We start from the raw sequence: 57671 nt of genomic DNA, 5'->3' as shown, positions 1-57671 counted from the left end.
CCCGGCACTTGCCCGCATGAAGGATGCAATCCGGACAAGCGGCACTTCGACCGAGATGGCAAACGAACGCATCGGCGCAGGGCTGGGCGAGACGGTTTGTCGCGTCATGCACGACGGAAAAGTCGCACGCGCAGCAATTGCCGGCGGCGACACATCGGGCCATGCGGCCCTGAAGCTGGGTATCCAGGCATTGACGTTCCTCGCTCCGATCGCGCCGGGCGTGCCGCTATGCCTCGCACATTCCTCAGATCCGCACGAGACCAGGTACGAAGTCGCCCTCAAAGGTGGCCAGATGGGGCCACCGGAATTCTTCTCTATCGTTCGCAACGGGGGGAGGGCCGCCTGATGCCACAGTCAGACAGTCGAAATTCCTCAGTAGTCAAGGTGTTGTGGCCGAACGCAAAATCGCTGCTTTTCATCCAGAAAAGCTCAATTTCAGAACCCAGTTCTGAACAAATCGGAGGTGAGAATAGGAAATGAACAAGGTCATCCTGTTGGGAGCGGGCGGAAAAATGGGAATGCGGCTGGCTCGCAATCTGTCGCGGTCCGCCTATGAAGTTATTTATGCCGAAGTGAACGCCGAGCGTCGCGCCGCTTTCGAAGCCGAATTGGGGCGGACCTGCAGTGGAGACGTCAACTTCTCCGATTGCGATGCTGTGATCCTCGCGGTTCCGGACAACGCCATCGGTCGCATCGCCGCGCAGATTGCGCCCAAACTGCGGGCCGGCACGATGGTCATCGTTCTGGATGCCGCCGCCCCCTATGCCGGCGATATGCCGGATCGCTCGGATCTGAGCTATTTCATTGCACACCCCTGCCATCCGTCGATGTTCAACTGGGAAGCCGACGAGACCGCAGCACGCGACACATTCGGCGGCGCTGGAGCAAGACAGGCGATCGTCTGCGCCCTGATGCAGGGCCCGGAAGAGCATTTCGCGTTTGGTGCCGATCTAGCCAGTTGCTTTTACGCCCCGGTATCGCAGGTGCATCGTGCGACCGTCGAACAGATGGCCATTCTTGAGCCCGTGTTGTCGGAAACGGTCGTTGCCACCTGCCTGACCCTCATCAATGAAGCCATTCTCGAAGCGGAGAAGCGCGGCGTTCCCTATGAGATGGCTCGCGACTTCACACTGGGGCACATCTACGCGGAATCCGCCATCATCTTCGGGCACATAAAGGGGACGGCGATGTCGGACGGGTGCCTGAAGGCAATCGAGGACGCCAAGCCGAAACTTCTGAACCCCGAGTGGCGTCAGGTGTTTGAAAAAGACGAAATGGTCAAGTCGATCAGGTCGATAACGCAGGCGGTTTGAAACATGAACGTTTGGCCGAAGACCGTTAGCGACTGCAGGATTTTCGTGTGTGACACGATCACGATCATTTCCGAAGCTCATGCAGGTTCGGTGGTGGTATCAGGGTCCCACGGCGGACTGTCTTCGGCCAAATTCGTTCTTGGCAAGCGCCTTCTCGGGGTGATCTTCAACGACGCCGGAGGTGGCAAGGACGGGGCTGGCATTGCGGGGTTGGACGTGCTGGAGCGCGCCGGTCTGCCCGCAGCCGCGGTTGGTTGCACGTCGGCGCGAATCGGTAATGGCGAACACATGTGGGTGCATGGCCGCATTAGCCATGCAAATCCTGCCGCCACCGCCCTTGGCGTTCGCAGCGACCAGAAACTGTTGGAAGCGGCTGAGATTCTGTACGGGGATGCACCGGTGGAACGAGAAATCGAAGACCGTGATGTCTCTACCCTCCTGCGATGCAGTGCCACTTGCGGTGACAACGATATTGTTGTGCTGGACTCCGTATCAATGCTGACTCCGGGGGACGCCGACAAGATCGTCGTGACCGGATCGCATGGCGGTATCCCCGCGGGTGATTATGCCATTCGGTTCCGTCCAGGCCTTACGGTCTTCAACGATGCGGGGGTCGGTTGCGACCATGCAGGAATCGCCGCGCTGACCCGGATGGACGTTGAAGGCTTGGCCGCAGTTGCCATCAACTGCATGACCGGTCGAATAGGCGATCCTCGCGACATGTTGCAGCATGGAGTGATCAGTTTCGTCAACAAGGCTGCGCGGGCACGGGGTGCTAAGCCCGGGTCGCCACTTTCGGAAATGCTGGCGAAATATCCACCAACAATGACCGCCGCTGACCGAATTTCCTGATTTCAAGATCTGCGAAAATCTATTCGCAACTAACTGGCAACACATCTCTACGCGCATCAGGAGGAAAACCAAATGCGCATCGGCATCATTCTCGCCGCAGGGATTTTCAACTCTGCTGCCATGGCGGAAGACTTCAAACTTGCCTTCACCGCGCCGCTCGAGTCGCACTATGGCGACAGGGCCAAGGTTTTTGCCGCCAAGATCGACGAACTGTCCGGTGGCAGCTTCAAAGTCAACCTGAAGCCGGCAGGTGCCCTGAGTGGCGAGTGTGAAGTGATCGAGGGTTTGCAGATCGGCGACCATCTATTTCGCAGGATCTCCGCTCTGCGTGAATTCGTAGTGAGGAACTGAAAACAAAGATCGCAGCGCATCGCGGTGACGCTTGTGCGGCAGACAAATTGGGGAGGCAAGAATGGAATATTGTACAGGCCTGAGCGCGCCCGAAGGCCCCGTTGCCCTGGCGAAAGGCGAGTTTCTCGTGGTTGAGATGGGGGCGGAGCGTGGTTGCGTGAGCCATTTGACGGAGAACGCACAGCAACGCAGAGAGATTGCGCGTACCGGCAGGCCAAACGGTCTCGCCACTGACGCGGACGGAGCGATCTGGATAGCAGAAACCAATCCGCCGGCTGTCCTGAAGATGGATATGTCCGGAAATACAGAAGTCGTTTGCACCAGTTATCTTGGTTCGCCGTTGCTCTTCCCCAACGATTTATGCTTCGGACCTGATGGCATGCTCTATTTCACCGACAGCGGTATCGGTGTGGTGGAGCTTTCCCCCAACGGCTTCGTTCGCCCTGACTGGAATGAGATAGAATACAAAGGTGCAGTTTATCGCCTTGATCCAAAGACTGGCGACATCAAACAGCTGTTCACCGGAATACGCTTCACCAACGGTATCGCCTTCGGCCCGGAGCATCAGCATCTTTATATCGCGGAGACGCTGGGCGGGAATATCTGGCGGTGTGAATGGTCGCCCGAGCGCGTCGGTCCGCTTGAGCTATGGGGAAACACCGATCCGGAAGAGCCTTTGCTTACCTTCCATGGACCGGATGGAATGAAATTTGCCCAGAATGGCAATCTTTATGTGGCTGTCTATGCTCAGGGTGAGGTTGTTGTGCTGGATCCCTCCGGGCGCGTCAAACAGCGGATCGCAACAGATGGTAACCAGCCGACAAACCTCGTTTTCGGCGCTGGAGACGAGACGGCTATCTACGTGACCGAAACTGAAACTGGCACGTTGCAGAAATTTGAGGTTGGGATTGCTGGCCTCCCGCTGCACAATGGGGCACGGATCATGTGACAGGGTTCAGAGCAGGACCATATGTCCATCCATCTTAGTGCCTGAGGGTGCTCGCCCTGAACTGGTCTTCAGGGGTGCTCGGATAGTCCGAGCCGACCCTCGTGATAGGAGGACGAGGCGTGGCATGGAATAAAAAGATCCGGTATATCGGCGAGGCGCATCTGATTGCGAGATGCTCGGCATTATTCAGTGAACACAGCAAAGTTTGATCGCGTACATTTCTACTATGAGCGGGCCCGACCGCTTGTGGCCTCTATCGACTGATATGCTCGTTCGGCCATGACTGTAAGGATGTCGCTTCGTCGCTGATCTCAACGAGGCCCGGCGACAGAGTGAAGACGAACTGCCGAGATGCACTTGCGCTCTTCCCGCTATTGAGGGTGAGCGAGTTCACCTCGATCTGGGGCTGCTAAACCAGCCAGGCCTCGGCGGTTGCGGGCTCACGGCCAGGCAACAACGCGATCGCCTTTCGGCGTCCAAGTTCGCAAATGATTGTGCCGTATCGATGACTACGACGCCACGCCCAGTCATCGATGCCGATCGTGTTCGGTGGCGCGGGCGGCGGCCGATGATATCGGCGAACGGCTCGCCTCGGCGCGTCTTTGCTAACCGGTACCCCGAGACGATACCCAAGTCGCCTCGCCGGGCGATACCCAGTGCAAGAGCGAGATGGCGAACCAAGTAGTCCACGGGCTGCCCGGATCTGTCTTGCGGACATAGCGTTTGCGCGGCTTGATGCCCAAGCCGTTAGCCCGCATCACGTGCGCCACCTGTTTTGTGTCAATAAGGTGTCCCCGTCGAAGAAGCTCATGCGTTACTCTGCGGTATCCATAGCAGAACAATTCATCCTGGATGTCCTCCATCAGCGCAATCAGTTCAACATCAACGAGCTTCGAAGCCCTGACCATGGATCGGTAATAGAACGGGCTTCTCGGGAGATCGATCATTTTGTGCCCCGTCTAACGGAACAGGTCGCGTACCGATGACGATGGAGGGGTTCCCGTTGCCGCCGACGATCGGATGGCGCGATGTTTTTTTACCAGGCTAAGCTCCATCGTGAACTGACCGAACTTGGGTTCCAACACGGCGATTTGCACCTCGTACTGCGATGACACTGGCTTCTGCCTCTTCATCGTTCAGTTCGCAGTGGTCGAACTGGGTCAGCCGCAACTGAATGAGGTTGGCCGAGACGGCATAAGCGCGCTGTGCGTCGTGCCGCCTGATGACGCCGCGTCGGATGTCTTGGCAAAGCTACAGCTACTTCGCAGCTTACGTCGGTCAAGCGCGCTTTGCAAAAAAATCGATGGCTATTCCAGCGTCTTGAGCTGCCAGCTTACCGTCCCATGCGTGACGTTTGTTCGGCGGCCGCAAGCGTAACGCTTTTGTGACGGGCCGCAGCCCCACATGCACGCAAGGCGTTCAATGAAGGAAATAGACCGTCTGTGTTCCCCGGTCCGGCTGCCTTCGTGTGAGAAGAAGTCACGTATGCACGAGCAAAAGTCGTTTGTCACCTTTGACGACGTCTCTCTAGAATAAACCATCGTTCGCGAGGTGCCACGGCTGCTTACAAGCAAAGGCTGCTTACAAGCAAACCAAAAGGCGCGCTGCTGAAGCGCAGCAAGCACAAGCCCTGGGAGGAGGCTATGCAACGGGGCCACGATCTGAACGCGTCGCGTGATAACTCCGAGGTCGAAGTAATCGCGACCTGCGCCTCATCCGCGCAACAAGGACTACTCAGTTCGCAAAACAGGGAGGAAAAAATGCGAATTTCCAAATGCCTCGTGCTCTCGGCCATTTTGGCAATGTCGGCTGTCACAATGCCTTCATTGGGTCTGGCACAAGAGAAGAAGCCCACGCCGCGCGTGGCTTTGAGTAATGCCTATCTGGGCAACGCGTGGCGCCGCTCTATGGTCGCCGCATTCGAGAAAGCTGCCGCCAAGGCCAAAGATGACGGGCTCATCAGTTCCTGGCAGGTGTCGAACGCCCCGGGTGAAAACTCGGCGACCGAGCAGATTGCACAGCTTAAGGCTTTGCTGCTTGACAAGCCCGACATCCTGATTGTCAACCCTGCGAGTGCGGAAGCGCTGAATCCCACGCTGCAGCAGGCATGCAACCAGGATGCTGTCGTCGTCATTTTCGACAGTTCCACAGATCTGAAGTGTGCCCATGTCGTGTCCAACAGTTTCAGCGATTGGGCCCGGTTGTCGACGCAGGCAATCATTGATGGCATCGGTGGCAAAGGCAATGTCCTCATAGCACGAGGTGTCCAGGGGTCGCCGCCCGAGAAGGAGATGTACGCTGTCCAGAGAAAACTTCTGGATGCACAGCCGGGCATCAAAGTCGTTGGAGAGGTCTTCACTTTTTGCGACGCCGCCAAAGCGCAGGAAGCTCTGTTGGGCATCATTGCAAGCCTGCCGGAGGTCGACGGAGTGGTTGGCTGTGGCGAAGGTTTGGGCGCGGTCCAGGCATTCTTGACGGCAGGACGTAAAGCCCCGGTTGTTGCCTTTGCACCGAGTGGTCGTGCTCTGAAATTTTGGGGCGAGGGCAACGGGGGGCCGGGTTCGGTTGCGGTCATGTCCGATCCCGGACAGGGTGTTGCAGCGCTATTCGCGGCCATCGCCATCTATAACGGTCAGAACGTCCCTAGGGTCACGGTCTTCCCGCCTGTCGTGGTCAGCGACAAAGCGCGCGATGCGTGGATCGCTGCCGTCGGCGACGACCAAATCGCTTCGTGGCAGTGGACTAAGGAGCTTGCCGACAAGCAGATCCAAGCGAATATAGCCGGCACCGTTGACAAGGCCGCTCTTCCACCGGTTCCAACCCACTGAGCATACCAGATGCCAGCGCCCGATCGGGGCGCTGGCCGTTCAAATTAAGGCGAACCAGGGTTGGATGCTGCCATGACAATAAAAACGTCCAATGCAAGCGACAGACCGCTCGTGCAGGTCAGTCAGGCTGTCAAGACCTATGGGCACACACGCGCCCTCTCCGGTGTAGAATTACAGGTCAATGCTGGTGAGGTTCTCGGCCTCGTTGGCCACAATGGCGCCGGGAAAAGCACGCTAATGCGGCTCCTCAGCGGGCTCGAACGGCTTGACAACGGAACAGTTGACATCGGCGGGATGACCACGCCAGGAGCCTTTGGCTTTTCTGGCGTTCGCATGGCATACCAGGAAAGTTCCCTCGCCCCCGAGCTGACCGTCCGGGACAATATCTATCTTTCCAGCGCTCGCTGGCTGCCGCGCTGGTGCTGGCACAAGGCCGCGGCCGAGTCTGTCGTTTCGCGATTGGGGGAAATCTTTCCCGATCACGGTATCGGGCCGAATGAGTACGTTGATGATCTGCCAATAGCTGACCGCCAGCGGGTAGAGATTGCACGAGCGACTATCACCGACGATCTTAAACTCCTAATCCTCGACGAGCCGACGGAGTCGCTTTCGGGCAGCGCAGTTGATCACCTCTACAACTATGTGCGCAAGCTCAAAGCCACCGGCGTTGCCGTGATCCTCGTCTCGCACCGGATGCGGGAGATCTTGTCGGTTTCCGATCGAGTAGCAGTGATGAAGGACGGAGCTGTCGTCTCGATCCACAGGGCCGGCGAGGTTTCGGAACGCGATCTGTTGCTGGCCATGGGCGGTGAGGTGCTCGTCACGGAAGCAAATGCGACACCGTTTGGGCCTGCCATCGACGGTGGCCGGAGTGTTGTGGTTCGCGTCCCGATGACGACAGTTAGTGGTGAGGCGACCGAGATTACGGCAAGAGAGGGTGAGGTCATCGGGTTGGCCGGGATAGTCGGCCAGGGCCAGGAAGAGGTGCTTGATCGAATCTGGCACGGAAAGCGCGGCGATATCAAAGTCGATGCGACGCGCGCATATGTGCCCGGCGACCGTCAGCGTTCTGGCATCCTGCCGTTGTGGAATGTTGACCGGAACCTGACAATATCTGCGCTCTCCAGCCTCTCACGGCACGGTATTCGCCAATTTGATGCAGAGGAATTGTTGGTCGATAAATGGGTGAAGAAGCTGAATATCCGTGGTGGCTCACGCGCGACGATCACCGGTCTGTCAGGTGGAAATCAACAGAAGGTCATTGCTGCGAGGGCTTTCGCGTCGAATGCAAGGACGATCCTGTTGGATGATCCCTTCCGCGGTGTCGACGTGCACACCAAAGCAGAACTCTATCAACTTATCCGCGAAGAAGCCGCCAAGGGACGGACGATTGTCTGGTTCTCGAGTGAAAACTCCGAAATGCAGCATTGCGACCGCGTATATGTCCTGAGGGCTGGCCGCGTTGCCGGTGTGTTGCACGGAACCGAAATTACCGACAATCGGATCATTACGATGTCGTTCGCGGAATCGGAGACCAACGCTGCATGATTAGTATGAACCCCATCCGAAGCCGAAACGCCGTGCCAAGAGGACTCGTCCGCCGCGTATTCCCTGGCGCCATTACACTTGTGGCGATGATCGTGATCCTGATTGTCTGCGGGACCATTCAGCCGCGAATATGGTCGCAAACCGGCATAACTCTTATTTTGTCGCCCATCGTAGCAATGGTCATCGCCTCCCAAGCGCAGATGGTCATGATGAGTATTGGCGATATTGACCTCAGCATTGGCTTCTTTGTCGGCATGGTCACCACCATAGTTGCGACGATTCTTCCGGACACACCGACACTTGGTTTTCTTGCCTTGGGCGCCAGCGTTCTTGGCTACACCCTGATGGGCGCCCTCGTACAACTCCGCGAAGTTCCATCCCTCATCGCCACGCTGGGCGGATCATTCATCTGGTTGGGCCTTGGGCTTTTCGCCCTCCCTGTTCCGGGTGGCTCAGTGCCGGACTGGCTGAGCAGCTATGCATTTTGGACACCGCCGCTGTCGATACCGGTTTCCGTGATCACGATGCTCACAGCCACTGTCATCACCTGGTTTGTCATGCAGCGGACCGGGCTTGGTGCCCGGTTTCGCAGCCTTGGGAGCAATCCCTACGCGCTCATCCGTTCGGGAGGGTCGGTGCTGCGAACCCGAATGCTGACCTACGCGATCGTTGGCATTTTAGGCGTACTGTCCGGAATTACCTTGTCGGCCGAGATCGGCGGGGGCGACGTCAATGCGGCGCCCGGCTACACGCTCAGTTCGATCGCCGCTGTGATCCTTGGGGGAGGGGTGTTTACAGGGGGCCGTGCCGTTGCCTGGGGAACCCTGTTCGGTGCCGTCACGCTTGGCCTTCTGACGGTCCTGCTTACACTTCTGAACCTGTCGTCGAACTTGCAACCCGCAGTCCAAGGCGCAATCGTCATCGCCGTTCTCGCAGGACGGCTGGTAGTTGAGCGAGTGGTCAAATGATGAATTTTCGCAATCTGACAATCCCCGCCTGGACGTGGTCGTTTCTCGCTGCTTTCGTCGTTTTGATACTGACCTTCATGGTCGCTGGAGGCGGGGCCAAGACGCTCACACTTGCATTCACGATCGCTCCCTACCTTGTGCTTGTGGGGCTGGGGCAAATGCTTGTCATGAGCACCGGAGCGGGCAATATCGACGTCTCGGTCGCGAAGGTGTTCTCGCTCGGCGGCCTCGTCTCCATCGCGGTGGGCGAGGCCACTGGCTCGTGGGTTCTTGGGTTGGCCGCCGCTATGGCTGCAGGGTTTGCGCTGTCCTGCGTCAGCCTCGCGTCGATCATTTTCATACGTATCCCGCCGATCGTTGCGACGCTCGCGACAAGCCTACTGGCGTCGGCCGTCTCGCTGACCCTCGCCCAAGGGTTCCAGGGATCGGCGGATCCGGTTCTAAAAGGCTTCCTTGGATCGGCTCCGATGGGCGTTCCGGCGTTTGCGCTGGTTGTTTTGCTTTTCACCATCTTTGTCCAACTTATGCTTGGAAGGACGACTTGGGGCGCACAGACTCTTGCTTTCGGACAGGCCCGTCGCGCATCAGAATATGCAGGTGTCAGCGCTACGAAAACCCTGACAATCGTCTATTTGACCAGCGGTGTGCTCGCGGCACTCTCGGGCGCCCTTCGGGCCTCGTTTTCGGCGCCCAATGTCGAATTGGGCAACGATTACCTCCTCGATTCCATTGCAGTGGTCGTGATTGGGGGCACTCTAATTACGGGAGGCAGGTCCGAGCCGGCCGGCATATGGGGTGGTGCCCTGTTCTTTATCCTGCTGGATGGCCTCTTGAATCTCATAGGCTGGGATTATGCCGGACAAAATATCCTCAAAGGCTTCTTCGTTCTGGCGGTTCTCTTCTTGGCTAGTGGGGTGCCAATTATTCACCGCCGTTCGGCGTCCGCGAATCCGGCAGACTTGACCTTGCCTGAAGCTGCAGATTCTACCGCATCCGGAGCGTCTTTCGATGTCCAGGCGTCGGCTGAGCGAAGTACCGTGACATAAGAGGGCTGGACGGTTGTCTCGACGATGGCGGAGCGCGTGAGGCCGTCGAGCGTTAGCTATTGCCCGCCGCTGTGTCGCGCTGATGGTTTCTCGATTGCTTTGGTAGCCGCTTGTCACACGTTTCGGCAGTGCGCGCCAGCAGGGCCGTCACCGTCTCTCGGTCTGATTGCGCGTGGGGACATCGTAGTCTGCCGTTGGAAAGCGCTGCGTTGTGTTTTCTGAGGACGCTGGGTGAATATACTCATTAACGGGGAGGATTATTATGAATATGGAAACAAACGAGCGCGCGAAACCAAGTGCGATTGAATCGAGAACAATTCGAAAAATTTGCTGGCGGCTGGTGCCCTTCATCGCGCTGATGTTCTTCATCAACTTCCTTGACCGCACCGCTATCTCGTTCGCTGGCCCCAACGGCATGACGCAGGATCTGGGCATGACCGCCGCGCAGTTCGGCTTTGCCTCAGGCATCTTCTTTATTGGGTACATCTTTCTCGAAGTTCCGAGCAATCTGGCGCTTCAGAAATTCGGCGCACGCATTTGGCTTGCTCGTATCATGATCACGTGGGGTATCGTCGCGGTACTCTTTACGTGGGTCAGTAGCATTTCCGGCCTTTACTGGTTGCGGTTTTTGCTGGGCATTGCGGAGGCGGGTTTTTTTCCGGGCGCCATTCTCTATCTCAGCACATGGGTACCGTCATCGCAGCGCACCAAGATCCTGTCGCTATTCTATCTTTCCCAACCGCTTACCACGGTGATTGGTGCACCGCTCGCATCGCTGCTGATTGAAGCGCATGGGCTCTTCGGTCTCGAAGGCTGGCGCATCATGTTTTTTGGCGTGGGTGCTCCGGCGATCATCGTAGGCGTGGCCGCGCTGTTCTATCTTCCAAATTCATCGAAGGATGCCCATTGGCTTACGGACGAGGAGCGGAATTGGCTTGATGGTCAGCTCAAGGCGGAAAGCAAGTCCAAATCTCATGATCCGAAAAGCCATCGCGTCAGGAGCGCGCTGACCAATGGACGTGTATGGCTGCTGTCTGCCATCTATTTCGGTATGGTCTACGGCCTCTATGCGCTCGCTTTTTTCCTGCCCACCGTTATCGCAGGCTTTGAGACGAAATTCGGCACCAAATTCGATGTGTTTGAGAAAGGCCTGATCATCGCCATTCCATATTTGGCAGCTGCCATCGCACTGTATTTCTGGAGCGCCGACGCGACGAAGCGCGGCGTTCGGGCCTGGCACATTGGCATACCCGCGCTGACAGGCGCGATCAGCGTTCCAGTAGCGTTGCTCATGAATTCGCCGGAGACGACAATCGCCGTTGTGACGATCACGGCATGCTCGATTTTCTGCGTGCTTCCCACCTTCTGGGCCCTGCCAAGCAGATTTCTTTCCGGAGCAGGTGCGGCGGCAGGCATCGCACTCATTAACTCGATAGGCAACGCCGCCGGGTTTGCGGCACCCTACGTTACCGGTGCAGTGAAGGATGTGACGGGGGGCTACGAAATCCCAATGTACATCGTCGGCGCTGTCATGATTTTGTCTTCGATAATGGCTTTCTCCATCGGCCCGAAGATCCGCCCGCAGATGGAGGTAGTGAAAATCTGATGTCGAGGTTCAGAGGCCGACAACCCGGCACAAAAGGACTCGCCCCGTGGCAATCTGCGGTGGGAACCAGCAGAAAATTCGACGCATCGACTAGGACCTGAAACAGCTAGCAGCTGGGATGGTTCTGTCGCAAACTTTTCGGAAAGGTCATTTGGTGCATGACGCTTGCTCCTTTTTCCGGGAGTTTGTCATGTTCAAAGGCCGCCATTTCGATCGATCCGTGATCCTGCTGTGCGTGCGCTGGTATCTGGCCTCACATGGGCTTCTTGGGGTCAAGGGTTAAATTCAGCAACGCATGAGCAGAACTCCAGGACTGTTCGGCATCCAAGGTCTGAGCCCGATTGCATGACCGGCCGTCTCCGAGCACGATCAACCTCACATGCGGTCGCCGTTCAGGACGGCTGCATTCAGGCCATGCCAGGTATTGGTTCATCCACCTGGATCGGCCAGGACTGATCGGGTCCTGGCGGATTACGGGATTAAGGTCAAACAGCCTTCATCACGGCGCCTTCGATCACGATGCCGGCGGTCACATACTTCCAGAGTGCGACTAGCAGCTTGCGGGCGAGCGCCACAATCATTGTCTTACGCATCCGCCCGCCGTTTTGCTCGACGCGTCCACGGAACCAGAGAGCAAGCGCCGATTGCGGTTGATGACGCAGCCATAGCCAGGCGAGTTGATCCATCGTCGTTCGCAGCCGCGGATTGCCGGATTTCGACACGCCTTGCTCACGAAAGGACAACGAAGCCATCAGCGAGAAGGTTACCCATCTGAGCCGACGAACAGGTCTTCAACTGCGACCAAGTGTATAGAACTCGTCATTGGGGCGCAGACCAGTGAAATTGGCCAAACGGTTCGACATGCCGAAGAAAGCGGCAATGGCCGCGATATCCCAAATCTCATCATCGCTGAACCCATGCTCGCGTAGCACCACGCTGTCAGCCTCGTCTACCGTCTGAGCCTGCTGCGAAACCTTCATGGCAAAGTCCAGCATGGCTCGTTGGCGCGGCGTGATGTCCGCCTTGCGGTAGTTGCCTGCGACTTGATCGGCAATCAGGGGGTTTTTGGCGCGGATACGCAGGATCGCACCGTGGGCAATGATGCAATACTGGCACTGGTTGGCCGCTGAGGTCGCGACCACAATCATCTCGCGCTCGGCTGGGGTGATTCCGCCTTCTTTATCCATCAGGGCGTCGTGGTAAGCCATAAAGGCGCGGAACTCGTCCGGGCGGTAAGCGAGCATAAGGAAGACGTTGGGAATAAAGCCGGATTTCTCCTGCACCTTGAGGATGCGGGTGCGGATGTCCTCTGGTATCGCGTCAAGCTCAGGCACGGGGTAGCGGCTGATCGGGGTTTGGGCCAGTTGCGGCATGAGTTCACATCTCCAGTTAGATACGGGTCAGTGTTGGCAGCGTGGGCGGCCAGTGTCAAAGCCGCTTCTCTCGTCTCGGTATGTTCTGTTTGAACCACGCCGCTGGGCGGGATGCGCATCGCAGAGATCGCTCAAGGGGCGATCTCGACCCGCGTGCTGGTCGCCACGACCGAAGGCCACTATCGGATCGCGCATTCCGCCCGCCACGCGCAGCATTACCCGCAACCGGGCTGGGTCGAACACGACCCGCTGGAATTGCTGGCGGCATCGCGGCATGCGTCGATGCCTCAGGCCTTATTTATGGAGATTTTCCGCAGAGCTGTCTTGCTGCAAAGTCCCGACATGCCTTCATTTCCAAAAAGCCGACACGGAAAGACATGATTTTCCCACCACAAAGCGAGTTTCAGAACGTTGGGGCTCTTTCTCCGAATTTCTATAGATATAGTAGATATTGTCTGCTGCGTCCTGGTCGGGCCCGATCCAGGACGTCTCGGCGCGGTATTTGATGAGAGGTGGTCCCGGAATGTCGCATCGCAAACTGGTCGGTGCCGTACTCATCGTCGCAATTCCAACGACAGTTCACCCACGATGAATGTGACGGTCACAAGCTTTCTACAGGCAACTCACATCTCGAAAAGCTATGGCGCGTGGGCGGTCCTCATGGACGTCGATCTGCAGGTAAAGCCCGCAGAAACGCTGGCCCTGTGCGGACCGAGCGGGTCCGGAAAAAGTACTCTCTTGCGGATCATGGCGGGGCTAGAGCGCCCGGATAAGGGTGAGGTACGGCTTGGAGGCCTGCAGGTCGATCGGCGCGCCCTGCGCTCGAAAGCGCTCCTCGGGCGCATCGGTTTCGTCTTCCAGCAGCCCGCCCTCTATCCCCACATGACGGCACTGCAGAATGTCACCCTCGCTCTTCGACTGACGCGCGGGCTCAGCCATAAGGAGGCCGAGGACCGATCTCTAGCGGAACTGGCGCGCGTTGGCATGGAAGCAAAAGCGACGGCCCTCCCGGCAACATTGTCCGGCGGCCAGCAGCAACGTGTTGCCATTGCGCGTACGCTGGCGCTCGAACCGCAAGTCTTGCTTCTGGACGAGCCCACATCAGCGCTTGATCCAGAGCGGATCCGCGAAGTCCTGGACGTGCTGCGCCGCCTCGCCCTGGAAGGCACGACAATGGTCGTCGTGACGCATGAGCTCGGTTTTGCCCGGGAGGTCGCCCGCCGCGTCGCCTTCATGGACGAGGGCAAGATCGTGGAACTCTCGGACAGCCGAAACTTCTTCAAAGCGCCGCAGACTCAGCGCGCCCGCACGTTCCTCGACCAAGTCCTCCACCACTAATCGAAAACGTAGAGATGCTTATGAAAAACCGTCTGATGAAAGCCGTTCTGATGGCTGCCCTATTGATCGCTCCAAACCTAGCAAAGGCCGAACAGCAGAAATCTCTTCTGGACATCATCAAGGAGCGCGGAACGCTGGTCATCGGGATCGCACCAGACGCCCCGCCGCATGGAAGTATCGGCATAGACGGAGCGCCGGTCGGTTTCGCTCCGGATCTTGCCAAGGCTGTCGCGGAAAAGCTTGGTGTCAAACTTGAACTGAAGCCGATTACGCAGGCGGTTCCGACTATCCAGCGTGGTGACATTGATGCGGTTTTCGGATCGACCACGCCCACGAGAGAGCGCGAGGAAGTTGTCGATTTTACGATTGTCTACAACTGGGACTACGTCGTTCCGCTCATTCGCAAGGATGACAGCGGCGACATCCACCAGTATGGCCCGCCTAAAACGGTCTCGACGACTAAGAACAACTACGCTGCCGAGCTTTTCAAGGCAGCGGTTCCAAACGGCAATGTAACCTACTTTGAGCAGTATGACGACGCGGTGAATGCGCTGCGGGCCGGGCAGACCAATGCGGTGCTGCTCAACAGATTCTCCGCGTCCACTTATGCAAAGCGCTTCGGCGACGAGGTCAAGGTTGGCGACGCCTTCTTCTCCGATCCTCAAGCGATCGTCCTTCGCCAGAACGACTCCAAATGGCGCAACTATCTGAACTGGACACTTCAGGGGCTCTGGGCAAGCGGTGAGTTCGCCGAGCTTTACAACAAGAATTACGGCTACAAGCCGAATTTCAATCTGTGGTCTGACCGAGGCCTACAGCCTGGCATTGTGAAGTAACGCCAAAGCCAGCGGGCGTCGGTAGCCGGCGCCCGCCACATCAGCACGTCGTCGGTCGGCCATAGCCCAGCCGCCGGCCAAAAAGAAATCCGCCCATGACCGAAACGATCATCGATATCGCGGTTCAGCTCGCCCCCGCTTTCGGGACGACACTTTGGCTCAGTCTCGTCAGTCTCGTCTTTGCGATCGTCCTGTCGCTTTGCCTTGCGACTGGGCTTGCCGCGCGCTGGCGGGCCGTCGCCTGGATGATCGACGTATGCATCAATGTTCCAATGGTGATAAAGCTCTTCGTCTGCTTCTACCTGATCAGGATCGATGCAAATTGGTGCGCCGTTATCGCCATTGTGCTGCACCAATCGGCTTTCGCGGCATCCATCCTCTACGGCGGGCTGAAAGAGGTGCCGCATGAGTTGGAAGATGCCGCACTGACAACCGGCCTTTCCCGCACCCACACTTTTTTCCTGATCCGGCTCCCCGTTGCGCTCCGGTTAGTTTCTCCCGCGCTCGTGCTGCAAGCGGTCGAAATCATCAAGAATTCATCGACCGTGTCGCTCATTGGCGTCTTTGACCTGACGGCCTCGGTCGAAGCCTTCCAGAACCGCACCTTTGCCTACACGCACGGATTCGTCGCAGCCGCGGTCGCTTACGCAATCCTGACCCTTCCGCTGATGAGTCTCGGCTGGTTCTGGGAGCGCGGCAAGCTGCGCGGGTCACCACGATGACCCGTCCATCCTTCATCCCAGCGGCAACGATTGCTGCGGCCATTCTCTTGCTTGCCATCACCGTCGATTCCAGCCGGTGGGAAGCGCTGGCCCAAGCGAGACAATTCTTCTTAACAGCCATCATCAATACGTTCTATTTTTCCCTGGCCGGCGCTTCAATCGGCCTGATTGGCGGCTCGCTACTTGCCTCCTGCCGCTTGGTCGGCGGGTGGCCGGGGACTCTAGCCGGTGCACTTGTGATGCTTGTTCAGGCCTTGCCGCCACTACTGATCATCCTTGGATGTTATTTCGCACTGCCCGAACTGCTTGGACTGACGGTTACACCCGAGCTGGCGGCGGTAATCGCGCTGGGGAGCATATCCAGCACCTATTATTGCGAAGCCGTGCGTGGGGCGGTGGCGGGTGTTGATCCCTTGCAGTGGGATGCGGCAATCACGACCGGCCTTTCGCGCCGCGCAAGCATTTTAAAGGTGATTTTGCCCCAGGCATTGCCAGCAGCGGTCCCCGCCATCGGAACCACCTCCATCGTTGTCTACAAGCTGAGCACGCTTCTCTATCCCCTTGGCATTCAAGATTTCTTTCGGGCCGCAGTCCTCGTCAACAACCACGTCATCGACCCGGTGCTCATCTATTCGCTTGTGACGCTCTTTTATTACACGACCTGCAAGGCGCTGACGGCCGCCATCTCGCAGCTTTCTGCGGCCTACGTCGCAAAATCGGCCGGACAGCCTTCTCAGACGGCGCCCCTGACTGGAGTATAGACATGGCGATCCCCAAATCCCGACAGATGCACCTTGCAGCATTTTGCGGCCAGCCCGGAAACCACATTGCCTCCTGGCGTCACCCGCTCGCGGCGACCAACGCCATCTTGGATCCTTCCTTTTATCAAAACGTGGCGCAGATTGCGGAACGCGGCCTCTTCGACCTCGTGTTCCTAGCCGATATTCTTGCCCTGACGGAGCCTCGGTCGGCAGAGCAGCAGACAATCTGGGAAGTTCCGTTTCGCATCGATCCCCTGACCGTGCTGCCGGTTATGGCCGCTGCAACCGAACGGGTGGGCTTGGCGGCAACGGCGTCGACCTCCTACAACGAGCCCTTCAATATCGCTCGCCGGTTCGGCCTGCTCGATCACCTAAGCCGCGGCCGCATCGGGTGGAACATCGTGACCACCGCAAGCGAACCCGAAGCGCGCAACTTCGAGGCCACGCAGAAGCTCTCGCACAACGAGCGCTACGCGCGCGCAACGGAGTTCGTCGAGGTTACCAAGAAGCTGTGGGACAGTTGGAGCGACGACGCCCTGATTGCCGACAAGGACAGCGGCGCCTATGCCGACAGGACGAAGATCCGCACCATCGATCATGTCGGAACCTACTTCAACGTTCGCGGACCTCTCAACCTGCCGCGTTCACCGCAAGGCCGTCCCGTTCTCTTCCAGGCGGGAACCTCGCGCGCGGGACGCGAATTTGCCGCGCGAACGGCCGATGCGGTGTTTCTGGCCGCGCAGACCCGCGAGGAGGCGGCGGCTGTGAGCTCGGCGATCCGCGCCATTGCGCGGCAAAATGGTCGGACGGACGATTCCATCCGCTTCCTGCCTGGCGTGCTGGTCTTCATAGGACGGACCACCGAGGAAGCCAGGAGGAAGCAGGACGAACTGAACGGCTTGCTCGGCGAAAATGCCGGCACAGCGCTCCTCACCGAGTTGCTGAACATCGATCTTTCGGGTTTTCCTCCGGACTGTCCTTTCCCCGAGCTTGATCTTAGTGCCGTGACTGGGATCCAGAGCCGCTACCGGCTTCTGAAGGACATGGCGGATCGTGACAATCTGACCCTGCGGCAGGTCACCCAGCGCGTGGCGAGCGGTGCCGGCCACCGGATTGTCGTCGGCGATCCGCGGGCGGTCGCCGACCAGCTGGAAGACTGGTTTGTTTCCGGCGCGGTGGACGGCTACACTCTAATGTTCCCTTACCTGCCGGGCTCGCTTGCAGAATTCGTCGAACTCGTTGTCCCTGTCCTGCAGGAGCGCGGGCTCTTCCGCACGGTCTATGAGGGCCATACTCTGCGCGACCATCTCGGGCTGGAGCGGCCCGCCCGTGCCTGACCCGCAGGTAGGATCGTTCGGGCTGCGGGAGAAACGCCTGCGCCCTGCATCCGTGCGACGGCAGTGACACTATCGCCGGACTGTCCCCCCTTGCCCCTTGGCGAACATTGCCACCGTGATACCAAAGCGGCCAAGCGATTGCTGACCCGGCTGATTAAGAGCAGGGCAGGGCACCCAAGCGCATCATCACCGACAAACTGCCCTCATATGGGGCGGTCAGGAGGCAGGTCATGCCAATGGTCGAGCACCGGTCCCACAAGGGCCTGAACAACAGGACTGAGAATTCGCGTCTCCCACTGAGAAAGCGGGAGCGAATGATGCAGGGCTTTCGATCCACATGAGGTCTGCAGCGGTTCACGCCGGTTTTTTCAGCAGTCAGAAACCTGTTCGTTCCGCCCCATTCCCGGCGTTCTGCCCTCGCCACCCACCTTCACCGCCTTCAGGCTATGGCGGCTTGGAAGCCGCAGCGGGCGTGCTCGCCTGAAATCAACAAAGCAGGGTTTATTGTGGACTCCTCAGGTTAACGTGACATCACCTTACGGGGATCGCTGCACGACGCAACGATTACCGCGATAACACCCCCTTCCTTCTGAGTGGCCCCGGGCTTGACACTACGTCATTAGCGCAAGCAGCAGGCAATTAAGGTTCCTCCTCACGTTCATGTTGACCAGCGCATCGAGAAGCCGGGAGTGTGACGTTCCAGCTTTGCAGAAACAGGACACGTCAACTTTGCGGCTACAGGGTTGCGGCATAAAACCATATGGGACAACTGGTCAATATTTGTTGCGAGGATCGGAGACCGTGGCGATCATTCGAATTGAATGATTTGCGGCGTCGGCGCTCCCCGAGATCACATACCGTCAGCGCTGCCCGTCTAGACGGAACTCGTCGCTGCGAGAATGGGCAGCGCGGCAGCTCCGAGAGCTCCACTTTCCTCACCGAGTTTACTCAGGCGAAGCCTCTGCTGGCCACCGTCCTGCCGAACCGATGGGCGCAGAGTTCCTAATGCTTCGACCAGGCGGTTGAGCATCCATGTCGGGGCGGTTCCACCAATGATCACGATCTCCGGATCAAACAGGTTTTCGACACTTGCCAACCCAACGGACAAGGCTTGGGCCGCTTGAAGGATCCATCGGGTAAAATCGGGGTGGTTGCCATCGGATAAATCGAAATCCGGCCCCAACGACTGTCGCATAGAAGCGAGCGAAAGATACTCGCCGAGGCAGCCCTTGTTGCCACAATAGCATTGCGGTCCTGCAGGATCCACGATGATATGACCAAACTCGCCTGCGTTGCCGCGAAAGCCGCGGTAAGGCTGGCCACGGATCACGATACCACCGCCAACACCTTCGCCAACGAAGACGTAAAAGAAGTTATTGACATCCTTTGCCTCTCCGTAGAGCCGCTCGCCGATCGCCGCCGCCGTGGCATCGTTTTCCAGAAAGACGTCCACGCCGGTGCGAAGCGCAATCCGCTCGACGATGTTCCGGCTTTGCAGCGCGCGAACACTGCCCGGAGAGGGGATTCCCGGCCAATCTACGTCAAAGGGGCCCGGCGTCACGATCCCGACGCCAAGGCACCTGTCGACATTGTGCCTTTCTGCAAAACCCACGTGGATCTCGGCCACGTAGTCCACCCATTCCCCGGTATCCCGGGGAAGGCGGGCATCACGCCGTGTCTCGATGACTTCGCCGACGAGATTGACCGCAACGGCAAGAAGATGACTGTCGTCGACACGTATGCCCAGGGCATAGCCGCCATCCTTGGAAATTTCGATCTCGATGGGCGGCTGGCCACGGCTGGATCTTCGCCGGCCCGCTTGGCGCACCAGTCCTGCGGCCTCAAGACCCTCCACGATGTTGGCAACTGCCTGCGGCGTCAGACCCGTGGTGCGAGCGAGTTCGGCTCGGGACAAGCTCCCGTGCAGCCTGAGGGCGTGAAGGATGACGCGACGGTTATGGCTGCGCATATCCGCCGGAGTGTTCGCGGATAATTGGCTGGATTCTGGAATCGATCTGTTGGACATGACACCTCGAATATCCGATTAAATTAAAACAATGAACTTGATTTAACGCGTGAGCCTGTTATGAATAGAAAAATGTTCCTGCATGGGGGAAAAGGTTGGCTGACGTACCGTTCATTCAGTTAACAGGCATCACAAAACACTTCGGCGGGGTGCATGCGCTAAAAGGCGTTGACCTGTCGGTGGCGGCAGGGGAGGTCGTCGCCTTGGTCGGCCACAACGGCGCGGGAAAGTCCGTCCTGGTGCAGATTCTCTCCGGCGTGTTCCCGCCAACGGCGGGGGAAATCCGTGTCAACGGCCAGATGACGACGTTCGGCTCGCCGGTTGATGCGCGTCATCACGGCATCGAGACGATTTACCAAACCCTGGCTCTTGCTGACAATCTGGATGCCCCGGCCAATTTCTTCCTGGGGCGAGAGTTGAAAACCACCCTCGGCTTCCTCGACAAGAAGCGTATGGCTCGGGAAGCTGCCAAGGCACTCATTGAGCTCAATCCCAACTTGGTGGATGTCGAGCGCCCGGTACGCCAGATGTCAGGCGGACAGCGTCAGGCGGTCGCCATTGCCCGTGCCATTCACTTTGATGTCCGCCTGCTGATCATGGATGAACCGACCGCCGCGCTCGGACCCCATGAGACGGCACAGGTCGCGGAACTGATCAAGCGCTTGCGCGCGCAGGGCATCGGCATCCTGCTGATTAGCCATGACGTACGCGACGTTATGCAGCTTGCCGACCGTATCGTGGTGCTGAAGGGCGGGCAGATCGTCGGCTCCGTGGTTCCCAGTGAAAGCAGCGAAGACGAAGTGGTGGATATGATCATCCGCGGCCGCCGCCTGCCTGCAGGACGTGCGGAATGAGCACTTCGGTCAAGCGCCGCCGCCTGTTGGGCCGCTTCATCTCACCGATCTGGATGGTCCTGATCGCGGTCGTCATCATCGCAGCTTTCATTTCGGACCGTTTCCTGAGCCCCTACAATATGGTGACGGTCCTGCAGCAGGGCGTAGTCACCGGCATTGTCGCGCTCGGAATGACGGTGGTTCTCATCGGGGGGCAGTTTGACCTTTCCACCGGCGCGATCGTCATGATGGCGGCAGTGATGGCGTTGGTCATCGGTCCGTCGGATCCAGCCAGTATCGCCCTGGCTATCATCCTTCCCCTTATGTCGGGAGCCTTTATCGGCGCCGTCAATGGTCTCGTGGTATACAAAGCCCGGGCCAATTCGATCGTCGCCACCATTGGGATGCAGTTCTTCCTGTTCGGCGCGGTGCTGGCAGGTGTTTCCGGGCAGCATGTGCGTACCGACAACATGGCTGCCGGCTTTTCCGGGCTCGCAAACGCCAAGTTGTTTGGTATTCCGTTGCCTGTCTACCTGTTCGTGGTTCTGGTCGTGGTGCTGTCCGTTGTGATGGACCGGACTGTGTTCGGCCGACACGTCTATGGTATCGGCGGCGACGAGGAAGCCTCCCGGCGCGCCGGCATCCGCGTGGTATGGACCGGCACCCTGACCTTTGTCCTGTCCGGAATGCTGGCCGCACTCTCGGGCATCTTCATAGCCTCGCTTGTCGGCAACGTCGACCCATCCGCCATCGGCGGGTACGCGTTTCCCGCACTCACGGCCGTCGTCCTTGGCGGAACCAGTCTAAGCGGCGGCATGGGGCGGCCATCCGATACAGCGGCGGCGATCCTGGTCATTGCGGTCATCAACAATGTGATGACCATCCTGAATTACCAGTATCCCATCCAGCTGCTGGTACAGGGGGTCGTGCTCGCCGGTGCTGTCGCGTTCTACTCGCTCCGACGCGTGGAGTTGGCGCCATGACATCACCCTCCCTCAAAGCGTTGGTGATCGGGCTCGTCATCCGCACGCCGCTGATACCGTTGCTGGTGCTGGCGAGTTTCGTTCCAGGCTTCTGGTCGGTCGGCAATCTACGAACGCTCGCAGAATCCGTTTCCATCGATGGGATCGTCGTCATCGGCATGACCATTGTCATGATCGCCGGCGGGTTCGATCTGGCGGTCGGCTCGGTGCTCGCGATGGGCGGGGTGGCCGCAATCGTTCTCCTGCCTTACGGCCTGCTAGCCTCCATTGTGGGATCTGCTGTTTTCGGCGGCCTCGCCGGGCTTCTTTCGGGAGGCTTTGTGACGCGGCTCCGGATCAATCCCTTCATTGCCACGCTCGCCGTCATGGTCATCGTGCGGGGAGCAACCCTTGCCTACACCGACACGCGGCCGGTCGTCGGACTCGACGACACCTTCCTGGCACTCGGCGGCGGATATCCCCTGCCTTACGCGTTCATCGCGATGATCATCATTGCACTCCTGGGACATGTGCTTCTCTCCTGGCGCGCCTGGGGTCGGCATGTCTATGCCGTCGGCGCGGACGAAAGGGCGGCCGCCATGTCAGGCCTGGCCGTCTCGCCTATCAAGCTGCAGTGCTATGGATTGTCAGGGCTTCTCGCAGGTCTGGCGGGCTTCCTGCTTGCCGCCAGGTTGGGAACGGGCTCACCGATCGTGGGCGATGCAACCCCATTGACCGCTGCTGCGGCCGCCCTGATCGGGGGTGCGAGCCTGCGCGGAGGCCAGGGCTCAATCCCCGGCGCCATGGCCGGTCTCCTTTTTGTGGGATCGCTGGTCAACCTAATGAATCTTCTCGGCATGCCCTCCTATTACCAGCGGATGGTTATCGGAACGATGCTCATCGCGCTAGTGGTCATCGACGGTGTGCTCCTGCGCCTGCGGCAACGCTGAGAACACCTGCGCCGCCGTGGCCGGCGTTCCGGCTGGAATCCAAGAAAGGGGAATACTCGTGAGAATCTTCGGAAAACTACTGCGTTGCTCGGTCCTCCCGATCCTAATGGCCATACCACTTGCGGCTTCGGCCGAACCGATCGTCATCGGTCATTCGCAGCCGAATCTCGGCTGGCCGTACATCGCGGCCTTCAGCAATGCGCTCGAAGCTGCAGCCAAGAACGCTGGCGATGTCGAGGTGGTGACACTCAGCGCCGACGGCGACATTGCCAAACAGAGTACGGATATTGCGTCACTCGTGAACCGTAAGGTCAACGTCCTGCTCGTCACATCCCTTGACGCGAATGCAGTGGCGCCTGCTCTGAAACAGGCCCACGATGCCGGCATTCCAATCCTCGCCGTGTCGAACGAACCCGCGAAAGTCGCACAAGACTTCCTTGCAGGCTTTTCCGGCCCGGATGACTATGTGCAAGGCCGGCTTGCCGCGGAGCTGCTCAACGAGGCTTTGGCCGGCAAGGGCAACATCGCCATCATCGAAGGCTCACCCGGTCAGAGCACGACGCTCGCGCGGACCCAGGGCCTGAAGGATCGTCTCGCGGAACTGAAGTCCGGCATTACCATTATCGGCGCCCAAACCGCCGACTGGAATCCGGTCAAGGCCAAGGACGTCGCCCAAGCCTTCCTGACGGCCTATAGCGACGACCTCGCCGGCGTCTTCGCGCAGGATGACAACAGTGGGGCTGCTGCGGCCGAGGTGTTCAAGGCGGCGGGCCGCAGCGACATCAAGGTCGTCGGAACCGGTGGCACCATTAACGGCCTCAAGGCGATCAAGGAGGGCCTGGTTTACGGCACGGTCGAACAATCGCCGGCAAAAGATGCCGAGCAGGCTTTGAAGTTTGCGCTCGCGCTCGCCAAGGGCGAATCCCTTCCCGAAAAGCGGAATGTCATTCCCATGGCCAAGATCACCGCCGGCAACGTCGACCAGTTCAAAGGCGAGTGGTGAGGAAGTTTGCCAAATAAAGCGGCGCCGACGGCGCCGCTTCCATGAATGGAGCCTGATTTTTATGTTTGATCCCCGCGTCGGAATGAAGATTTACGACAATGCCTGGTATCTGGGTCACGAGCTGGAGCCTGAGGAAGCTGCGGATGTGCTTTCCACTATGGGCGTCACGTACGTGCTTGCGCAAAGTCGTCTCCTGCCGATGCAGGACACTGCCATCGAAAGCATCCCTACAGCGCTGGAACGTGCTCGCTTTGAAACGCTCGATGACCGCAAATTCCGTGACGCCCTCCAGGCGCGGGGTATTGCTTATTTTGCCAGCCTGAACGTCGGTTTTGACCCGAAGTACATTGCGACACATCCAGAGTTGCTTCCGATCGACCAGTTTGGCCAGCGCGAGGAGAAAGCGGACTGGTACATTGCCTTACCGCCCGATCGGCGGGAGTTCATGGCCTACAAGATCGGCCTGCTGAAAAAGGCTGTCGCCGCGCTGGAGCCCGACGGGGTGCACCTCGGCTTCATCCGATGGCCGGGCTTCTGGGAAATATGGCTGCCCGACGTTGAGCGCGGCCAAATGCCGGATTATTCGTACGATCGGGCCACGCTGGGACGCTTCTATGCCGACACCGGCATCGACGTTGTCGACAAAGATCCCGCGACCGCAGCGCGTTTGCTGGCCCAGGAACATCGCAGTGGGTGGCGCGACTGGAAATGCAGCGTGACCACGCGCGCTGTAGGGTCCATCCGCAATGCCCTTCGCACCATAAAGCCGGATGTGAAGATTGCCATCAACACGTTACCCTTTTTCCTGGATGACTTCGATAATGCGGTCGAAGAGGTCTTTGGTCAAAGCCCGGCGCGTCTTGCTGAGGTTTCCGACGTGTTTGAGGTCATGGCCTACCACCAGATCCTCAGGCGCGATGCGTCCTGGCCCGGGCAGATCGCCTCCGATATCAAACGCAGGAGCCAAAAAACAACCGTCTGCACGATTCAGGGCAATGCTCTTTACCTTGAGGGCATGCATGCCGGACGGGGTCGCGCCGAGAAGATCGAGACGGAAGAATTCCTGCGGGCCGTGGATGGCGTGGAAGCCAGCGCGGCCGAAGGCATTTGCGTATTCACGTTTACGGACTTCCTCGACATGCGCAAAACCTCGGACGGGCTGCGACGCATCGACAGGCTTCGGGCATTCCGACGTTAGCGGATTTTCCAACCGATCCCGTGAGGGCAAGGATTAATGACATGAAAGTTCGTATCCACGAGACGCCGAGCGATGTCGGAATGCACTTGGCTCGGCGCATTTTGGCTGGCATCAAAACCGCAAACGAGACTGGCCGTGCCTATGTGCTCGGCTGCCCTTCGGGCCGCAGTCCCATGCCGATCTACGAGGGGTTGGCGTCGTTGCTCGCCGAGAACGCCATCGACTGCTCGCGGCTGATCATTGTCATGATGGACGAGTACCTTGTGGAGACTTCAGCGGGGACGCTGCAGCCCCCGCCGGCCTCCGCACATTTTTCCTGCCGGGGGTTTGGAGAGCGGCATATCGTCGGGTGTCTCAACGCCGTGCTTCCCGAGGCTTGGCGGGTTCGTCTCGAAAATCTCTGGCTACCTGACCATACCGCACCCGATACCTATGACGGACGGATCGCGGCGGCAGGCGGCATCGACTTCTTCATTCTGGCGTCGGGAGCGGGCGACGGCCACATCGCGTTCAATCCGCCTGGCACGTCGCGACAGGCGACAAGCAGGATCGTGGAGATGGGCGAGCAGACCCGGCGGGATAACTTGGCCACATTCCCAGAATTTACCTCGCTTGAGGAGGTTCCCCGGCACGGCATCACCGTAGGCGTTGCATCAATCGTCCAGCTGTCGGCGGCGGCCGGCATGATCGTATGGGGCTCAGGTAAGCAAGCTACCTGCCGCCGCCTCGCCGAGGCCACGACGTATGATCCGGCTTGGCCGGCTACCATTGTTGCGGAATGCCGGGGCGGCGAGTTGCACGCCGACCGCAGCGCGGCCGAGGGCCTGCAATGAACGCCAGGGGAAGCCATGCCATCGGCATTGATATCGGCGGCACCAAAACGAAGGCATGCCTGGTCCGGATCGCCGATGGAGCTGTCCTGTTCGACAAGACCGTCGTAACTCCCTGCTGCGAGGGTGGTCAAGCCGTGCTCGATCTGGCGGTTGCGCTGGAGGCCGAAGTGCGGAGCCATGCGGCGAGCGTTCATGAGGCGGAATGTCCACTCGGGGTCTGCCTCCCCGAACTGGTTACCAACCGGGGCGAGCCGGGGACGGCATTCAATTTTGAATGGCGGAACCTGAGCTACAAAGCCGCACTGTCGAAGGTCGTTCCGGTTCTCATCGAAAGCGATGTGCGCAGCGCCGCGTTCGCAGAGGGCTGGATCGGGGCCGGCCGGGATGCGCAGACATTCGTGTATGTGACACTCTCAACCGGCGTAGCCTTCACATTGGTCGTCAACGGCCGACCCTACCGCGGGGAACGCGGTTATGCGATTCATTTCGGCAACAGTGAGCTGGTGACCTTCACGGATGCTCCGGAACCCGTCGAGGTTAGGCACAACCTTGAACTCCTTGCCAGCGGCAAAGCCCTTGGGAGGCGTTACGGGGCGCTGACAGGCGATCCCACCACAACGGGCAAACATCTGTTCCTGGCCGCCGCAACTGACCCGCGGGCCAAACAACTGCTTGAAACCTCTCTTCTGTCCATAGCGTCCTATTTGGGGCAGATGATCAATATGCTGGATCCCGGAAAGGTCGTAATCGGTGGCGGAATGGGCGGGAACCCGGCCATCAATGCTCGCCTCGCAGAACTTACCCGGCCTTTCATCCTTGCCGAAGATGTGCGCGACATTCCGATTTTGCCGGCCGTACTCGGCGATGATGTCTGCGCGATCGGGGTGGCAGCCATGGGCGCGGGCGCGGAGGCAAAGGGCGGCTCCGCATTATGGAGGGCACCCACCCACGACCCCGAGCTGTCGGTCGACGCACGACTGGACTGAGGCATGCAGTGGCCGAAGCACTTTCATGAAGCGGACCTCGCGATCCCACTACTACTTGAGTCGGATGGACCGGCATCCCTTGGCCTGAAGCTGCAAGCGTCGAAGTAGAAAGGAACGGAGGTGAGATCGACATCGACATGAAGCCACTCGCCGCCGGCTTGTTTCACGTGATGAACCGCTTCCCTTATCAAAGCGGTTGCAAGGCCGCTTCGCCTCAACGTGATCGTTATCATCGAGGGCTGGGTCAGCGTCGGGATCACCGCCTACACGGCCGAGTTCGCAGTCCAATCGATCCGCACGTGGCGCGAGCGCATGGGGCGCGGGCGCTATCCGCGTGCCCACGAGCTGACGATCACGGCGGACTGCGGCGGCTCGAACGGGATGCGCGTGCGGCTGTGGAAGCGCGAGCTCCAGACGCTCGCCGACGAGAGCGGGCTCACACTTCACGCCCGTCACTATCCGCCGGGCACATCGAAGTGGAACAGAATAGAGCACCGACTGTTCTGCCACATCACGCAGAACTGGCGCGGCCGTCCGTTGACCGACCGCCTCTCCGTGGTCGAAACTGATCGGCGCGACGACGACCAACACCGGGCTCAAAAAGTGGTTTGTTTACCAATCCACAGAAAATCACGACAACGTGAAAACGCTGGATTTTCAAGGCGGTGGCGGTGTAGGAGAGGTGAGTGAGAAAAACGCCGAAATGGCGCTACGAGCCGGCTAGGAGCCGACAACCTGGGCTACAATCGGCGGCAATGTGCGGGCGTGGCGGAATTGGTAGACGCAGCGGATTCAAAATCCGCCGTCCTTACGGATATGTCGGTTCGAGTCCGACCGCCCGCACCATACTCCTGGGTACAGGTCCTGGTGCCATCACCGCCAGCACGAACGCGGGCACCGCATCCGCGACCTTGCGGAGTTCGCGACGGCAGGTGAACAACTACTGCGGCGACAAGGCGTGACGGCGGGCGACGGCACTCACCGTCGCGCCCGGCTCAAAGCTCTCCGCAACGATCCGCGCCTTGTCTTCGGCTGACCAGTCCCGCGTACGCCCCGCGCCCGTGAAGACCTCAAAACCGCCAGACCGGTTCGTCGATGTCGACGTTCGATTTAAGCGTAAGCTCCCAGCTTGTGCGCCGCGAAGGCGCCGAATGGCACCAAGCTCTCAGCTCTCTGCCATTCCCGCCTCAACGTAGATGCTGTCGTTGACCCACACACGCCGTAAGATCTGTCGGAAGTTACCGATGCGGGCTTCGAAGGTGTCGCGCCGGATTTGTGGCTTCGCGTTGCCGTTCGGTGTCAGCACTTCGTGTAATACCCGCCCGGTTGACGTTTCTGGTATTCCGACTCCCATGGTATGGAGGATCGTGGGCATGAGATCGCAAATCCCAGAAGGAGTGACGGATACAGGCCCTGCCTGCGAAAAAAGCGATCCGGCGGCAATGCCGACTGCAGCCAGTTCTTTCGGATGTAGACCGCCATGGACGCCGAGGCCAGTGCGGCGGTCGTTGTCGTAGAAGGTGCCTCCGATAAGCCCGAAGGGATCCAAACCGTCATCCGCGCGGAAGGAGAAGGAGACGTCCGGTGCGCGGACATGATCGGCGAACACAAGATGGTTGCCGAAACTGCCGGGAGCGATACCCTCGGTCTCGTTCTTCGCGCGGGTGAAGACCGGCCCACACCATCTCTGGCTCGTGATCGTGGTCACCAGGCGCGCAACTTCTGCGTCAGTTGGATCGGCGAGATAAAGCGCGCCGACCTGACCAGGTACGACCACGAGATCCACATCAGGCGCAGGCGCGATGCCTGGCCTGAAACCGGCATCGCACAGACTGTCGGCGATGGAGACGCGGGTATGGCCGGTGATGTGCCCGTGATCCGAGACGGCGATGATCTGCACGCCGGCGGCACGGCCTTCCGCTTCCCACCAGTCGAGCACGCGGCCGAACTCGCGATCGCAATGGGCGATGATGCCGCAAGTCGCCTCGGCACCTGTACCATGAAAATGCGAGCTAACGTCAGGTTCGCCATAAGAGAGGATTGTGACGTCCGGTCGGCATTTGGGCCAGACCACATTAAGGAAAGCCGAGGTGATCCAGTCTTGGCCGACGGTGTTGGGCTCGATCTTGGGAGGCTCGGGTGGCAATGGACCCAAGCGGTCTTCGGCTTCCGCCAACACCTCGTCCGGTGTACAGGCCTCCCGAAAATGGCCCGAAAGCCGCACATGCCCAAAATCCTCCGCCTTGTGGTGGAAGAAGCGGGTGGTCCCAGGCGTGTTCGTCGCCAGAACAGCGAGGCTGCGTCCGGCCGAAGCGAGGATTTCGCCGAGCGCTGGGGCCGACATCAACCGGCCGCCGCTCTCGAGGTCGAGCTGGCGCAAGAGAATCGCATCAGCCGTGTCGATGTAGCGCTGTGGCGTAACGGAACGGTCGACATATTTGTTGCCGACCATGCCGTGCCGGCTGGTCGTAGCGCCGGTAACAAGGCTCGGGAAAGCTGAGCGAGTTTCGCTGGGATAGACCGTGCGGTGGTTCGACAAGGTGACGCCCAAGGACTGCAAGCGGTAGAGGTTGGGCGTCAGTGTGGCGGAGATCAGGTCAGGGCGAAGTCCGTCGAAACTGACAATGAGGAAGCGCGGACCGCTATTCATCGGGCCATCGCTCCCGATGTTGCCCTTGCCCCACGCGCAGACTGCAGCAAGTCTCCGATCACCGTCATTGCCGCTTGCAGGTCATCGCGGCTGTCAGGGCTGCCGATGACGAGGCGTACACAATTTGGAGAATATTTCGGGTCCGTTGCGAACAGCCGGCCCGGCCTGATGATCACATTCCTGGAGGCGCATTGCGCGACCAATTCATCCTGATCGATGATCCCTCCAAGGTTGACCCAAAGGAAAAGCGCATCGTCCCGAGTCTGAAACGGAATGTCACCAAGGCAATTCACCGCGATCTTTTGTCTGGCGATCGCCTCTTCGCGCACACCGGTCACCATCTTGGCGATCGATCCGTTTGCCAGCCACAGGTTCAGCAGCTCCACGGAAAGCGACGCCGGGTACCAGGACGACATGCCGTAGAAGCGATCCCATGTCTTCCGCGCTGCCTTGTCATCAGGCGTGACAAGGTAACCTACCCGCACACCTGCCCCGACGCATTTGGCAAAGCTCGTGATGTGCCAGGTGATATCAGGAGCTAACGCCCCAAAAGGGACCGGAGCATCTTGCGGGAGGAGGCCATAGACATCGTCCTCGAAAATGCTGACCCCGTATTTTCGCGCGATACGGGCGATCTCGTCCCGGCGCTGCCGCGACATCACTATAGTCGTCGGATTGTGGACCGTCGGCATCAAGAACAGCGCCTTGGGTTTGAACGCGCGGCACGCCGTTTCGAACGCCTCGGGATCGGCGCCGTCATCATCCATGGCAATGAATTCCGTCCGGATCCCCTGAAGATGCGCCTGTTTTCGGAACCCGTGGTAGCTCAACGGCTCCATCAGGACTGTGTCGCCCTGTCCCGCAAGGCAGGCCAGCGCCAGAACCATTGCATTCTGAGCGCCGTTGGTCAGGATGACGCGCTTCGGATCCACGGACGTTTTAAAGCGAGCAGTCAGCCACTCGGCCGCTATCGACTTGTCCTCTTCCGTGCCGGAGAACCGGTGCAGCCTCATCATGTTGTCGATTTGCGGCAAGTCGCTGAGCGCGCGCAGTCCGTCCTGGACCGCAAGTTTCAGATATGCCGAAGCGGGCGGCGTCGACCGCTCAAGACTGATCGGCGAGTGTGGGCTGAGGCCTGCGTTTGCCATGTCGTTCTTCCATTTCTTTTCGTTTGCGCTGATGCTGGGAACTGGTCGGCAGGCGTAAGCCGCTAAGTTCCCAGGGTGTTAGTGCGTCCCCGGCCCGAGATCGATGATGACGTTCAACGACGGATCAACGCTCAGCCTGCTTCCCGGACCCGCAACGATTGTCGTCTCAGTTTCCTCGACGATAGCCGGACCGAGGCATTCGAAGCCGGGAGGCATGAAGAGACGATCCAGAATCTTGCAGTCGACATAACCGCTTTCGGAAAACCAGACTTTGCGGCTGCCCTTCTGCGGCGACCCGTTCATGGTTGCGACCGGAAACCTGAGGTTGAGATCTCGAGGCGCCGATTTCGCCCTCAGCCGCCATGTCGTGGCTTCGATTTCCACGCCTTCGATGCGGCGACCAAACAAGGCCTCATAGGCCTGAATGAAACTGTCCTCTATCGCCTGCCGCGATCCTGCATCGAAGGTTCCCAGCGGGACTGGAGCGCAGACTTCGAATCCTTGACCGGCGAACCGCAGATCGGCGCTTCGCTCGAATATGATATCGCCGTCTGCGGTTCCGGCATCGATCAGTAGCGCCCGTCCCGCGTCTTCCATCTCGCGAAACATCGCGGTGAGTTCTGCCCAGTCGATCAGGGACAGACGGCTCATATGACTGCGCGATACTGTTGTCGTCGGGGACGAAACAAGCATCCCCAATGCAGACATGACGCCTGCCCCGGGAGGAATGATGATCCGATCGATCCCGAGGCGCCTTGCTATTCCAAACGCATGCGAAGGACCCGCTCCCCCGAAAGCGAGAAGGCTCTGCTTCGATGGATCCTTGCCGTTTTCGGTCAGATACATCCGTGTCGCGGAGGCCATGGCTTCATTGACGATGTCATGAATGCCCGCGGCCCCTTCCACCGTCGTTGTTTCGAGGGCATCCGCAATCACATCCCTGATCGCATTCGCCGCTTTTCCCAGGTCGAGCTGAACCTTGCCGCCAAGCGAATTTTTTGGCGACAAATAGCCGAGGACCAGATTGGCGTCCGTCACGGTGGGCTTAGTGCCGCCCAGGCCGTAGCAGGCAGGACCCGGTTTTGAGCCTGCACTCACCGGTCCGACTTTTGGAAGGCCCATCGCATTCAGATGGGCAATCGATCCGCCGCCCGCTCCGATTTCGATGAGGTCGATGACCGGCAATTTCAGTGGAAGGCCTGAGCCTTTCTTGAAGCGCTTTGCGCGCGCGGCTTCGAATTCATTGGAACGGCGCGGCTCCCCGTTTTCGAGGAGACACATCTTCGCCGTCGTGCCTCCCATATCGAATGAAATCACATCGCGCACATTCGCGACATTGGCAAAATAAACCGACGCCATGGCACCGGCGGCCGGACCGGATTCGATGAGCTTTATCGGTTCGTCGCAGGCAATGCGCGCAGTCGTCATACCCCCTTCCGAGAACATGAGCTGGAGACTGCCAGAAAATCCCACTTTTCTGAGGCGCTCGCCAAGACTGGAGAGATATGTCCGCACTATCGGTTGAACATAGGCATTCGCGCAGGCCGTATTGGTGCGCTCGTATTCGCGGATTTCTGGAGCCACGTCCGAGGAAAGGCTGACCGGGATGCCGGGCATCCGATCATGGATTAGCCGCCGGACGTGGCGCTCGTGATCCGTGTTGAGGTAGCTATGCATGAAGGCAACGGCGATGGCCTCGACGCTGCGGCGTTCGAACAGATCGAGCGCGGCGGTGACGTCCTCTTCCCGCAACCGGTGAACGACCGTTCCCTTTGCGTCGATCCGTTCATGCACTTCGCAGCGCAATTCGCGCGGAACGAGCGGATCCGGCCGTTCCAGAAACAGATCGTAAATATCATAGCGCGCCTCGCGACCGATCTCGAGCGTATCGCGAAAACCGCGCGTGGTGATCAGGCCAACGCGGGCGCCCCGCCTTTCGATGATCGCGTTGGTGACGAGCGTCGTCGCATGCGCAACATGAGCTACGTCCTCGAGGCGAAATCCGTGTTTCCCCGTTAGAGCTTCCATGCCCTTTACGATGGCGTCGGCAATGTCGCTGTAGTCCGTCAGCGATTTCCAGAAATGGACCTCGCCGGTCTCTTCATTGAGAAGTACGAAATCGGTGAAGGTTCCGCCGACGTCGACTCCTATGCGAAGTTTCTTGGGCATTCCACCATGGCCTTTGCTGTTTGGGAAACTGACCATCAGGCCGTGTAACCTGAGGCCTTGTCTGAGGCGATCAGCGCCTGCGAGCGTTCAGCGGGGTTGCCAAATCCACCGCCGCCGGCGAAGCTGAGCGTGATGGTTTCGCCAGGGTGGAGTTCCACGCGTGACTTGGGGTCGAGTGACACGCCGTTTCCCAACGCTGCTTTTGCGGGCGAGCCGTTGCCACCGCCTTGAAGCCCTCGCGCCGGATATTTCGTTCGCTCCACCATCAGGGAAACCTGGATGGGACGTTTCCCAACCGCTTCGATTTCGATTTCCTGGCCCAGGCCGCCACGGAAGCATCCCTGTCCCCCGGAACTCGCCAGGAGCTCTTTTCTCTGGATCAGCAACGGCGCGGCGCCTTCGAACATCTCGATGCTGCCGGCACCGGTGTTTGTCGGAAATGGCATGCAAGACAGCCCGTCGCCGCGTGCACTCGCGCCCATGCCTCCGCTACACATCAGCATCTGGGAGAAGCGCTCCCCGTCTGCCCGGGCGCCGCTGAACATGGCGCGAAGAGAGGGCGCGCTTCCTGATTCCGCCAAAATGCGGTCCGGGGCCGCCTGCGCCAGGCATTCGAAGATAGCGCCCGCCAAAAGCTGTCCGGTCAGGTGGCGCGCATTGCAGGGTGCTGGGAAAACAGGGTTCAGAATCGACCCTTCCGGTGCGTGGACCTTTATCGTTTTATAGGAACCTTCATTATGCGGCGTTTCAGGATCGAGAGCGCATTTCAAAGGATAAACGGTGTAGGAATACGTGTAGTTGAGGACAGAATTGATCCCAAAGTTTACTTGCGGTGATGTTCCGGAATAATCGACCGAGAGGTTTGCGCCATCGACCCGCAGGCAGCAGTGGATTTCCGTCTCTCTATCGCCATAACCGTCCGCTTTGACCACAGCGCGATATTCGCCATCGGGCAATTCCATGATTGCCCGGCCCATCGCAGCTTCAGATTTTGCCTGAAGCGCGCCTGAGACGCGCGACAGGTCACTCAGTCCCGTGGCTGCGAGGAAGTTGCAAAGCCCCTTTTGCGCCACGGAATGTGCGGAGATCTGTGCGAAGATGTCTGGGATCACCTGGTCGGCCACGCGCACGTTGGCGCGGATCAGATCCAGCAGATTCGCGTTTGCCTTGCCGCCATCAAGCAACTTCATCGGCGGAATCCGCAGGCCTTCTTCGAAGACGTCGTGACAGGTTGCCGACAATGACGTTCCGCCAATGTCCGGCAGGTGTGCGACGCTGGCGACAAAACCGATGAGCTTGCTTTTGAAATAGACGGGAGAAGCAACGACAAGATCAGGCAAGTGACCCGTTCCGAGCCATGGATCGTTGGTCACCACACAATCGCCTGGATGCCATTCTTCAGGCGGGGTGATCTTCAATAAAGAGGAAAGGGTTCGCGGGAGAACGCCGACGAAGGACGGAACAGCGCTGGAATTCTCAGCTAGATTTGCGGCGTTTTCATCCAGTAGAACAACAGCATAGTCATTGGACTCGCGGACAATGGTAGAGAAAGCTGTTCTCTTCAGCGCGATAGCGGCCTCATCGGCAATCGAAATCAGGCGGGACCACATGATTTCAAGGTCGATGTCGCTGATTGGCTTTGTGTCGGTGGTGGCGAGCAAGATCTGTTTTTCCTTGAAAGTTCTTCGGTTGCGGCGGATCTGAGGTAGATCGGGTCCGAAGCAGGGCCATTCCGGGTCGAAATGGCCCTGTCCGGGCACGGACTTAGTGGATCATCCCATCGATCTTGTCGGCCATTTCGCCGAGGACCGTCTTTGGGTCCTCATGATTGATGAGCACGCGACGCAGGTAATCCTTCACCGTGTCGCTGACCTTGACCGGGTCGGCGCCTGGATAGGGGTTCCAGTTCGTCAAGCGTGCTGCTGATGACAATGCCGTCGCGCTGTTCTCATTTGCGCGATAGTAGTCGCCCAGTAGGTCCGGCCGATCGATGGCGATTGTGTTCACCGGGACCGCGCCGACACCCTTGACAAGGATCGTCTGCCCCTCCGGACCGACCAGGAACTTGGCAAATTCCCAAGCTGCCTTCTGCCGTGCCTTATCGTGGCTGAGAATGACGAGCGAACGCCCCCCGGCCGGAAGTCGCCCAGACTCGGTGAGCATCGGCCACGGGAGTGATTTCAGCTTGAACCGGCCCTGTGCCACCTCTTCAATTTTACCGATGGCCGCACTGTAGGATGCAAACACACCCACCGTGCCCGACGCGAAGGCCTGGAGCATTTGCGGCTGGGTCATGTCTACGGTACCGGTTTTTCCGAAATCACGCAGGATCTGCAGCGCCTTGAGGCCGCTTTCGCCGTCGAACGCAATGTCCGACCCGTCAGCGGTCAGGAACGGCTTGCCCTGAGACGTGACCAGCGCCTGGAAGGTCCAGTTTCCCGCCGACTGATAATCGAAGAGGCCACCGACATGGTCGTTGCCGAGCGCCTGAACTTTTTTGGCCGCCGCGGTCAGGTCATCCCAGTTATCAAGTGCGTCGATGTCCGTGACGCCGGCCTTCGTTAGAAGGTCGATGTTCAGATAGATGATCGGTACAGACGTGGCATAGGCAAGCGCATAGCTTTCGCCGGAAAGCTGGCCGAATTCGTCCAATGAAGGTGCGTAGCCGAGACCAGACCAGTTCGGGTCCTTTGCGATCAAGTCGTTCAAAGGGACAGCCAGATTGCGCGCAGCAAGAATCTGAATACTCTGATTGCCCTGCAGGGAAATGTCTGGAAGGTCACCGATTGCCGCTGAACGCAGAGTGGTCTGCAGCAATTCATCGTAGGTGTTTGGGACTGGGGTGCGGAATTTGATCTTGACGTCCGGGTGTAGCTTCTCGAACGCTGCAACGGTTTGCTCGAGGACGCTGGTGTAAGCGTTCGAGGAATAGGTGACGTCGAGTTTGATAGGTTCAGCCGAGGCCGTATTCGCGACGAATAACAGCGGGAGTGTACAAGCTTTGATCATTCGCATCAGCATTTTCAGGTCACCCTTAAGTCGTGGATTTGAGCGATTGAGGTAAGGTGATTTGTCCATCGACAAACGACCTTCGAAAATATCTGCATGGCGTTCGAACAGGTTGGTCCATCATTCAGCCATCGGTTGAAACGCTGGTGCGGGGCTCTCCCAGGAGACTCGCCAGCTCGGCCTGCAAGGCCTGGTTTCGGGCCATCAATTTGATGACGGTGGCAGCAGTGGCGCTGGCGCCGCGCTCGCCGACGAAGAAGAAGTGCCCGCCGTCAATGGTCGCGCCCAGTCGCTTGGGAAGGTCAGCGACGAGTGAGGAAAGCTTTGTCCAGCTCGTAGCATCCATCGATCCTCCCTGTGCCGCATAGGAGCTTGCATAGCGACGAACGATGATCTGTGCGTTCATGTGCGCCCAGCCGGTGATGTCGCCGAGCGCGTGGCGAAAATCACGCTGATCGGTGGGCGCGATAGGCAAGGCCATGGGCAGAGTGTCGAGATCGTCTGACGCCGCGGGGCTGCCGCGTTCGTGCCTCAGGGCCGGTGGCGTCGCGACGAGGACATACTTCTCATAGTCTTTCGAGGGCAGCACCTTGCGGCCAAGTTCGGCCTCAATGGCGGCAATCTCCGCCAGCCACGACAGCCGGCGCGGAACCCCGGACACCGGTGATCCGGCGACGTCCCAAAACCCCTTGTCGTCGACCCGTTCCATCGACCGGTCGTCGCCCGAGCCCGATGGGAGGGGCGGCCGGGCCGCCATCGGTATGAACGCTTCGATGTCGACACCTCGCTTGCGCAAGGCGACGGCGAGCGGGCCCACCACATTGCTTGCCATACTCCACGCAAGGATGATCACCGACCGCCGTTGTCCGGCAGTTGCCGTGGCGTCAGCGATAAGTTCGCTCAATGCGTCGGCCCATTGCAGCCGGGTCACGTCGCAAGATGCCGATACCGGGAAGTGTGGACCGGTTGCCACAGATGGTGCGAGAAAGCCATAGCCGGCCTCGCCGAGCCAATGGTCGAGAAAATCCTGCGGGTTGCCGTCCGGATAACCATAGGAAACCCGCGCCAGATGTCCGCCACCGGGTATAAACACCACGAGCGGCGTCGACAGCGCGCGACCGGGTCGATGGTAGACCAGCATCGGCACGGCTGCCGCAATTGTGAACGTTTCGCCATTCATCAGGCCGGGCGACGCCGCCATGGTCGAAGTTCCGTGATTGGTGTTGAAGGAAATCTGGCGCAGGTCGGGAGTCATGGCCTAGCCTTTCGGCAGCAGGGCCGTCACCTCCTTGGACATGGACTCCAAGGCCTCGGAGGGAGACTGCCTTTGCTGCACGACATCCCGCATGCGATCCCGAATGACCGTTGAAATCTTGGCACCATTCGCGCCGGGGTACGCGTACCAGCCGTCCAGCAGGGATAACTGCTCAATGACGGGCTTCATATTCGGAGATTTTGCATAGAAGGGAGCCAGCCGCTTGGGATCTTCGGCCACCTGGCTGTTAGCAACCATATAGCCGCTTTGGGTCGCAACTATGGTTTGCCCAATCGGGCCTGATGCAAACTTCATGTAATCCCATGCCGCTTGCCGGGTAGAGGGGTCCTTTGCGAACATGATACTCATCGCGCCGCCGGCCGGCAGACGGGCTTTTTCGCTGAGCAGCGGGAAACGGCCAACGACAGTCGTTACCTGTCCATTGGATTGTTTTTCGTACAGGCCGACGTCCGAGCTTGACTGGACGAATATGCCGATCTTGCCAGCCGTGAACGCTTGCATCGCCTGGTTTCGTGTCATGTCGACCTGGCCTTGGCCCGCTGCCCCAAAGGCCTTCAGCAGTTGAAGCGCCCGCAACCCGTCCGGCCCGTCGAACGCAATTCGGCGCTCGTCCGCGCTCATCATTCGGCCTCCCTGGCTCTCGATCAAGGCGATCCAGAACCAATCGAGTTGATCGTAGTTAAAGAAGAAGCCGAGTAAGCCGGCTGCAGGATCATTGATCTTGGCAGCAAGCGCCAGGATGTCCTCCCATGTCGTCGGAAGCTTGCTCGGATCCGCCCCGGCCGCTCGAATAAGGTCGACGTTGTAGTAAACCACGGGCACCGACACGGTAAACCCGAGGCCGTAGTTCTTGCCGTTGAGTGTGCCGATGGAAAGGACCGACCGGGGCAACACATCCACACCTGCGGCCTTGTCCGCTGCAATCAAGTCGTCCACAGGAACGGCAAGACCCCGATCAGCAAAAATCCGCAGCCTGTTGTTTCCATTGAAGGCCACGTCCGGGAGGGATCCCGAGACTGCCCCCCGCAGGATCATCTGGGCGAGATCGTCATAGTTGGCTTGCGAAGTATCGAGATCGATCTCGACACCAGGGTTGTTCTCCATGAATGCTTTGGCGACTGCCTGATGCAGCGAAGCGTAAGGAGCGTGAGCGGCAACCCGCAGCTTAATTTTGCTCTGAGCGCGGACATGGCCGAACGGCAAAGCTGAAGCGGCGGCACCCAGGATAATCTGTCGACGTGTGGGCATCATAATATACCTCTTAGGGTTACAGTCTTATTTCACCGCGCCGCCCGTCAGTCCTTCGACGAACCATCTCTGGGCGGAAAGGAATGCGGCAATGAGGGGTGCGACCACGATGGTAGCTGCCGCCATGAGGGGGCCGTAGTCGTTGCCAGCCTCCTCGTTCTTGAAGGCCATGATGCCGAGCGGCGGCGGCATCAAATTTTGGTCTCGTACCGCGATTAGCGGCCAGAATAGGCTGTTCCAGTGGGAAACGACGGAGAAGATCCCGAAGGCGATGATCGCCGGCAGCGCCATCGGCACCATGATCTTCCAGACAATCGCGAATTCTGAAAGCCCATCGAGGCGGGCTGCATGAATGACATCGTCGGGGATGGTCTTGAAGAACTGCCGGAATAGGAAGATGCCGAAGGGCGAGACGATATAGGGCAAGATCAGCGCCGCATAGGTGTTGAGGATGCCGATTTGGTAGCCGAGGATGAACAGCGGCAAAGCCAATACTTCATGCGGCAGAAGCAGCGCGATCAAGACCATCGCGAAGAGGAGGTTGCGGCCGGGGAAGTCGAGCTTGGCAAGCGCGTAGGCGGCTGGCGCGCAGACGGCGACCTGGAGGACGACGATCATGGTGCAGACGATGACGCCGTTCAGCATATACTGCGGCAGCGGTGCTTCGGTGAGCGCCCTGGTATAGTTCTCGAGCCCATAGAACTGCTCCGGCCAGAAGCTGAAGGAGGCGCGGAAGATCTCGCCCGGCGGCTTGATCGACAGTGATACCATCCACACGAACGGAATGAGGATCAGCGCGCCGGTGGCAAGAAGTGCGGTATGGCGAAGAATGGCCGAGGGCAACGCCAAGCGCCGTGTGTGCTGAGTGCTCATTGGTAGTGAACCCTTTTGTCCATGACGCGCGCCTGGATCAGCGTCAGGGTGACGACGATAGCGAGGAAGACGACGGCGACGGAGGCGCCGTAACCGGTGCGCAGGTACTCAAAGCTCTCGCGATAAAGGGTGAAGAGCAGCATCTCGGAGGCATGCCCGGGACCACCCTGCGTCAGAACCTGCACGGTGTCGAAGGTCTCGAATGCTCTGAGCGCCACGACGATGAAGACGAACATGGTGACGGGCCCCAGCATCGGCAGCGTCACAGTCCTGAGCCGGTCGAGCCAGAGGTCGGCGCCATCGATGTCGGCGGCATCGTAGAGATCCTGCGGGATGGACTTCAGCCCCGCAAGGAACAGCACCATGGCATAGCCGAGGTTCTGCCAGATGCCGATCATCGCCAGCACCGGCAGCACCGTGTTCGCGTCGCGCAGCCAGTTGGCGGTCGGCAGACCGAGGCTGGCAAGCGTCTGGTTGACGAGACCGATGGTCGGATGCAGCAGCGCCTCCCAGGCGATCGCCATCGCCGTCAGCGTCGCCATGAACGGCAGAAAGTGGATGGCGCGGTAGAACGCTCGGCAAGACTTGCCGCTTTCGATTAAAAGCGCGATCACGAGGCCGAGCATGATCGTGCCCGGCACGACGATCACGGCGTAGAGGATGGTGTTGATGAGCGAGGCGCGGAAGCCCTCGTCGGCGAACACTTCCCGGAAGTTGTCGAACCCGACGAACGAGAGCGAACTGGCGCCGAACTGCCAGTCGGTGAGCGCGATCGCAAAGACGGCGAAGACTGGCAGGAAGAACAGGGTGACGAGCAACAGCAGCGCCGGGCCCGCGAGCGCCCACGCGGCGAGCGTCTCGGAGATCCGCTGGCGACGGAGCGCCGCGCGGGTTGCCGGCGTGACGGATGCGGAGCCGGCCTGCTGTTCGGCCGAGGACGCGGCGATGCTCATCAGGCGTGCTCCTTCATGCGCAGCACCGTGCCGTTCGGGCGGTTGTCCGGGCGAAGGCGCCTGCCGTCAGCGGCGAAGAGCAGCAGCCGTTCCGGCTTGACGCCGAGATGCAGGGTCTGGCCCGAGGTGATATGCGGCGCGCGCTCTGCCAGGAGCCGCGCGATGACCGGATGATCACTCCCCGGCACGGCGAGATGGACATAAAGGTCGGAGCCCATGTGCTCGGTGAGCCGCACCGAACCGGTTAGGACGTTCTCGCCATGGCTATCGACCAGATGGAAGGCCTCCGGCCGGATACCGAGCGCCAAAGTCGTGCCATGCGCCAGATCGGCAGGGATAGAAAAGCTTGTGCCGGCTGTTTCCGCAAACCCGTCTTCGCGCAGCTTCGCCTCCAGCATGTTGATCTTCGGCGAGCCGATGAACTCGGCGACACGACGGTCATCGGGATCTGCATAGATTTCCTGCGGAGGCGCGACCTGCAGTAGCTCGCCGTCGAGCATCACCGCCACCCGGTCGGACATCGTCATCGCTTCCGACTGGTCGTGGGTGACATAGACGAAGGTGACGCCGAGCCGCTTGTGCAGTTCCTTGATCTCGGCCCGCATCTGCACCCGGAGCTTGGCATCGAGATTGGAAAGCGGCTCGTCCATTAGGAAGACGGCAGGTTGGCGGACCATCGCGCGCCCAACGGCGACTCGCTGGCGCTGCCCCCCGGACAGCTGACCGGGTTTCCGATCCAGGAGATGGCCGATGCTCAGCGCATCGGCGGTCCGCCTTACATCCTGGTCAATCTGGTCAGCCGTCACCTTCGTTCCAGGTAGCAGGCGGCCTACCAGCGGGAGCCGCTGCCAGGCCGACAGCCGCCGCATCCTCAGCGGCAGAGCCATGTTTTCCAGCACCGTCATGTGCGGATAAAGCGCGTAGGACTGGAAGACCATTGCGACGTCGCGCCGCTTCGGCCGCACACCGTCTACCACCCGTTCGCCGATCGCCAACGAGCCGCCGGTCTGCACCTCGAGGCCCGCCAGAATGCGCAGTAGGGTCGATTTCCCGCAGCCCGAGGGACCAAGCAGCGTCAGGAATTCGCCGTCAGCGATTTCAAGCGCGACGTCCTTCAGAACAGAGGTCGCACCAAAGGATTTACGCATGCTCCGTATCGATATTTCCGCCATTTTGTTCCCCTTCATTTTTCGAGGGCCCTTTACCAGGCCAGAAGTTTTTGGCGTTGGTAGGTAGCTATTCAGCGAGTTTTGCTACAAGTAAATGACAAGCATCGAATAATTCGATATCAAATGGGCGATTCGCGATATCAACCTGATGGAATGAGCGAAATGTCGGACAAGGAAGATCTGTCTTTGAACGCAGTACGTGCGTTCGTGCAAATTGCCCGTGAACATAGTGTTACGCGCGCGGCCGAGAGTCTTGGGATAACCCAAAGTTCTGCGAGCCGTCATTTGGCGGTCTTGGAGGAGTATCTCGGCGCCAAACTCGTCGAGCGCCGCGGCCGCATCACGCAACTGACCGATTTCGGTCGCCTGTTTGCCGATGCCGTCTCCGAACCGTTGGAGACGATACTGTTTACCGCCAATCGGATGCGCCGCGGCGACCGGAAGGAAGCGAACCGTCTTATCGTGCGGACGTCGCTATCCACCTTCTCCTATACCCTTTTGATCCCCAACATTCAGAACTTCTCCAAAGAAATGGGCGGCGTTACCGTGGATATCGTCAGTTCACTGTCTGCCCCTGCGGCCACCGACAATTTCGATGTCCTGCTGACACGCGACCTGGCACTGACGCAAGCCTCCGACCGGTGGGACATCTATGACGAGCAGCTTGTGTGTGTCGGGACACCGAAATTCGTCGCGAGGCGCAGTCTCGCCTCTTTGCGCACCACACCGCTCATAACGGTCACGTCAAGGCCCGACATCATTCCAATCTGGACCCGCGCCCTGGGACTGAAGACCACCGATATCCTCTCGGGGGCGCGATATGATCACCACTATCTGGCTCTGCCCGCTGTCGCGACGGGGCAGAGCTTGCTGGTAACGCCCCAGATCCTGGTCGCCGATCTGATTGCTCAAGGCCTCCTGGAGATCTTGCCGGGATCGCGCGTCAACAGCGGAAAACAATATCACGCCTACGCCCTCGACCGAAGCCACAATCCGGACCTTGCCCGCGCCTTCTGCCGATGGATCACCAGACTGTGCCGAAAAGCCGGCGCAATGGATGGCACGAATGGAAACGCGGAGTAATTCGCAGGCCAAAGGTCGATCGTTGAATTGAAGCAAGCCAGACTTTCTGTCTGAACTGCAGCCGGCTTGTTTTTGTAATGCCGCTCACATTGAAAAATCCGATTTCAACCCATCAGAAATGCGATGGATAAGCTGGCCGATCCAGTCTCCCCAGCCTAGGTTGCCTCGACACCAACGCGCCGACTTGGCGCGGGCAAGGAGGCTACATTGACTGTCATCTCGAAAAGGCTCGGCGCTGTTAAGCCGTCGGCCACCAAGGCAATGACCGCCAAAGCGCGCGAGTTGAAGGAGCTTGGAAAAAGCGTCATCGCACTGAGCGCCGGAGAACCCGATTTCGACACCCCTGAGAACGTCAAGGACGCCGGCATCGATGCGATCCGTTCCGGCAAGACGAAGTACACCCCGGTTCCCGGTATCCCCTCTCTCCTCAAGGTCATTCAGGAGAAGCTCGAGTGCGAAAACAATCTGCACTACGCGACCAATCAGATCACCACCGCCTGCGGTGCCAAGCAGATCCTCTTCAACGCCCTCTTTGCAACACTCGATCCGGGCGACGAGGTGATAATTCCGGCGCCCTGCTGGGTGTCCTATCCGGATATGGTGCGTCTGGCCGGCGGCTCCCCGGTCATCGTTCCCTGCAGCGAAAAGGATGGTTTCAAGCTCACGCCGGAAGCGCTTGAGGAGCACATCAGGCCGCGCACGCGCTGGCTGATGTTGAATTCGCCGTCCAACCCAACTGGCGCGGTTTATGCCGCGGACGAGCTTCGCGCGTTGGCCGAGGTGCTCAGAAATCATCCGCATGTCATGGTGCTCGCCGACGACATCTATGAAAAGCTCGTCTATGGCGATGCCAAATTTGCAACCATCGCAGCTGTGGCGCCGTGGGTGTACGACAGGACATTGACCGTCAATGGCGTCTCAAAGGCCAACGCCATGACAGGCTGGCGGCTCGGCTACGGAGCTGGTCCAGCGGACCTCATCAAGGCCATGAACACCATCCAGGGGCAAACCGCCTCGCATACGAGTTCAATCTCCCAATACGCGGCGGTTGAGGCCATCGGCGGCGATCAGTCCTACCTTGGGGGTTTCGTAAAACAGTATGAGGCCCGCCGGGATCTCGTCGTCAGGAAACTCAACGAAGCCTATGGCGTGCGCTGCACTGCTCCAGATGGCGCCTTCTACGTCTTCGCGTCTTGCGAAGGTCTGATCGGGAGGCGAACGCCCGCCGGCCAGATCATCAAAACGGACGAAGACGTCGCGATGTTTCTGCTCGAGGAAGCTGGCGTCGCTGTTGTTCCCGGTTCAGGTTTCCTGATGTCACCCTACTTCCGAATTTCCTACGCCTCGTCCGAAGAAGAACTGATTGAAGCATGCGATCGGATCATCGCGGCTTGCGAAGCACTTGCAAAAGGAGAAGCCGCATGACCAAAGCGAAACAGTTGCGTGATCGCATGGCCGAACACGGTCTGGTCCACATCATGGCCGCCCACAGTCCTCTCTCGGCAATTCTCGCCGAGGAAGCCGGCTTCGACGGCATCTGGGCCTCCGGCTTCGAACTTTCCGCTCTTTATGGCCTTGCCGACATGAGCCTGATCACGATGACCCAGCATCTCGACATGCTCCGCGCCATTGCCGGTCAGTCGTCGCTGCCGATCGTCGCCGATATCGACACGGGATACGGCAATGCCTTGAACGTGATTCATGCCATCCGTGAATACGAGAAGGCCGGCACGGCAGCTGTCGTGATCGAGGACAAGACCTTCCCGAAGGTCACCAGCCTCGCGGCGGACGGCCGCCAGGAACTGCTTCGGATCGAGGAGTTTCAGGGCAAGATCGAAGCCGCGGTTGCGGCGCGAACCGACCCGAATTTCATCGTGATCGCCCGCACCGAAGCCCTGATCGCCGGTTTGGGTGAAGAGGAGGCGCTGTCGCGTGGCAAAGCCTATGCCGAAGCCGGCGCGGACATGATTCTGGTCCACTCGAAAAAGAAGGATCCTGCCGAAATCGAGAGCTTCTCGCGGGCGTGGAAGGGTCAGGTCCCGCTGGTCATCGTACCGAACGCCTATCCGGAACTCGATGCCACGCGCATCCGCGCGCTCGGCAATATCAGCATGACCATCTACGGCAACTACGGCATCCGCGCCGCGACCACAGCGATGCAGGATGCCTTCCGGCGGATCATCGCCGACGGCGGCGTGCAGAATGTCCATAAGGACATCGTGCCCGTCGACGAGATCTTCCGCCTTCAGAAGATGGATCAGGTCAAGGCCGCCGAAAAACGGTTCCTGAGATAGGTAGGCGCCTATGCCGTTCACGCCCGCCGCCAATTCAGGCCAGCCCGAGTTTGGTGTCTCCGTCGTCAAAGACGGGGCCTCGATATCGCTGAGTTTCGACCTTGATCGGATTGCGGCTTTCCGTGCGACTTTCGGCGACGACGTGTTTGTCGAAGTGGCCACGCGGTATGTCGAACAGAGAGCCGAAGCCCTGTCCGCAACGCACGAACTTTGGCTCTGGAAGGAAGCGGTTCGAGCGCACGTCCTGCCAGACTCAACTGCTGCAAGCGGTTGTGGCGAGGATGGCGTCGATGATTGATCTCATTGGCGCCGTCGCACTGCTCCTGTGGGGTCTTCGCATGGTGAAGACAGGCGTGCTCCGCGCCTTCGGAGCGCGGCTGCGCCAGTGGATTGGATCAGGCACCCGCAATCGGTTCCTCGCCTTCGGCATCGGGTTGACCGCGACGATTGCACTGCAAAGCAGCACCGCCACCGCCTTGATGACAGCCTCATTCGCCGGCATGGGCTATCTGGGCTCGATGATGGCGCAGGCGGTGATGTTGGGCGCCAACGTCGGTACCAGCATCGTTACGCGCCTTCTCGCACTCGACCTGCACTTCCTTGCAGCGCTGCTGATTGCCACAGGGGTTGTTGCCTTCGGAATCAGTCATTCAAAATCCGCCAAGGGCATGTCGCGTGTTCCGCTCGGGCTTGGCCTGATGCTTCTGTCACTCCATTGGCTCGGACAGGCGACCGAGCCAATGCGGCACTCGCAAGTGCTGATTGCACTGATGACCTCACTGGACGCGGTGCCCGTCCTCGCCGTCGCCGTGGCTGCAGTGCTTGCGATGGCGGCTTCGTCCAGCATGGCGATCGTGCTTCTGGCGATGTCGCTTGCCGCCAGCGGAACTGTCACTCCAGCGCTCGGCATGGCTCTGGTCTTGGGCGCTAACCTCGGCGGTGCATTTCCGCCAGTCGCAGCGACGTTTCACCATGGGGCTGTGGCACTCAGGGTCACAGTCGGCAATCTGCTGGTCCGGCTGGCCGGATGTGTTGCCGCCCTGCCGTTCCTCGACTGGATCGCGAAGCTCCTCTCGGATGCCGGTTCACACGGGGCCACGCTCATCGTCGACGCCCACATCATCTTCAACGTCACCCTTGCCGTCGCCGCGCTTCCACTGCTCCGGCCGCTTTCCAACCTGATGCGCCGGATCGTTCCTGAAGCCGAAACGCCGGACGATGGTCCGCGATATCTAGATCCCGAACATCTCGACACGCCCGCGCTCGCGCTTGCCGGCGCCGCCCGCGAGACATTGCGGATCGGAGACCGCATCGCGGCGATGATCGAGGCCAACCTCGAGGCATTGCGCAAGAGCGATACGGCACGCTGCACCAGTGTCGCCGTCATGGATGACGAGGTCGATCGTCTGAACAGCGCCGTCAAGCTCTACCTCGCCAGGCTCGACAGAACGGCGCTCGATGAAAAAGATGCCCAGCGCTCCGACGAGATCATCGGTTACGCCACCAATCTCGAACATATCGGCGACATCGTCGATCGGAATCTCCGCGAACTCGTTCAGAAGAAGATCCGCGGTCAGTTGAGCTTCTCCACCGAAGGTGCGTCGGAAATCGAGGAACTCTATCAGACGACGCTGAGCAATCTGCGCCTCGCACAGAGCATCCTCGTATCGGGTGACTCCCAGCTTGCGCGCCAGTTGGTCGAGGCGAAGGTCGGCATTCGTCATCTCGAAGAGCGCTCGGCGGCCAATCACATGGCGCGGCTTCGCGACGGTCTGGTCGCGAGCGTCCAAACCAGTTCCCTGCATCTCGACATGCTGCGGGACCTCAAGCGGATCAATGCTCACATCGCTGCGATCGCTTATCCGATCCTCAAAAGTGGCGGCAGCTTGCGCGAATCCCGGTTGATCGGCTCCGATCAATGCGCAGCGACGCATGACAACATCTAGCGGGCATTCGATCGCATCGACGGGCCCAGCAGAAAACAACTGGCAGGAGGAACGACATGATAGTGCCCGCAGAGGAGGCACGCAATCTGGCGACACAGGTCCTCCGTCTCCACGGCACGCCAGAAACGCATGCCGAGATACAGGCGGACCTATTGTTGGAGGCTGAGCTTCGCGGCTATGCCTCCCATGGCTTGCTGAGGCTTCCACGGATCGTCGAGCGCATTCGCAACGGCGTCGCCGATCCAAGCGCGGTTGGTTTGTCGCAGTGGGTGCACCCTGGTTTCTTGAGGGTGGACGGCCAAAGGGGGCTTGGCCCTGTGATTGCGCTTCGAGGCTTGGATGAAATCTCGGAGCGAGCGCGGCAGATCGGTATTGCTGTCGCGGCCGTCGACAACAGCAATCATATCGGAATGCTGGCGTGGTATGCCGAACGCATCGCAGCGGCTGGTCAAATAGCCCTCTGCTTTTCCACAAGCGAAGCCTTGGTCCATCCGTGGGGTGGCCGCCGAGCGATGATCGGGACAAACCCTATCGCTATTGGCGTTCCTGCAAGGCCGCATCCGTTCGTGATGGACATGGCGACCAGCCTCGTTGCCATGGGAAAGATCTACGACCATGCAAACCGTGCTCAGGCAATCCCGAGCCATTGGGCACTTGACCGGCACGGCAAACCGACCACCGACCCGGAAGCGGCCAAGGCCGGAGCGATAGCGCCTTTCGGTGACGCGAAAGGCTATGCCCTCGGTCTGGCGTTCGAGCTTCTGGTGTCGGCGCTTGCTGGAAGCGCCCTGGGTCAGAGCGTGCAGGGAACTCTTGATTCCACGAAAGTCTGCAACAAGGGCGACGTTTTCATTGTCATTTCGCCTGACATAGAAACTGAGACCGCCGACGAACTCTCCCGCTATCTGAACGCGGTTCGCAACTGCCCCCCGATTGACGGTTTTTCTGCCGTGACCGTTCCCGGCGACCGATCGCGCGCCAGCCGCGTGGAACGTCTCACGGCAGGAATTTCTCTTCCCGACGAAGTCTGGGGCGAGTTGCTCGAGCTCGCGGGAGCGCAACATCAAAAGCGAGATCAGGGGACCCTTCAATGACAGTGTTTGGCCTTACAAGAGCGCCCCGCGAAATTCTCTTTGGCGCCGGTCAGCGCAAGGCCGTTGGCCATGCCGCCAGCCGGCTTGGGCGGCGCGCATTGATCTGCACTGACAAGCGACTTGGTGATTCACCTGAGATTCAAGAGCTTAGGCAAGACCTCGCGGCCGTCGGCGTTGTCAGTTCCACATTTGATGACACACAGCCGGACGTTCCCCGCGATTGCATCGACCGTTGTGTGAAGCAAGGCAGAGAGTTCAAGCCTGATCTCGTCATCGGTTTTGGTGGTGGGAGCTGTCTTGACCTTGCGAAAGTCACCGCCCTTCTGTTGAGCCACGGAGGCGAGCTGAGTTCCTTCTATGGCGAATTCAAAGTGCCGGGTCCGGTGCTGCCACTTATCGCCATACCGACAACAGCCGGAACCGGGTCGGAGGTAACGCCAGTCGCCGTTATCAGCGACGCTGAACGGACACTGAAAGTCGGAGTCTCCAGCCCGCACCTGATCGCGCATACCGCGATATGCGACCCGGAACTCACATACAGCTGCCCACCACAACTGACCGCGACAGTCGGTGCGGACGCACTCACACATGCAATTGAGGCCTTTACCGCGCTACGCAGATCGCCGGACGGTGATCTGGCTCATGCCCATGTCTTTGTCGGCAAGAACGCTCTCAGTGATCAGTTCGCCCTGCGTGCGATCTCCTGCATCGCGTCCAATCTCCATGCGGCAGTCCGCGATGGTGGGGACAAAGAGGCCCGGTCGCAACTGATGTTGGGTTCATTGCTTTCGGGGCTCGCATTCGGCACTGCCGGTACCGCGGCTGCACACGCCATTCAGTATCCCGTTGGTGCCTTGACCCACACGCCGCATGGCGTGGGGGTAGCGACACTCATGCCCTATGTGATGGCCTTCAACCAACCGGCGTGTGAGGAAGAACTGGCCCAGATCGCAAGAGCGTTCGGCATCGGGAATGTTGGAGCGCCTGTCGCAGAACTCGCGTCCCAGGCGATCGAGGCAGTCCAGGCACTTTTTGCCTCAGTCGGCATACCCAAATCCTTGGCGGAGCTTGGTCTTCCGGAGACGAAGCTGTCCTGGACGGCGGAACAGGCAATGGGCGCCACAAGGCTCATAAAGAACAACCCGCGCCTTCTCGATGTCGAAAGCGTGCTTGCGATCATCACAGCGGCGCATGCGGGCAACCGGCTCGCCCTTCATGTTTCTTGAACATTCCAGTCGAAAGCGGATCTCACCTGATGAAAAACCTTGCTGATCTCGAACTCAAACCGCAACTCTACATTGGCGGCGCATGGAAAGACTCGTCGGATCGATCAACGTTTGAAGTCGGCAATCCGGCCACGCTGGATGTTATTGCGAATGTTTCCAGCGCAACGCCGGAAGACGGGCTGGCGGCTCTCGACGCAGCGCAGGCCGCCTTTGCGGATTGGTCACGACGCCGACCGCGAGCGCGCGCCGAGATCCTTCGAAAAGCTTTCGAACTGATCATGGCGCAGAAGGAGCAACTCGCTCGGCTGATAACCTTGGAAAACGGGAAGGCCTTGCCGGATTCTCTTGCCGAGATTGCCTACGCGGCCGAGTTCTTCCGATGGAACGCCGAAGAGGCTGTCCGCAACATCGGAGAGGTATCGAGAGCCCCGGCAAGCGGAGCCCGCATGCTTGTTCACCACAAGCCTGCTGGAATTGCCGTGCTCGTCACGCCATGGAACTACCCCGCTGCTATGGGCACCCGAAAAATCGCCCCTGCCTTGGCAGCCGGGTGCCCGGTGGTGATCAAGCCCGCCTCCGAGACCCCACTGACCATGCTTTCTCTGATGCCAATTCTGGAGGCCGCGGGAGTGCCTGCCGGCGTCGTCAACGTCGTGCCCTCGAGGCGTGCCGGTCCGCTCGTCGACACGTTGCTCCATGATCCACGGGTTCGCGTCGTCTCATTCACCGGTTCGACGGAGGTGGGGCGCAAGCTTTTGCATTCTGCCGCGGATCAGGTGATCAATCCGGCGATGGAGCTTGGCGGCAACGCACCGTTCGTCGTGCTCGCTGATGCCGACGTCGATGCGGCTGTCGAGGGCGCCCTCCTGGCCAAGATGCGCAACCTCGGTGAGGCCTGCACGGCCGCCAACCGCTTCTATGTCCACGAAATCCTGTTCGACGAGTTCGCGGAGAAGCTCGCGGCACGCATGGCCGCTCTGAAGGTTGGCAACGGGCTCGACGAAGGTGTCGAAGTGGGCGCGCTGGTCAACGGCCAGACACGCAACAAGGTTATCGAACTTGTCGAGGACGCAACCTCGCGCGGTGCCCGGACTTTGACCGGCGGAAAAGCCGTGGATGGTCCAGGCTTCTTCTACCCGCCAACGGTGCTCGTGGATGTTCCTGAAGACGCAAAGTGCTTCCGGGAGGAAATTTTCGGCCCTGTCGCCGCACTTACCCGCTTCTCCGATGAAGAGGATCTGGTACGTCGCTGCAATGATACCGAGTACGGGCTCGTGGCGTACATTTACACCAAAGATTTGCGCCGAGGACTTGCTTTGTCCGAGGAACTTGACTTCGGGATGATCGGACTCAACCGCGGGCTGGTATCCGATCCGGCCGCCCCCTTCGGCGGAATGAAGCAGAGTGGCATCGGTCGCGAAGGGGCGCATGAAGGAATGCTGGAATTCCTTGAGACACAATACGTTTCGGTCGAGTGGTAGTGCGGATTTCGACCACAACGTTCATTGTGAAAGCTCGTTCATCTGGTCGGGACCGATGCGGATGTCTGACGAGCGACGTTGCGGGAGAAGCGAGAGCGAGCACAACCTAAGTCACTTGGTACTCGACAAAGTGCCATTAGAGGAGCAAGCGTTGGAAGTACATCATCTTTGGGTCGTTGCCACCGCGCGCAATTGGAGCTTCAGAGCTGCAAGCCACACCCGGCCAGCAGTCAGCGGGGAGGGACGCCAATCAGTAGCTTCTCTTGCCATGCGCCGTTCCGAATACTGCTCGCTTACCGCGATGAAGAGACATCTGTGGCATCACTGCTTTCAGATGTCTCACGCGCTTGCAAAACCTGTCTTGCAGTCAACTTCGAAAAACGTCGAGATGGTTGGGATATTGGGCGGCCCTTGTGTTGGCGCGACCCTTGCCGGCAGCACTGCGGTCGAGAATTCCGTCGTAGCAGTGAGGCGAAACCCGATCGACGATTGAGAGGCCTCGCAAACCAGCCATTGCCACACCATTTGCCGGTGCCTCTTTCGGGCGCTGGCCAATCGACAAACGCCTTGCCGTCCCTAACAAAGAGAAGAATTCAATGACCGATCAAAAGACTCAGCCCAAGTATTTCGACAGCGGCGCATTCCTGCATCGTTCAGACGCGGTTGTGTACAACGGTGTCGCCTATGTCTCTGGCGTCAAATCATCGAACAAGAATGGCTCGGTTACGGAGCAGGCATCAGAGATATTGGCCGAGATCGATAGGCGTCTGGCTGATATCGGTACTGACAAGACCCGGCTGCTGTCCGCAACCATCTGGATGCACGACGTGATCCGCGATGTGAACGAACTCAATCTGGTCTGGAACAAGTGGCTTGCCCCGGATCGCAGACCGGCGAGGTCCTGCGTCCAATCGGCGTTGCAAGGCAATTCGCTGGTCGAGATTGCCGTGATCGTTGCCGCCTAGCCTGCAGTCGTCACCCTTGGGGGCGATACAGCGCAACGCTGTCCAGAACAAGGATACGAGATGACACGCTTCGTGGCGATCTTTGAGGACAATGTCGGGTTTGATTGGGTGCGTCGGGATCATAGCGGGGAACACCTGGCTTTTCTCGAAGCGAACAAGACGAGGATCGTTCTTGCGGGCGCGCTTCGTCCCGGTGTCGACGAACATCCGTCTGGCGGGCTCTGGATTTTCGACGTCGCCAGTGCGGACGAGGCTATCGCTTTGATCGAGAGCGACCCCTATTTCAAGCTTGGCTTGAGGAAAAGCTACGACCTTCGCGTGTGGGGGAAGCCTCCATTCTATGGGGCGGTGACCCTCTGAGAGGTTGGCCAAACATGCGGCATCGAAACTTCCTGCCTCGAGACGAGCGTCGCGATACTGACGCCAGAAAGGACCGTCGAAATTGACCGCAGAAGTACAATTACCGGCAAAAGAACAAAGAGTTGCCGTAATAGGTGCCGGCATCGTTGGGATGATGTCGGCCTACTATTTGTTCCGGGCCGGCTGTTCGGTTACCGTCATCGATCCTGCGGAGCCGGGTGATATGCGTGCATCGAGTTTCGGAAATGGAGGCTGGCTTAGTCCAAGCCTAGTGACACCTGGTGCCATGCCGGGCCTTTGGAAGCAAGTTCCAAAAATGTTGCTTGATCCAAAAGGCCCGCTCACGATCGACATCCGGCGTTTGCCGCGATTGCTGCCATGGTTGTTCCGCTTTCTCTGGAGTGGGGCAACCGAGCGTCGCGTAAGGCCGACATCCAAAGCCTTGAGCTCTCTGGTTGGAAGCTGCCCGGAGTTGCATCAGCAAGTTGCCCGGGAAATCGGCGCGGATCATCTTATCGAGCCACGCGGCCTTTTGTTTCTGTATCGGGATCGGCAGGCCTTCGAACGAGAGGCCTTGCCTTGGGCGTTACGTCGCGAATTTGGAGCAACTTGGACAGAGTTTGACGAGCAGCAGCTTCGCATCGAAGAACCCAATGTCCCCGAACGCTACAGGTTCGGGGTCTTGGTGGCTGGCGGCCACTGTGTTGATCCCGGTGGATTCGTTGCTGAAATTGCCCGGTACCTCTTCTCACAGGGCGTGCAATACCGGCAGTCGAGTGCGCTTGACTTCGCTTTCGATGGCGGTCGGCTCGCCGGCGTGCACACGGCAGACGGCACCGTTTCGTGTGACAAGGCAGTAATTTCGGCAGGTGCATGGTCGGCACAGCTTGCCAGGAAAGTCGGAAACAATATCCCCCTGGAGGCTGAGCGTGGCCACCATATCGTCGTTGCGGGCGAAGGTCCGAAGCTTCGCAACCGCCTCTTCTTGACTGATCACAAGATCACTGTGCGCACGTTCAAAGACGCCACCAAGGTTACCGGTCAGGTCGATTTTTCCGGCCTTGAGACACCCGCGAATCCACTGCGCTTTGAGGTCCTGCATGATCTGGTGGCCGACGCCTTGCCAATATTGAAAAGTGGCGCTCAGCGGAAGCTTTCTACATGGATGGGACGTCGCCCGTCTCTACCAGACGGCCGTCCTGCGATTGGGCGCAGTCGACGTTCTGCCGATGTTGTCCTGGCCTTCGGCCATGGTCACGTCGGTTTTGCGGCCGGTCCGGAGACCGCACGATTGGTGACTGGTCTCATCACGGGGGGCGTCGATGAAGATCTGCTCGCACCATTCTCACCAAGCCGCTTTGCCTGAGAACAATATCTGGTTAGGGGAACGCTGCGCTGTCAGCTATCCCAAATCTGCGGTGCGCAATTTGCATTGCGCCACTTTCACACCTGCGGAGCTTCACCGCAGAATGCCTGCTTGCCGTGCTCACTACACAAGTTGGCAACAAAACATGAGGTGCGTCCGTGATGAAGACCGGACTGTCGCGCGACAGCTGAACTCCGTTACCTCCGCCGATCGAACGGCATCGGACCAAGAAGGCTTCGGATCTGCTGTGGCAGCTACGAACGGTTTGAGCACGTATGGCGAACACGGATGATCCTGGCTTCGAGCTCCGCCATCTTCGCTATGTGGTTGCTACGGCAGAACTGGGCGGTATACGCCGTGCTGCACGTCGGCTTGGAGTCGACCCTGGCGCTGTGAGCCGCCGCATTCAGGACCTGGAAAACGAGATCGGCGCCGCCCTGTTCATCAGGGGACAGGGTGGCGTCACGCTTACTTTCGCGGGTGAGCGGTTCTTGCAGCAGGCCCGCAAGGCGCTGTCTCTGGCCAGTCATGCAGTCCAGGACGCGGGGGTCATCGGGCAAGGACAGGCAGGCGTCATTCGGATCGGTGTGATCTCGTCCCTCGCCTCAGGTTTTCTACCTGAACTGGTCGAGAGCTACAAAGCCCACCATGCGGCCGTTAGATTGGAATATGTGGAAGCTGGACCGGAGGAGCATGTACCGGCCGTGCAGCAGCATCGACTGGACGTGGCATTCCTGACCGGGCAACCGATCGCTGAGGGATGCGATCTTGCACATCTGTGGAACGAACGGGTTTTTGTCGCGATGTCGGACCGGCACGAACTGGCGGGCAAGCAAGACCTCGCCTGGAGCGATCTGCAAGGCCAGCGTTTTGTCGTAAGCGAGGTGCAGCCCGGGCCTGAGATTGCCGACTATCTGGTCAAACACCTGTCCGCACTCGGCCGGTCCCCGACGATCGACCATCAGGCGGTCTATCGCGACAACCTGATGCAGATCGTGGCCGGAGGCCATCACCTGACGCTGACCAGCGAGGCGACCATCGCCACACAGTTCTCCGGTCTGGTTTATCGTCCGCTTGCCGGAGAGGTTCTGCCTTTCTGCGCGGTGTGGTCACCCAAGAACGACAATCCCGCTTTCCGGCGTCTGCTCAGCCTCGCGAAAATGCTCTCGAAGAAGTGCGGGGCCTGTCTGGCTAATGGGAAGACGACGCACTCCGGCGAGCTTTTGCAAAGCCCCGATCCGTAGCAATGAAGCGCTCCAGCATCGGCACGATGAGGCGCACCGGCTCTATGGGAGCACCGCCCGGGTCGGCTAATAGCTTGCCATAAGTGGCAAGATCGCGCGCCAGCCCGGCTGGCAACTCCACCGTGACCTTCACAGGCTTGTCGTCGGACAGCGGCCCCAGTTTCAACTTCGCCATGGTCAACCTCCGTAGGGCTCGAATACTAAGTCTCGCGTCACGATCACGCGGACCGGGAAGCCAGGCCGGATCGTCAGCGTCGGTGCGACCTGCAACTGGCGGCGGATGATCTGCTGGCCGGCATCATTGATGGTGTCCTGCGCGCCGTCGCGAATGGCGCGAACAAGGCGGTCCTCGTCATCGACGGCGAGCTCGGCGCCGACCGCGAGCAGCGTTGAGAGCCCGGCGGCCTTGGCCAGATCCCACCAATGATAGTCGACACCGTCTTCGAGCCCCGCGTAGCCTTGCGTATCGGCGCCCGGCTGACGCTCCAACACGATGGATCGGCCGTTGGGGAGGATCAGCCGGTTCCAGACGAGCAGCACGCGGCGCTGCCCGAAGCCGACATCGTTGCTGTATTGACCGATGATGCGGGTGCCCTGGGGCACGAGGAGAACGCGGCCGGTGGGGCTGTCATAGATATGCTCTGTCACCTGAGCGGTGATCTGACCGGGCAGATCGGAGCGGATGCCGGTGATGAGGGCGGCAGAGATCACCGCCCCGGCTTGAAGCACATAGGGCGAAGCCGGAGCCATGACGCGATCGGCAGCGACGGTACGACGGTCGACTGCGGCGTTGAGGAACGCGGCTTGCCGATCCTGGGCGGTGGGAGCGCCTTGCTGGCCGGGAAGACCGAGGCCGGCGAGATTCGGATTAGCAATGCCGGCGGACGTTCCCGTACGGGCGACTGAGCCTGGCGCGGTCTGGAAGAAGACCCGGCTTGTGCGGGCGGCTTCTTCTTCGGCGAGGCGCCGCTGTTCTTCAGCGTTGACCTGGGGCGTCGCCATGGCAGGGGGCACGACCGGCTGACCGCGGTTCTGGGCGTCAAGAATCGGTCGGCCCAGATCTCCGGGGAGTGCCGGCCCGAGCACCGGACCGGTGTAGTCGCGCGGCAGACCGGCGAGACCATCGGCCGTCGCCCGGTTGTCGGTGGAATAGAGTTCTTCGTTTCCAGTTCCGCCGTCGCGGGTCTGAAGCGCATAGATCAGCGCGCCTCCGATGCCAAGGCTGGCGACGAGACCGACACTCGCCAGAACCTTGCGCGACAGTCGCGTAACGCGGGGCGCCTCGGCGCGCAGCCGCATGGTTGATGCGGGATCGACAGCCGCACCAGTGAGCGGAGCGCCAGTCTCTTGATTGTTTTCCTGATTGCTCATGACGCTGGCCTCCCGTCGGTGCGGACAATCCTGACAGCCTGCTGGCGGTCACCGCTGCCGAGGCGCAGCTCGGCCGCGCCGAACAGGCGATCGACGATCAGGACGTTCTGATAGATACGGTTATTGACGATCTGGGTTTCGCCGTTCGAGCCGAGAACGAAGAGTGGCGGCATCTCGCCCTGCACGATGCCGCGGGGGAACTCGACATAGACACGGCGTCCGTCGTCATAGACGGAAACCGGACGCCATGGCGGGGTGTCGCCGGTGAGGCCGTAGCGATAGTTGCGAGCGGAGGCGACCGGGATGACCGGTGTGGCCGGAACGCTTTGCCGTTGCCCTGCAGGCGGCTGAGGATAGGCCCAGGCGACGGCCGGCATATAGGGCTTCTCGCCCGAACGAAGCTCGATCATGTAGACACGGCGGTCCGTGGTGACGACGAGATTGGTGGTGATGTCGGCGCGCGACGGCTTCACGAGGATGTGGACGCGACGGGTTGTTCCAGAACCGCTCTCGGTGTCACCGATGATCCAGCGGGCCGTGTCGCCGGCGGCGATTGGTCCGGCGCCGGTCAAGCTTTCACCCGGCTCCAATGCGATATTGGTGATCTGGCCCGGCGCCGCATAGACCTGATAGAGCGCGCCTTCCGACCAGGGATAGATCTGGATGGAGTTGTAGTAGCCCTCGCGACGCGGCTGAACGCGGGCGGCGGCATTGGCGTTCTCGACACGTGCGGTCGGCGTGCCGGCGGTATTTCCACCACGGGCGACCGTCCAGACCGGTGGGACATGCAGCGGCCGCGGCCGGTCATCGGTGACGGCCACGGGCACGGCCGGCAGTGGCGGCACGTTGGTGTCGTAGCTGATTTCTGGCGGCTTGTAGGTAGCGCAGCCTGCCAGCATGGTCGCGGACAGGAGCAAAGCCGCGAAGGCAGGTTTACGGAGAACCGGAATGGCGGATGTGCGGATCGTCGACCGGCTCATTGGCTCATCTCCCGCGACCAATTGATAGCGTTGACGTAGATGCCGAGCGGATTGGCGCGCAGGCGTTCGGCGTCGCGCGGCGGCTGGATCACGACGGTCAGGATCGCGGTCCAGCGCTGCGTGCTGGAGATCTGGCCGTTCTCGTAGTGGCGCTCGGTCCAGGCGACACGAAAGCTGTCCGGCGAGGCCCGGATCACGCTCGACACCTCGACGGCGATCTGCTGCCGGCCGACCTTGGTGAACGGGTCATTGGTGCGTGCATAGTCGTTGAGCGCGGCTGCGCCACGATCCGTCGTCCATTCATAAGCGCGAAGCCAGTTCTGCCGCACGATGATGGCGTCGGCAGGGATCGAGCGTGTCTGCTCGATGAAGCGTGCCAGATGCCAGGCGATCTGCGGATCGGTGGGCCGATAGCCCACTGAGGCAGGCGCAACGGTCTGTGCCTGGCCGAGATCGTCGACCTGCACCACCCAGGGGACGACCGTGCCGCGCGCCGACTGCCAGACAAGGGCTGCGGCAAAACCGGCTGACAGGATTAGGCTGCCGAAGGCCATATAGCGCCAGTTCTTCGCTTGCACGCGGGCCGAGCCGATGCGGTCGTCCCAGACCTGTGAGGCCTTTTGGTAAGGCGTCTCGGGTTCCGGCGTCTTGCCGTAGTGGGTTGCGGGTCGTTTGAAGAAGCTCATGAGCGGTCACTTTCGGAGAGATTGACGGAAGAGCCGCCGCCGTGGCTGTCGCCGGAACGGACGGCGTGTGCGGCGGCTGAGACGCCATGGCTGAGCGCCTGGCTTCGTTTCATGCGTTTTGCCCAGTCGGGCGCTCCATCGCGCGGCGGACTTGCAAGGGCAGCGGCGGCATCATCGTCAGTGCCGCCGATGGTCCCCATGGTCGAGGAACCACCGGTCGCGCCAAAGCCAGCCTTGGCACCATCGGAGACGCTGGATTTGACGCTTTCGGCTGCGCGCGTGGCCGCGCGTTTCAGCGGTGAGACGGCGGCCGATCCTGCGGCGCGTGCAACACCTCCGAGGCCGGAAGCCACACCAGAAGAGCCGGTCTGGCCCAGGGAACCGAGACTGTAGGCCGCCGAGGCCGCGCCGGCGGCAGCAGCGCCACCGCGCATGGCTGCGGCTCCGCCGGAGATGGCGGC

The 57671-nt window shown here is 59.8% G+C and carries 53 protein-coding genes, 1 tRNA gene and 4 pseudogenes (1 of these 58 running past the window's edge); 38 read left to right on the top strand and 20 right to left on the bottom strand.

Annotation, left to right across the window (positions count from 1 at the left end):
* From L4923_RS10130 to L4923_RS10110, 5 genes are all read left to right on the top strand, one after another.
* Window positions 1-346, top strand: the 3' portion of a protein-coding gene (locus tag L4923_RS10130) for a four-carbon acid sugar kinase family protein (protein ID WP_343302974.1). Its footprint begins 1025 nt before the window's first position; only the last 346 of its 1371 coding nucleotides appear in the window; the start codon falls outside the window, past its left edge; it ends in the stop codon at window positions 344-346.
* A gap of 130 nt (window positions 347-476) precedes the next feature.
* Entirely contained in the window at window positions 477-1313 is an 837-nt protein-coding gene (locus tag L4923_RS10125; protein ID WP_239364350.1) for a phosphogluconate dehydrogenase C-terminal domain-containing protein, read from the top strand.
* 3 nt (window positions 1314-1316) lie between these two features.
* Window positions 1317-2165, top strand: coding sequence for a hypothetical protein (locus L4923_RS10120; RefSeq protein WP_239364347.1), 849 nt, complete (start codon window positions 1317-1319; stop codon window positions 2163-2165).
* Window positions 2166-2237: 72 nt separating this feature from the next.
* Entirely contained in the window at window positions 2238-2516 is a 279-nt protein-coding gene (locus tag L4923_RS10115) for a hypothetical protein (RefSeq protein ID WP_239364344.1), read from the top strand.
* Window positions 2517-2577: 61 nt separating this feature from the next.
* Window positions 2578-3465 (top strand): SMP-30/gluconolactonase/LRE family protein, encoded by an 888-nt coding sequence (locus L4923_RS10110; RefSeq protein WP_239364341.1) that lies wholly within the window; start codon window positions 2578-2580, stop codon window positions 3463-3465.
* A 605-nt stretch (window positions 3466-4070) separates the two neighbouring features.
* Here L4923_RS10110 and L4923_RS10095 read toward each other — a convergent pair.
* Window positions 4071-4412 carry an IS3 family transposase gene (locus L4923_RS10095; RefSeq protein WP_239364338.1) on the bottom strand — a complete coding sequence of 114 codons (342 nt, stop codon included), beginning with the start codon at window positions 4410-4412 and terminating at the stop codon, window positions 4071-4073.
* A 696-nt stretch (window positions 4413-5108) separates the two neighbouring features.
* Between L4923_RS10095 and L4923_RS10090 the strand changes: the two genes are divergently transcribed.
* From L4923_RS10090 to L4923_RS10070, 5 genes are all read left to right on the top strand, one after another.
* The gene (locus L4923_RS10090; protein WP_239364336.1) at window positions 5109-6293 is read left to right on the top strand and encodes a substrate-binding domain-containing protein; all 1185 of its coding nucleotides are present in this window, start codon (window positions 5109-5111) and stop codon (window positions 6291-6293) included.
* 72 nt (window positions 6294-6365) lie between these two features.
* Window positions 6366-7841 (top strand): ATP-binding cassette domain-containing protein, encoded by a 1476-nt coding sequence (locus tag L4923_RS10085; protein WP_239364334.1) that lies wholly within the window; start codon window positions 6366-6368, stop codon window positions 7839-7841.
* Between the two features lie 92 nt (window positions 7842-7933).
* Window positions 7934-8809 (top strand): ABC transporter permease, encoded by an 876-nt coding sequence (locus L4923_RS10080; protein WP_239364332.1) that lies wholly within the window; start codon window positions 7934-7936, stop codon window positions 8807-8809.
* A complete protein-coding gene (locus L4923_RS10075; RefSeq protein ID WP_239364331.1) occupies window positions 8806-9855 on the top strand; it encodes an ABC transporter permease in 1050 nt (349 codons plus the stop codon). Before L4923_RS10080 ends, L4923_RS10075 begins: the two co-directional genes overlap by 4 nt.
* 262 nt (window positions 9856-10117) lie before the next feature.
* Entirely contained in the window at window positions 10118-11461 is a 1344-nt protein-coding gene (locus L4923_RS10070) for an MFS transporter (protein WP_239364330.1), read from the top strand.
* A gap of 485 nt (window positions 11462-11946) precedes the next feature.
* On the opposite strand, the pseudogene L4923_RS10060 reads toward L4923_RS10070, so the two are convergent.
* A pseudogene (locus tag L4923_RS10060) lies at window positions 11947-12192 on the bottom strand (IS110 family transposase); the annotation flags it as partial.
* A gap of 60 nt (window positions 12193-12252) precedes the next feature.
* Entirely contained in the window at window positions 12253-12834 is a 582-nt protein-coding gene (locus L4923_RS10055) for a peroxidase-related enzyme (protein WP_425530928.1), read from the bottom strand.
* Between the two features lie 111 nt (window positions 12835-12945).
* On the opposite strand from L4923_RS10055, the gene L4923_RS10050 reads away from it, so the two are divergent.
* The 7 genes and pseudogenes from L4923_RS10050 to L4923_RS10020 form a co-directional block, all read left to right on the top strand.
* Window positions 12946-13215, top strand: coding sequence for a hypothetical protein (locus tag L4923_RS10050; protein ID WP_239364329.1), 270 nt, complete (start codon window positions 12946-12948; stop codon window positions 13213-13215).
* 279 nt (window positions 13216-13494) lie between these two features.
* Complete coding sequence (locus tag L4923_RS10045) at window positions 13495-14172, top strand: amino acid ABC transporter ATP-binding protein (RefSeq protein ID WP_239364328.1); 678 nt, start codon at window positions 13495-13497, stop codon at window positions 14170-14172.
* A 20-nt stretch (window positions 14173-14192) separates the two neighbouring features.
* On the top strand, window positions 14193-15008 hold the full coding sequence (locus tag L4923_RS10040; RefSeq protein WP_239364327.1) for a substrate-binding periplasmic protein: 816 nt from the start codon (window positions 14193-14195) through the stop codon (window positions 15006-15008).
* A 95-nt stretch (window positions 15009-15103) separates the two neighbouring features.
* Entirely contained in the window at window positions 15104-15730 is a 627-nt protein-coding gene (locus L4923_RS10035; protein ID WP_239364325.1) for an ABC transporter permease subunit, read from the top strand.
* Window positions 15727-16491, top strand: coding sequence for an ABC transporter permease subunit (locus L4923_RS10030; protein WP_239364322.1), 765 nt, complete (start codon window positions 15727-15729; stop codon window positions 16489-16491). The genes L4923_RS10035 and L4923_RS10030 overlap by 4 nt, the downstream gene beginning before the upstream one ends.
* A 2-nt stretch (window positions 16492-16493) precedes the next feature.
* The gene (locus L4923_RS10025; protein WP_239364319.1) at window positions 16494-17828 is read left to right on the top strand and encodes an LLM class flavin-dependent oxidoreductase; all 1335 of its coding nucleotides are present in this window, start codon (window positions 16494-16496) and stop codon (window positions 17826-17828) included.
* Between the two features lie 114 nt (window positions 17829-17942).
* Window positions 17943-18312: pseudogene (locus L4923_RS10020) on the top strand (DDE-type integrase/transposase/recombinase); the annotation flags it as partial.
* Between the two features lie 390 nt (window positions 18313-18702).
* Here the strand turns inward: L4923_RS10020 and L4923_RS10015 are convergent.
* Window positions 18703-19854: an ROK family transcriptional regulator gene (locus L4923_RS10015; protein ID WP_239364316.1), complete on the bottom strand. Its 1152-nt coding sequence runs from the start codon at window positions 19852-19854 to the stop codon at window positions 18703-18705.
* Between the two features lie 95 nt (window positions 19855-19949).
* On the opposite strand from L4923_RS10015, the gene L4923_RS10010 reads away from it, so the two are divergent.
* From L4923_RS10010 to L4923_RS09970, 9 genes and pseudogenes are all read left to right on the top strand, one after another.
* A complete protein-coding gene (locus L4923_RS10010) occupies window positions 19950-20708 on the top strand; it encodes an ATP-binding cassette domain-containing protein (RefSeq protein ID WP_239364313.1) in 759 nt (252 codons plus the stop codon).
* Window positions 20705-21670, top strand: coding sequence for an ABC transporter permease (locus L4923_RS10005; protein WP_239364310.1), 966 nt, complete (start codon window positions 20705-20707; stop codon window positions 21668-21670). Before L4923_RS10010 ends, L4923_RS10005 begins: the two co-directional genes overlap by 4 nt.
* Entirely contained in the window at window positions 21667-22599 is a 933-nt protein-coding gene (locus tag L4923_RS10000; protein ID WP_239364301.1) for an ABC transporter permease, read from the top strand. The genes L4923_RS10005 and L4923_RS10000 overlap by 4 nt, the downstream gene beginning before the upstream one ends.
* 106 nt (window positions 22600-22705) lie before the next feature.
* Window positions 22706-23602: a sugar ABC transporter substrate-binding protein gene (locus tag L4923_RS09995; protein WP_239364298.1), complete on the top strand. Its 897-nt coding sequence runs from the start codon at window positions 22706-22708 to the stop codon at window positions 23600-23602.
* 61 nt (window positions 23603-23663) lie between these two features.
* Complete coding sequence (locus tag L4923_RS09990) at window positions 23664-24800, top strand: glycoside hydrolase family protein (RefSeq protein WP_239364295.1); 1137 nt, start codon at window positions 23664-23666, stop codon at window positions 24798-24800.
* 41 nt (window positions 24801-24841) lie between these two features.
* Window positions 24842-25633, top strand: coding sequence for a 6-phosphogluconolactonase (locus tag L4923_RS09985; protein ID WP_239364292.1), 792 nt, complete (start codon window positions 24842-24844; stop codon window positions 25631-25633).
* Window positions 25630-26619 (top strand): ROK family protein, encoded by a 990-nt coding sequence (locus L4923_RS09980; RefSeq protein WP_239364289.1) that lies wholly within the window; start codon window positions 25630-25632, stop codon window positions 26617-26619. The genes L4923_RS09985 and L4923_RS09980 overlap by 4 nt, the downstream gene beginning before the upstream one ends.
* Window positions 26620-26853: 234 nt before the next feature.
* Window positions 26854-27217 (top strand): annotated as a pseudogene (locus L4923_RS09975) (ISAzo13-like element transposase-related protein); the annotation flags it as partial.
* Window positions 27218-27378: 161 nt separating this feature from the next.
* A tRNA-Leu gene (locus L4923_RS09970) sits at window positions 27379-27465 on the top strand.
* Between the two features lie 94 nt (window positions 27466-27559).
* Here L4923_RS09970 and L4923_RS31080 read toward each other — a convergent pair.
* From L4923_RS31080 to L4923_RS09915, 11 genes are all read right to left on the bottom strand, one after another.
* Window positions 27560-27772: a transposase gene (locus L4923_RS31080; RefSeq protein WP_343303019.1), complete on the bottom strand. Its 213-nt coding sequence runs from the start codon at window positions 27770-27772 to the stop codon at window positions 27560-27562.
* 12 nt (window positions 27773-27784) lie between these two features.
* Window positions 27785-29269 (bottom strand): alkaline phosphatase family protein, encoded by a 1485-nt coding sequence (locus L4923_RS09960; protein WP_239364287.1) that lies wholly within the window; start codon window positions 29267-29269, stop codon window positions 27785-27787.
* Window positions 29266-30417 (bottom strand): aminotransferase-like domain-containing protein, encoded by a 1152-nt coding sequence (locus L4923_RS09955; RefSeq protein WP_343302964.1) that lies wholly within the window; start codon window positions 30415-30417, stop codon window positions 29266-29268. Before L4923_RS09955 ends, L4923_RS09960 begins: the two co-directional genes overlap by 4 nt.
* Before the next feature lie 78 nt (window positions 30418-30495).
* On the bottom strand, window positions 30496-32586 hold the full coding sequence (locus L4923_RS09950) for a hydantoinase/oxoprolinase family protein (protein WP_239364283.1): 2091 nt from the start codon (window positions 32584-32586) through the stop codon (window positions 30496-30498).
* Window positions 32587-32621: 35 nt separating this feature from the next.
* The gene (locus L4923_RS09945; protein WP_239364277.1) at window positions 32622-34247 is read right to left on the bottom strand and encodes a hydantoinase B/oxoprolinase family protein; all 1626 of its coding nucleotides are present in this window, start codon (window positions 34245-34247) and stop codon (window positions 32622-32624) included.
* Between the two features lie 103 nt (window positions 34248-34350).
* The gene (locus tag L4923_RS09940; RefSeq protein WP_239364275.1) at window positions 34351-35601 is read right to left on the bottom strand and encodes an extracellular solute-binding protein; all 1251 of its coding nucleotides are present in this window, start codon (window positions 35599-35601) and stop codon (window positions 34351-34353) included.
* 118 nt (window positions 35602-35719) lie between these two features.
* Window positions 35720-36850: a hypothetical protein gene (locus L4923_RS09935; protein WP_239364272.1), complete on the bottom strand. Its 1131-nt coding sequence runs from the start codon at window positions 36848-36850 to the stop codon at window positions 35720-35722.
* Between the two features lie 3 nt (window positions 36851-36853).
* Window positions 36854-38122 (bottom strand): ABC transporter substrate-binding protein, encoded by a 1269-nt coding sequence (locus L4923_RS09930; protein WP_239364271.1) that lies wholly within the window; start codon window positions 38120-38122, stop codon window positions 36854-36856.
* Window positions 38123-38146: 24 nt separating this feature from the next.
* On the bottom strand, window positions 38147-38992 hold the full coding sequence (locus L4923_RS09925; RefSeq protein WP_239364270.1) for a carbohydrate ABC transporter permease: 846 nt from the start codon (window positions 38990-38992) through the stop codon (window positions 38147-38149).
* Window positions 38989-39945, bottom strand: a complete 957-nt coding sequence (locus tag L4923_RS09920; RefSeq protein WP_239364269.1) for a carbohydrate ABC transporter permease — start codon at window positions 39943-39945, stop codon at window positions 38989-38991. The genes L4923_RS09925 and L4923_RS09920 overlap by 4 nt, the downstream gene beginning before the upstream one ends.
* On the bottom strand, window positions 39945-41117 hold the full coding sequence (locus L4923_RS09915) for an ABC transporter ATP-binding protein (RefSeq protein ID WP_239364268.1): 1173 nt from the start codon (window positions 41115-41117) through the stop codon (window positions 39945-39947). The genes L4923_RS09920 and L4923_RS09915 overlap by 1 nt, the downstream gene beginning before the upstream one ends.
* A gap of 159 nt (window positions 41118-41276) precedes the next feature.
* Here L4923_RS09915 and L4923_RS09910 point away from each other — a divergent pair, with 159 nt between their 5' ends.
* The 12 genes from L4923_RS09910 to L4923_RS09855 all read left to right on the top strand — a co-directional run bounded on the left by L4923_RS09910 (window position 41277) and on the right by L4923_RS09855 (window position 54173).
* On the top strand, window positions 41277-42197 hold the full coding sequence (locus L4923_RS09910; RefSeq protein WP_239364267.1) for a LysR family transcriptional regulator: 921 nt from the start codon (window positions 41277-41279) through the stop codon (window positions 42195-42197).
* Between the two features lie 207 nt (window positions 42198-42404).
* Window positions 42405-43622: a pyridoxal phosphate-dependent aminotransferase gene (locus L4923_RS09905; protein ID WP_425530927.1), complete on the top strand. Its 1218-nt coding sequence runs from the start codon at window positions 42405-42407 to the stop codon at window positions 43620-43622.
* Window positions 43619-44491, top strand: coding sequence for an isocitrate lyase/phosphoenolpyruvate mutase family protein (locus L4923_RS09900; RefSeq protein WP_239364266.1), 873 nt, complete (start codon window positions 43619-43621; stop codon window positions 44489-44491). The genes L4923_RS09905 and L4923_RS09900 overlap by 4 nt, the downstream gene beginning before the upstream one ends.
* Before the next feature lie 10 nt (window positions 44492-44501).
* Window positions 44502-44789, top strand: a complete 288-nt coding sequence (locus tag L4923_RS09895) for a hypothetical protein (RefSeq protein ID WP_239364265.1) — start codon at window positions 44502-44504, stop codon at window positions 44787-44789.
* Entirely contained in the window at window positions 44782-46437 is a 1656-nt protein-coding gene (locus L4923_RS09890) for a Na/Pi cotransporter family protein (protein WP_239364264.1), read from the top strand. Before L4923_RS09895 ends, L4923_RS09890 begins: the two co-directional genes overlap by 8 nt.
* A 56-nt stretch (window positions 46438-46493) precedes the next feature.
* Window positions 46494-47531, top strand: a complete 1038-nt coding sequence (locus tag L4923_RS09885) for an Ldh family oxidoreductase (protein WP_239364262.1) — start codon at window positions 46494-46496, stop codon at window positions 47529-47531.
* A complete protein-coding gene (locus L4923_RS09880; RefSeq protein ID WP_239364260.1) occupies window positions 47528-48757 on the top strand; it encodes an iron-containing alcohol dehydrogenase in 1230 nt (409 codons plus the stop codon). Before L4923_RS09885 ends, L4923_RS09880 begins: the two co-directional genes overlap by 4 nt.
* Before the next feature lie 29 nt (window positions 48758-48786).
* A complete protein-coding gene (locus tag L4923_RS09875; protein ID WP_239364258.1) occupies window positions 48787-50238 on the top strand; it encodes an NAD-dependent succinate-semialdehyde dehydrogenase in 1452 nt (483 codons plus the stop codon).
* A 596-nt stretch (window positions 50239-50834) separates the two neighbouring features.
* Window positions 50835-51203, top strand: coding sequence for a RidA family protein (locus tag L4923_RS09870; RefSeq protein ID WP_239364255.1), 369 nt, complete (start codon window positions 50835-50837; stop codon window positions 51201-51203).
* A 60-nt stretch (window positions 51204-51263) separates the two neighbouring features.
* Complete coding sequence (locus tag L4923_RS09865) at window positions 51264-51563, top strand: YciI family protein (RefSeq protein ID WP_239364252.1); 300 nt, start codon at window positions 51264-51266, stop codon at window positions 51561-51563.
* An 82-nt stretch (window positions 51564-51645) separates the two neighbouring features.
* Complete coding sequence (locus tag L4923_RS09860) at window positions 51646-52929, top strand: NAD(P)/FAD-dependent oxidoreductase (RefSeq protein ID WP_239364249.1); 1284 nt, start codon at window positions 51646-51648, stop codon at window positions 52927-52929.
* A gap of 275 nt (window positions 52930-53204) precedes the next feature.
* Window positions 53205-54173, top strand: coding sequence for a LysR family transcriptional regulator (locus L4923_RS09855; RefSeq protein ID WP_239364248.1), 969 nt, complete (start codon window positions 53205-53207; stop codon window positions 54171-54173).
* On the opposite strand, the gene L4923_RS09850 is transcribed toward L4923_RS09855, so the two are convergent.
* The 5 genes and pseudogenes from L4923_RS09850 to L4923_RS09830 all read right to left on the bottom strand — a co-directional run.
* Window positions 54121-54348, bottom strand: coding sequence for a DUF2274 domain-containing protein (locus tag L4923_RS09850; RefSeq protein WP_239364246.1), 228 nt, complete (start codon window positions 54346-54348; stop codon window positions 54121-54123). The two genes, L4923_RS09855 and L4923_RS09850, sit on opposite strands and share 53 nt — an antisense overlap.
* Window positions 54349-54350: 2 nt before the next feature.
* A complete protein-coding gene (locus L4923_RS09845; protein WP_239364244.1) occupies window positions 54351-55544 on the bottom strand; it encodes a TraB/TrbI/VirB10 family type IV secretion system protein in 1194 nt (397 codons plus the stop codon).
* A complete protein-coding gene (gene trbG / locus L4923_RS09840) occupies window positions 55541-56524 on the bottom strand; it encodes a P-type conjugative transfer protein TrbG (protein WP_239364241.1) in 984 nt (327 codons plus the stop codon). Before trbG ends, L4923_RS09845 begins: the two co-directional genes overlap by 4 nt.
* A complete protein-coding gene (gene trbF, locus L4923_RS09835) occupies window positions 56521-57210 on the bottom strand; it encodes a conjugal transfer protein TrbF (protein WP_239364239.1) in 690 nt (229 codons plus the stop codon). Before trbF ends, trbG begins: the two co-directional genes overlap by 4 nt.
* Window positions 57207-57671 (bottom strand): annotated as a pseudogene (locus tag L4923_RS09830) (P-type conjugative transfer protein TrbL); the annotation flags it as partial. The gene trbF and the pseudogene L4923_RS09830, both read right to left, overlap by 4 nt.

The sequence above is a fragment of the Terribium retamae genome (genome assembly GCF_022347545.1).
Lineage (GTDB): Bacteria > Pseudomonadota > Alphaproteobacteria > Rhizobiales > Rhizobiaceae > Mesorhizobium > Mesorhizobium retamae.
The sequence above is the reverse complement of the archived record's forward strand: the minus strand, read 5'-3'. Positions and strand labels throughout refer to the sequence as shown.

Coding starts and splice junctions, on each gene's coding strand:
- L4923_RS09990 (WP_239364295.1), top strand. CDS start 23,664: ATGTTTGATCCCCGCGTCGGAATGAAGATTTACGACAATGCCTGGTAT.
- L4923_RS10055 (WP_425530928.1), bottom strand. CDS start 12,834: ATGCCGCAACTGGCCCAAACCCCGATCAGCCGCTACCCCGTGCCTGAG.
- L4923_RS10110 (WP_239364341.1), top strand. CDS start 2,578: ATGGAATATTGTACAGGCCTGAGCGCGCCCGAAGGCCCCGTTGCCCTG.
- L4923_RS10075 (WP_239364331.1), top strand. CDS start 8,806: ATGATGAATTTTCGCAATCTGACAATCCCCGCCTGGACGTGGTCGTTT.
- L4923_RS10090 (WP_239364336.1), top strand. CDS start 5,109: ATGCAACGGGGCCACGATCTGAACGCGTCGCGTGATAACTCCGAGGTC.
- L4923_RS09915 (WP_239364268.1), bottom strand. CDS start 41,117: ATGGCGGAAATATCGATACGGAGCATGCGTAAATCCTTTGGTGCGACC.
- L4923_RS09980 (WP_239364289.1), top strand. CDS start 25,630: ATGAACGCCAGGGGAAGCCATGCCATCGGCATTGATATCGGCGGCACC.
- L4923_RS09855 (WP_239364248.1), top strand. CDS start 53,205: ATGGCGAACACGGATGATCCTGGCTTCGAGCTCCGCCATCTTCGCTAT.
- L4923_RS09880 (WP_239364260.1), top strand. CDS start 47,528: ATGACAGTGTTTGGCCTTACAAGAGCGCCCCGCGAAATTCTCTTTGGC.
- L4923_RS09865 (WP_239364252.1), top strand. CDS start 51,264: ATGACACGCTTCGTGGCGATCTTTGAGGACAATGTCGGGTTTGATTGG.
- L4923_RS09850 (WP_239364246.1), bottom strand. CDS start 54,348: ATGGCGAAGTTGAAACTGGGGCCGCTGTCCGACGACAAGCCTGTGAAG.
- L4923_RS09935 (WP_239364272.1), bottom strand. CDS start 36,850: ATGACTCCCGACCTGCGCCAGATTTCCTTCAACACCAATCACGGAACT.
- L4923_RS10085 (WP_239364334.1), top strand. CDS start 6,366: ATGACAATAAAAACGTCCAATGCAAGCGACAGACCGCTCGTGCAGGTC.
- L4923_RS10070 (WP_239364330.1), top strand. CDS start 10,118: ATGAATATGGAAACAAACGAGCGCGCGAAACCAAGTGCGATTGAATCG.
- L4923_RS09925 (WP_239364270.1), bottom strand. CDS start 38,992: ATGAGCACTCAGCACACACGGCGCTTGGCGTTGCCCTCGGCCATTCTT.
- L4923_RS09885 (WP_239364262.1), top strand. CDS start 46,494: ATGATAGTGCCCGCAGAGGAGGCACGCAATCTGGCGACACAGGTCCTC.
- L4923_RS09910 (WP_239364267.1), top strand. CDS start 41,277: ATGTCGGACAAGGAAGATCTGTCTTTGAACGCAGTACGTGCGTTCGTG.
- L4923_RS10125 (WP_239364350.1), top strand. CDS start 477: ATGAACAAGGTCATCCTGTTGGGAGCGGGCGGAAAAATGGGAATGCGG.
- L4923_RS10005 (WP_239364310.1), top strand. CDS start 20,705: ATGAGCACTTCGGTCAAGCGCCGCCGCCTGTTGGGCCGCTTCATCTCA.
- L4923_RS10030 (WP_239364322.1), top strand. CDS start 15,727: ATGACCCGTCCATCCTTCATCCCAGCGGCAACGATTGCTGCGGCCATT.
- L4923_RS10015 (WP_239364316.1), bottom strand. CDS start 19,854: ATGTCCAACAGATCGATTCCAGAATCCAGCCAATTATCCGCGAACACT.
- L4923_RS10115 (WP_239364344.1), top strand. CDS start 2,238: ATGCGCATCGGCATCATTCTCGCCGCAGGGATTTTCAACTCTGCTGCC.
- trbF (WP_239364239.1), bottom strand. CDS start 57,210: ATGAGCTTCTTCAAACGACCCGCAACCCACTACGGCAAGACGCCGGAA.
- L4923_RS09890 (WP_239364264.1), top strand. CDS start 44,782: ATGATTGATCTCATTGGCGCCGTCGCACTGCTCCTGTGGGGTCTTCGC.
- L4923_RS10050 (WP_239364329.1), top strand. CDS start 12,946: ATGCGCATCGCAGAGATCGCTCAAGGGGCGATCTCGACCCGCGTGCTG.
- L4923_RS09960 (WP_239364287.1), bottom strand. CDS start 29,269: ATGAATAGCGGTCCGCGCTTCCTCATTGTCAGTTTCGACGGACTTCGC.
- L4923_RS10000 (WP_239364301.1), top strand. CDS start 21,667: ATGACATCACCCTCCCTCAAAGCGTTGGTGATCGGGCTCGTCATCCGC.
- L4923_RS09930 (WP_239364271.1), bottom strand. CDS start 38,122: ATGATGCCCACACGTCGACAGATTATCCTGGGTGCCGCCGCTTCAGCT.
- L4923_RS09985 (WP_239364292.1), top strand. CDS start 24,842: ATGAAAGTTCGTATCCACGAGACGCCGAGCGATGTCGGAATGCACTTG.
- L4923_RS09895 (WP_239364265.1), top strand. CDS start 44,502: ATGCCGTTCACGCCCGCCGCCAATTCAGGCCAGCCCGAGTTTGGTGTC.
- L4923_RS09900 (WP_239364266.1), top strand. CDS start 43,619: ATGACCAAAGCGAAACAGTTGCGTGATCGCATGGCCGAACACGGTCTG.
- L4923_RS09995 (WP_239364298.1), top strand. CDS start 22,706: ATGGCCATACCACTTGCGGCTTCGGCCGAACCGATCGTCATCGGTCAT.
- L4923_RS09950 (WP_239364283.1), bottom strand. CDS start 32,586: ATGCCCAAGAAACTTCGCATAGGAGTCGACGTCGGCGGAACCTTCACC.
- L4923_RS09940 (WP_239364275.1), bottom strand. CDS start 35,601: ATGCGAATGATCAAAGCTTGTACACTCCCGCTGTTATTCGTCGCGAAT.
- L4923_RS10040 (WP_239364327.1), top strand. CDS start 14,193: ATGAAAAACCGTCTGATGAAAGCCGTTCTGATGGCTGCCCTATTGATC.
- L4923_RS09870 (WP_239364255.1), top strand. CDS start 50,835: ATGACCGATCAAAAGACTCAGCCCAAGTATTTCGACAGCGGCGCATTC.
- L4923_RS09845 (WP_239364244.1), bottom strand. CDS start 55,544: ATGAGCAATCAGGAAAACAATCAAGAGACTGGCGCTCCGCTCACTGGT.
- trbG (WP_239364241.1), bottom strand. CDS start 56,524: ATGAGCCGGTCGACGATCCGCACATCCGCCATTCCGGTTCTCCGTAAA.
- L4923_RS10035 (WP_239364325.1), top strand. CDS start 15,104: ATGACCGAAACGATCATCGATATCGCGGTTCAGCTCGCCCCCGCTTTC.
- L4923_RS10120 (WP_239364347.1), top strand. CDS start 1,317: ATGAACGTTTGGCCGAAGACCGTTAGCGACTGCAGGATTTTCGTGTGT.
- L4923_RS10095 (WP_239364338.1), bottom strand. CDS start 4,412: ATGATCGATCTCCCGAGAAGCCCGTTCTATTACCGATCCATGGTCAGG.
- L4923_RS10025 (WP_239364319.1), top strand. CDS start 16,494: ATGGCGATCCCCAAATCCCGACAGATGCACCTTGCAGCATTTTGCGGC.
- L4923_RS09920 (WP_239364269.1), bottom strand. CDS start 39,945: ATGAGCATCGCCGCGTCCTCGGCCGAACAGCAGGCCGGCTCCGCATCC.
- L4923_RS09875 (WP_239364258.1), top strand. CDS start 48,787: ATGAAAAACCTTGCTGATCTCGAACTCAAACCGCAACTCTACATTGGC.
- L4923_RS09955 (WP_343302964.1), bottom strand. CDS start 30,417: ATGGCAAACGCAGGCCTCAGCCCACACTCGCCGATCAGTCTTGAGCGG.
- L4923_RS10045 (WP_239364328.1), top strand. CDS start 13,495: ATGGACGTCGATCTGCAGGTAAAGCCCGCAGAAACGCTGGCCCTGTGC.